The organism is Devosia sp. GW821-FHT12F11 (genome assembly GCF_058806655.1).
This window is the reverse complement of record NZ_JBXAPX010000003.1, coordinates 53,913-109,883: the sequence shown is the minus strand read 5'-3', so window position 1 is coordinate 109,883 and position 55,971 is coordinate 53,913. Positions and strand designations below refer to the sequence as shown.

General features: G+C 64.9%; 55 protein-coding genes and 1 tRNA gene (2 of these 56 running past the window's edge). 23 read left to right on the top strand and 33 right to left on the bottom strand.

The features are described from left to right. Positions 1-800: the 5' portion of a YcjX family GTP-binding protein gene (locus AC1ROK_RS10610; protein ID WP_492846602.1), read on the bottom strand. It extends 655 nt beyond the left edge of the window; only the first 800 of its 1,455 coding nucleotides appear in the window; its start codon is at positions 798-800; its stop codon lies beyond the left edge, outside the window. Positions 801-930: 130 nt separating this feature from the next. On the opposite strand from AC1ROK_RS10610, the gene AC1ROK_RS10605 reads away from it, so the two are divergent. The 3 genes from AC1ROK_RS10605 to AC1ROK_RS10595 are packed head-to-tail and all read left to right on the top strand — an operon-like array spanning position 931 to position 4,500. Further along, on the top strand, positions 931-2,880 hold the full coding sequence (locus AC1ROK_RS10605) for a glycosyltransferase family 2 protein (protein WP_492846600.1): 1,950 nt from the start codon (positions 931-933) through the stop codon (positions 2,878-2,880). After that, on the top strand, positions 2,877-4,043 hold the full coding sequence (locus tag AC1ROK_RS10600) for a hypothetical protein (RefSeq protein ID WP_492846599.1): 1,167 nt from the start codon (positions 2,877-2,879) through the stop codon (positions 4,041-4,043). The genes AC1ROK_RS10605 and AC1ROK_RS10600 overlap by 4 nt, the downstream gene beginning before the upstream one ends. Positions 4,044-4,065: 22 nt before the next feature. After that, a complete protein-coding gene (locus tag AC1ROK_RS10595) occupies positions 4,066-4,500 on the top strand; it encodes an SRPBCC family protein (protein WP_492846597.1) in 435 nt (144 codons plus the stop codon). A gap of 154 nt (positions 4,501-4,654) precedes the next feature. On the opposite strand, the gene AC1ROK_RS10590 is transcribed toward AC1ROK_RS10595, so the two are convergent. The 8 genes from AC1ROK_RS10590 to AC1ROK_RS10555 form a co-directional block, all read right to left on the bottom strand. Continuing rightward, positions 4,655-5,572, bottom strand: coding sequence for a homoserine O-succinyltransferase (locus tag AC1ROK_RS10590; RefSeq protein ID WP_492846595.1), 918 nt, complete (start codon positions 5,570-5,572; stop codon positions 4,655-4,657). A gap of 57 nt (positions 5,573-5,629) precedes the next feature. Then, complete coding sequence (locus tag AC1ROK_RS10585) at positions 5,630-6,496, bottom strand: ATPase (RefSeq protein ID WP_492846594.1); 867 nt, start codon at positions 6,494-6,496, stop codon at positions 5,630-5,632. A gap of 315 nt (positions 6,497-6,811) precedes the next feature. Further along, a complete protein-coding gene (locus AC1ROK_RS10580; protein WP_492846592.1) occupies positions 6,812-7,570 on the bottom strand; it encodes a 5-formyltetrahydrofolate cyclo-ligase in 759 nt (252 codons plus the stop codon). 25 nt (positions 7,571-7,595) lie between these two features. Beyond that, positions 7,596-8,681, bottom strand: coding sequence for an ABC transporter ATP-binding protein (locus AC1ROK_RS10575; RefSeq protein WP_492846590.1), 1,086 nt, complete (start codon positions 8,679-8,681; stop codon positions 7,596-7,598). Beyond that, a complete protein-coding gene (locus AC1ROK_RS10570) occupies positions 8,681-9,448 on the bottom strand; it encodes an ABC transporter permease (protein ID WP_492846589.1) in 768 nt (255 codons plus the stop codon). Before AC1ROK_RS10570 ends, AC1ROK_RS10575 begins: the two co-directional genes overlap by 1 nt. Before the next feature lie 20 nt (positions 9,449-9,468). Next, the gene (locus AC1ROK_RS10565; RefSeq protein WP_492846587.1) at positions 9,469-10,335 is read right to left on the bottom strand and encodes an ABC transporter permease; all 867 of its coding nucleotides are present in this window, start codon (positions 10,333-10,335) and stop codon (positions 9,469-9,471) included. Positions 10,336-10,366: 31 nt separating this feature from the next. Next, positions 10,367-11,398, bottom strand: coding sequence for an extracellular solute-binding protein (locus AC1ROK_RS10560; RefSeq protein ID WP_492846586.1), 1,032 nt, complete (start codon positions 11,396-11,398; stop codon positions 10,367-10,369). 123 nt (positions 11,399-11,521) lie between these two features. Then, complete coding sequence (locus AC1ROK_RS10555; RefSeq protein ID WP_492846584.1) at positions 11,522-12,478, bottom strand: LysR family transcriptional regulator; 957 nt, start codon at positions 12,476-12,478, stop codon at positions 11,522-11,524. Positions 12,479-13,035: 557 nt separating this feature from the next. On the opposite strand from AC1ROK_RS10555, the gene AC1ROK_RS10550 reads away from it, so the two are divergent. From AC1ROK_RS10550 to AC1ROK_RS10530, 5 genes are all read left to right on the top strand, one after another. Further along, a complete protein-coding gene (locus AC1ROK_RS10550; RefSeq protein WP_492846583.1) occupies positions 13,036-14,805 on the top strand; it encodes a flagellar hook protein FlgE in 1,770 nt (589 codons plus the stop codon). Positions 14,806-14,873: 68 nt separating this feature from the next. Next, on the top strand, positions 14,874-16,721 hold the full coding sequence (gene flgK, locus AC1ROK_RS10545; protein WP_492846581.1) for a flagellar hook-associated protein FlgK: 1,848 nt from the start codon (positions 14,874-14,876) through the stop codon (positions 16,719-16,721). Positions 16,722-16,735: 14 nt separating this feature from the next. Further along, the gene (locus AC1ROK_RS10540) at positions 16,736-18,238 is read left to right on the top strand and encodes a hypothetical protein (protein WP_492846579.1); all 1,503 of its coding nucleotides are present in this window, start codon (positions 16,736-16,738) and stop codon (positions 18,236-18,238) included. Positions 18,239-18,241: 3 nt separating this feature from the next. Next, complete coding sequence (locus AC1ROK_RS10535) at positions 18,242-19,213, top strand: quinone oxidoreductase family protein (protein WP_492846577.1); 972 nt, start codon at positions 18,242-18,244, stop codon at positions 19,211-19,213. 30 nt (positions 19,214-19,243) lie between these two features. Then, a tRNA-Ser gene (locus AC1ROK_RS10530) sits at positions 19,244-19,333 on the top strand. Positions 19,334-19,420: 87 nt separating this feature from the next. Here AC1ROK_RS10530 and AC1ROK_RS10525 read toward each other — a convergent pair. The 3 genes from AC1ROK_RS10525 to AC1ROK_RS10515 form a co-directional block, all read right to left on the bottom strand. Then, complete coding sequence (locus AC1ROK_RS10525; RefSeq protein WP_492846575.1) at positions 19,421-19,870, bottom strand: DMT family transporter; 450 nt, start codon at positions 19,868-19,870, stop codon at positions 19,421-19,423. Further along, on the bottom strand, positions 19,867-20,334 hold the full coding sequence (locus tag AC1ROK_RS10520; RefSeq protein ID WP_492846573.1) for a DMT family transporter: 468 nt from the start codon (positions 20,332-20,334) through the stop codon (positions 19,867-19,869). Before AC1ROK_RS10520 ends, AC1ROK_RS10525 begins: the two co-directional genes overlap by 4 nt. A 79-nt stretch (positions 20,335-20,413) precedes the next feature. After that, positions 20,414-21,292, bottom strand: a complete 879-nt coding sequence (locus AC1ROK_RS10515) for an alpha/beta fold hydrolase (protein ID WP_492846572.1) — start codon at positions 21,290-21,292, stop codon at positions 20,414-20,416. A 185-nt stretch (positions 21,293-21,477) separates the two neighbouring features. Between AC1ROK_RS10515 and AC1ROK_RS10510 the strand changes: the two genes are divergently transcribed. Beyond that, entirely contained in the window at positions 21,478-21,693 is a 216-nt protein-coding gene (locus tag AC1ROK_RS10510) for a dodecin (protein WP_492846570.1), read from the top strand. On the opposite strand, the gene AC1ROK_RS10505 is transcribed toward AC1ROK_RS10510, so the two are convergent. After that, positions 21,694-22,242, bottom strand: coding sequence for a dihydrofolate reductase family protein (locus AC1ROK_RS10505; protein ID WP_492846568.1), 549 nt, complete (start codon positions 22,240-22,242; stop codon positions 21,694-21,696). It lies immediately after the preceding gene. A gap of 204 nt (positions 22,243-22,446) precedes the next feature. Between AC1ROK_RS10505 and AC1ROK_RS10500 the strand changes: the two genes are divergently transcribed. From AC1ROK_RS10500 to AC1ROK_RS10485, 4 genes are read left to right on the top strand one after another with little or no spacing between them, the layout of a single operon-like run. Continuing rightward, the gene (locus AC1ROK_RS10500) at positions 22,447-23,085 is read left to right on the top strand and encodes a 5-oxoprolinase subunit B family protein (RefSeq protein WP_492846566.1); all 639 of its coding nucleotides are present in this window, start codon (positions 22,447-22,449) and stop codon (positions 23,083-23,085) included. Next, positions 23,082-23,972: a 5-oxoprolinase subunit C family protein gene (locus AC1ROK_RS10495; RefSeq protein ID WP_492846564.1), complete on the top strand. Its 891-nt coding sequence runs from the start codon at positions 23,082-23,084 to the stop codon at positions 23,970-23,972. The genes AC1ROK_RS10500 and AC1ROK_RS10495 overlap by 4 nt, the downstream gene beginning before the upstream one ends. After that, entirely contained in the window at positions 23,969-24,712 is a 744-nt protein-coding gene (locus AC1ROK_RS10490) for a LamB/YcsF family protein (RefSeq protein ID WP_492846562.1), read from the top strand. Before AC1ROK_RS10495 ends, AC1ROK_RS10490 begins: the two co-directional genes overlap by 4 nt. A gap of 56 nt (positions 24,713-24,768) precedes the next feature. Next, positions 24,769-25,671, top strand: a complete 903-nt coding sequence (locus AC1ROK_RS10485) for a bifunctional methylenetetrahydrofolate dehydrogenase/methenyltetrahydrofolate cyclohydrolase (protein ID WP_492846560.1) — start codon at positions 24,769-24,771, stop codon at positions 25,669-25,671. Positions 25,672-25,751: 80 nt separating this feature from the next. Here AC1ROK_RS10485 and AC1ROK_RS10480 read toward each other — a convergent pair whose 3' ends face one another. Further along, positions 25,752-26,114 carry an MmcQ/YjbR family DNA-binding protein gene (locus AC1ROK_RS10480; RefSeq protein WP_492846558.1) on the bottom strand — a complete coding sequence of 121 codons (363 nt, stop codon included), beginning with the start codon at positions 26,112-26,114 and terminating at the stop codon, positions 25,752-25,754. Positions 26,115-26,337: 223 nt separating this feature from the next. Here AC1ROK_RS10480 and mgtE point away from each other — a divergent pair, with 223 nt between their 5' ends. The 5 genes from mgtE to AC1ROK_RS10455 all read left to right on the top strand — a co-directional run bounded on the left by mgtE (position 26,338) and on the right by AC1ROK_RS10455 (position 30,611). After that, positions 26,338-27,753, top strand: coding sequence for a magnesium transporter (mgtE, locus tag AC1ROK_RS10475; RefSeq protein WP_492846556.1), 1,416 nt, complete (start codon positions 26,338-26,340; stop codon positions 27,751-27,753). Positions 27,754-28,111: 358 nt separating this feature from the next. Next, complete coding sequence (locus AC1ROK_RS10470; RefSeq protein ID WP_492846554.1) at positions 28,112-28,789, top strand: glutathione S-transferase family protein; 678 nt, start codon at positions 28,112-28,114, stop codon at positions 28,787-28,789. Then, positions 28,786-29,217: a DUF1489 family protein gene (locus AC1ROK_RS10465; protein ID WP_492846552.1), complete on the top strand. Its 432-nt coding sequence runs from the start codon at positions 28,786-28,788 to the stop codon at positions 29,215-29,217. The genes AC1ROK_RS10470 and AC1ROK_RS10465 overlap by 4 nt, the downstream gene beginning before the upstream one ends. After that, a complete protein-coding gene (locus AC1ROK_RS10460) occupies positions 29,217-29,564 on the top strand; it encodes a DUF4180 domain-containing protein (protein ID WP_055878240.1) in 348 nt (115 codons plus the stop codon). The genes AC1ROK_RS10465 and AC1ROK_RS10460 overlap by 1 nt, the downstream gene beginning before the upstream one ends. A gap of 144 nt (positions 29,565-29,708) precedes the next feature. Then, positions 29,709-30,611 (top strand): division plane positioning ATPase MipZ, encoded by a 903-nt coding sequence (locus tag AC1ROK_RS10455; protein ID WP_492846550.1) that lies wholly within the window; start codon positions 29,709-29,711, stop codon positions 30,609-30,611. 2 nt (positions 30,612-30,613) lie between these two features. Here the strand turns inward: AC1ROK_RS10455 and AC1ROK_RS10450 are convergent, their stop codons facing one another. Together AC1ROK_RS10450 and AC1ROK_RS10445 are read right to left on the bottom strand one after the other, a co-directional pair. Further along, positions 30,614-30,892, bottom strand: coding sequence for a hypothetical protein (locus AC1ROK_RS10450; RefSeq protein WP_055878237.1), 279 nt, complete (start codon positions 30,890-30,892; stop codon positions 30,614-30,616). Positions 30,893-31,030: 138 nt separating this feature from the next. Beyond that, positions 31,031-32,692, bottom strand: a complete 1,662-nt coding sequence (locus tag AC1ROK_RS10445; RefSeq protein ID WP_492846548.1) for an SPOR domain-containing protein — start codon at positions 32,690-32,692, stop codon at positions 31,031-31,033. A 291-nt stretch (positions 32,693-32,983) separates the two neighbouring features. Between AC1ROK_RS10445 and clpS the strand changes: the two genes are divergently transcribed. The 3 genes from clpS (at position 32,984) to AC1ROK_RS10430 (ending at position 36,583) form a co-directional block, all read left to right on the top strand. After that, positions 32,984-33,385 carry an ATP-dependent Clp protease adapter ClpS gene (clpS, locus tag AC1ROK_RS10440; RefSeq protein WP_492846546.1) on the top strand — a complete coding sequence of 134 codons (402 nt, stop codon included), beginning with the start codon at positions 32,984-32,986 and terminating at the stop codon, positions 33,383-33,385. Positions 33,386-33,395: 10 nt separating this feature from the next. After that, positions 33,396-35,768, top strand: a complete 2,373-nt coding sequence (gene clpA / locus AC1ROK_RS10435; RefSeq protein WP_492846544.1) for an ATP-dependent Clp protease ATP-binding subunit ClpA — start codon at positions 33,396-33,398, stop codon at positions 35,766-35,768. Positions 35,769-35,842: 74 nt separating this feature from the next. Next, positions 35,843-36,583 carry an SDR family oxidoreductase gene (locus AC1ROK_RS10430; RefSeq protein WP_492846542.1) on the top strand — a complete coding sequence of 247 codons (741 nt, stop codon included), beginning with the start codon at positions 35,843-35,845 and terminating at the stop codon, positions 36,581-36,583. 189 nt (positions 36,584-36,772) lie between these two features. Here AC1ROK_RS10430 and AC1ROK_RS10425 read toward each other — a convergent pair whose 3' ends face one another. The 10 genes from AC1ROK_RS10425 to AC1ROK_RS10380 form a co-directional block, all read right to left on the bottom strand. After that, positions 36,773-38,518: a SulP family inorganic anion transporter gene (locus tag AC1ROK_RS10425; protein ID WP_492846540.1), complete on the bottom strand. Its 1,746-nt coding sequence runs from the start codon at positions 38,516-38,518 to the stop codon at positions 36,773-36,775. A 75-nt stretch (positions 38,519-38,593) separates the two neighbouring features. Then, positions 38,594-38,857 carry a helix-turn-helix domain-containing protein gene (locus AC1ROK_RS10420; protein WP_492846538.1) on the bottom strand — a complete coding sequence of 88 codons (264 nt, stop codon included), beginning with the start codon at positions 38,855-38,857 and terminating at the stop codon, positions 38,594-38,596. Positions 38,858-38,969: 112 nt separating this feature from the next. Beyond that, positions 38,970-39,605 carry a YoaK family protein gene (locus tag AC1ROK_RS10415; RefSeq protein ID WP_492846536.1) on the bottom strand — a complete coding sequence of 212 codons (636 nt, stop codon included), beginning with the start codon at positions 39,603-39,605 and terminating at the stop codon, positions 38,970-38,972. A gap of 1 nt (position 39,606) precedes the next feature. Next, positions 39,607-40,032, bottom strand: a complete 426-nt coding sequence (locus AC1ROK_RS10410) for an HIT family protein (protein ID WP_492846534.1) — start codon at positions 40,030-40,032, stop codon at positions 39,607-39,609. Next, positions 40,029-41,357: a glycosyltransferase gene (locus AC1ROK_RS10405; protein WP_492846532.1), complete on the bottom strand. Its 1,329-nt coding sequence runs from the start codon at positions 41,355-41,357 to the stop codon at positions 40,029-40,031. The genes AC1ROK_RS10410 and AC1ROK_RS10405 overlap by 4 nt, the downstream gene beginning before the upstream one ends. A 245-nt stretch (positions 41,358-41,602) precedes the next feature. Further along, a complete protein-coding gene (locus AC1ROK_RS10400) occupies positions 41,603-42,769 on the bottom strand; it encodes a GNAT family N-acetyltransferase (protein ID WP_492846531.1) in 1,167 nt (388 codons plus the stop codon). Next, on the bottom strand, positions 42,762-43,523 hold the full coding sequence (locus AC1ROK_RS10395; protein WP_492846529.1) for a glycerophosphodiester phosphodiesterase family protein: 762 nt from the start codon (positions 43,521-43,523) through the stop codon (positions 42,762-42,764). The genes AC1ROK_RS10400 and AC1ROK_RS10395 overlap by 8 nt, the downstream gene beginning before the upstream one ends. 76 nt (positions 43,524-43,599) lie before the next feature. Next, complete coding sequence (locus tag AC1ROK_RS10390; protein ID WP_492846527.1) at positions 43,600-44,064, bottom strand: RidA family protein; 465 nt, start codon at positions 44,062-44,064, stop codon at positions 43,600-43,602. Beyond that, positions 44,045-45,373 carry a DNA polymerase IV gene (locus AC1ROK_RS10385; protein WP_492846525.1) on the bottom strand — a complete coding sequence of 443 codons (1,329 nt, stop codon included), beginning with the start codon at positions 45,371-45,373 and terminating at the stop codon, positions 44,045-44,047. The genes AC1ROK_RS10390 and AC1ROK_RS10385 overlap by 20 nt, the downstream gene beginning before the upstream one ends. Before the next feature lie 4 nt (positions 45,374-45,377). Then, positions 45,378-45,650, bottom strand: coding sequence for a DUF3572 family protein (locus tag AC1ROK_RS10380; protein ID WP_492846523.1), 273 nt, complete (start codon positions 45,648-45,650; stop codon positions 45,378-45,380). Positions 45,651-45,758: 108 nt separating this feature from the next. On the opposite strand from AC1ROK_RS10380, the gene AC1ROK_RS10375 reads away from it, so the two are divergent. Together AC1ROK_RS10375 and AC1ROK_RS10370 are read left to right on the top strand one after the other, a co-directional pair. Further along, a complete protein-coding gene (locus AC1ROK_RS10375) occupies positions 45,759-46,133 on the top strand; it encodes a response regulator (RefSeq protein WP_055878215.1) in 375 nt (124 codons plus the stop codon). Positions 46,134-46,187: 54 nt separating this feature from the next. Next, positions 46,188-47,558 carry a PleD family two-component system response regulator gene (locus AC1ROK_RS10370; protein WP_492846521.1) on the top strand — a complete coding sequence of 457 codons (1,371 nt, stop codon included), beginning with the start codon at positions 46,188-46,190 and terminating at the stop codon, positions 47,556-47,558. A gap of 350 nt (positions 47,559-47,908) precedes the next feature. On the opposite strand, the gene rpmG is transcribed toward AC1ROK_RS10370, so the two are convergent. The 7 genes from rpmG to pyrC form a co-directional block, all read right to left on the bottom strand. After that, positions 47,909-48,076, bottom strand: a complete 168-nt coding sequence (rpmG, locus tag AC1ROK_RS10365) for a 50S ribosomal protein L33 (RefSeq protein ID WP_055048921.1) — start codon at positions 48,074-48,076, stop codon at positions 47,909-47,911. 140 nt (positions 48,077-48,216) lie between these two features. Continuing rightward, on the bottom strand, positions 48,217-48,633 hold the full coding sequence (locus tag AC1ROK_RS10360; RefSeq protein ID WP_492846519.1) for a DUF983 domain-containing protein: 417 nt from the start codon (positions 48,631-48,633) through the stop codon (positions 48,217-48,219). 2 nt (positions 48,634-48,635) lie between these two features. Further along, entirely contained in the window at positions 48,636-50,927 is a 2,292-nt protein-coding gene (gene rnr / locus AC1ROK_RS10355; protein ID WP_492846518.1) for a ribonuclease R, read from the bottom strand. An 11-nt stretch (positions 50,928-50,938) separates the two neighbouring features. Next, positions 50,939-53,587, bottom strand: coding sequence for a type I DNA topoisomerase (topA, locus tag AC1ROK_RS10350; RefSeq protein WP_492846516.1), 2,649 nt, complete (start codon positions 53,585-53,587; stop codon positions 50,939-50,941). A gap of 193 nt (positions 53,588-53,780) precedes the next feature. Further along, positions 53,781-54,899, bottom strand: coding sequence for a DNA-processing protein DprA (gene dprA / locus AC1ROK_RS10345; RefSeq protein ID WP_492846514.1), 1,119 nt, complete (start codon positions 54,897-54,899; stop codon positions 53,781-53,783). 3 nt (positions 54,900-54,902) lie between these two features. Beyond that, positions 54,903-55,535 carry a glycerol-3-phosphate 1-O-acyltransferase PlsY gene (gene plsY, locus AC1ROK_RS10340; RefSeq protein WP_492846512.1) on the bottom strand — a complete coding sequence of 211 codons (633 nt, stop codon included), beginning with the start codon at positions 55,533-55,535 and terminating at the stop codon, positions 54,903-54,905. Then, positions 55,532-55,971, bottom strand: partial view of a dihydroorotase gene (gene pyrC / locus AC1ROK_RS10335; protein ID WP_492846510.1) — the 3' end only. Its footprint extends 874 nt past the window's final position; 440 of the gene's 1,314 nt are visible here — the last part of the coding sequence; the start codon falls outside the window, past its right edge; it ends in the stop codon at positions 55,532-55,534. The genes plsY and pyrC overlap by 4 nt, the downstream gene beginning before the upstream one ends.

The window sequence follows — 55,971 nt, the reverse complement described above, 5'->3', positions numbered from 1 at the left end:
TTGTAGGCCTCGTAGCGACGCTCCAGCATGGCGTAGAGGCTCGACGACCGCACCGGACCGACCGGTGGCGGCAGCGGCGCGAAGGTCAGCGCCGGGCTGCCCTCGAGGTCGCCGGGCAGCAGGAACCGGCCTGGGGGCAGGGTGCTGAGTGCCCGTCCATCCTCGCGGCTGCGCCTGAGGTAATCGGTGAACGCCGCCGCCAGCCGTTCGGCATCCACATCCGTCGCCTCCTTCGAGCTGTCCACCTGTGCGATCTCGCTAAGGAAAGCCGCGGCCTCGGTTTGCGAGTGCGGCAGCCCGGCACGCGCCAAGGCCTGTGCGCTCCACTCGGCAAAGCTCAGCGACAACAGTGGCAGGTCGAGCAGCCACTCGCCGGGATAGTCGACGATATCGAGGTTGAGCACCGTCGGACCGAACATCCCTGACACCCAGCGCTTCGACTGGAACTTCAGCGTCAGCCGCAACTGGCTGATCTTCCGCGTCGAGTCCGGCCAATGCGGCTCCTTGCCGGTCAGCGCCGCCAGATGCTGCTCATAGGCAAAGCGCGGAACGCCGGCATCGGGGTGCTCGGCGAGCCGCGCGCCGATGAACCGGCCCTCGGTCAGCGCCGCAAAGCCCGGCAGGCGCCCGCCGGTGAGGAGGTTGTGGACCAGCGCAGTGATGAAGATGGTCTTGCCGGCGCGGCTGAGTCCGGTCACCCCGAGCCGCAGCGTGGGCGTGAACGGCGCTGCCGCCGCATCGGCGAGGTTGCCCAGCGCGATGCCGATCTCGTCGGTGATGGTCGTCGGCGATTGCGGCACTGGCGCTCCTCGGATTGCCCGGAAGGTAGGCGGTCCCAGCACGAATGCAAGGCTAGTGCTTTGGCTCCTTGGAGGGAATCGTGATCGCCGCTTTTGGGGATTCTTCACGGTTCCCCGCCTTAGCTGGGCCATGGCTTACGCGGTTGCTCGCAGTTTCGAGGGTGATGCAGGGGAACTTCTCGGTGTTCCGCGCGAACGCACGACCGGCGAACGGCTGCATCTCGATGTCGCCAAGCTGTTGATTGCCAAGAAGACGCTGCGGCTCACCGATCTCGCGATCGCCATGCGGCAGACGGCGGAATGGGGCTCCAGCCTTGCGGCAACCATCATCGCGCTCGGGTTCGTGCGGCCGATCGACTACTACAAGGCAGTCGCCGAAGTGTACGGGCTGCCGTTCGTCGATCTGCAGCGCGAACCGATCGATCAGACCCTGACGCGGGTCGAGGACCGCGCCGATTACGCCGAGCGCAACATCGTGCCGTGGCGCCGGATCGATGGCCGGCTGATACTCGCCGCCACTGAGATCACCACCGAGCATTTCCTGTGGGGCGACGAGCGGTTCGGCCCCGACAGCTACGATTTCGTCATCACTTCGCCGTTCGATATCCTGTGGCAGACCCAGCAGCTGTTCCGCGACTGGGACAGCTTCTTCGCCCGCGAGGCGCTCTATTCCTGGAAGCCCGAGCACTCGGCCAAATACACGGTGACCAAACCGCAGAAGCTGGTGCTCTGGGTGCTGCTGGCGGTGCTGGTGGCGGGCCTCGTGCTGGCGCCCATGGCGACGGCGGTGACGCTGATGGCGTTCTTCACCACCATTTACACGCTGACCTTCGTGTTCAAGTTCGTGCTGACGTTCGTCGGCTCGTCACGCAAGGCCGACATGGAGATCTCGCCCGAGGCGATCGCCACACTCAGGGACAGCGAGCTGCCGGTCTACACCGTGCTGGTGCCGATGTACAAAGAGGCCAAGGTCCTGCCGCTGCTGACCAAGGCGCTGAAAGGGCTGGATTATCCAGCCTCGAAGCTCGAGGTGAAGCTGGTCCTCGAGGAGGACGATACCGAGACCATCGAGGCGGCGAAAGCCCTGCGGCTGCCCGGCACCTTCGAGATCGTGCGGGTGCCGCCAAGCCAGCCCAAGACCAAGCCCAAGGCCTGCAACTACGCGCTGCAGTTCAGCCGCGGCGAGTTCGTCACCATCTACGATGCCGAGGACCAGCCCGAGCCGGACCAACTGAAGAAGGCCGTGCTGGCCTTTCGCAACGGCGACCCGAGGTTGGCCTGCGTGCAGGGTCGGCTCAACTACTTCAACCGCTCAGAGAACTGGCTGACGCGGATGTTCACACTGGAATACAGCCAGTGGTTTGATTTCCTGCTGCCGGGCCTGGACTGGCTGAAGGTGCCGATCCCGCTGGGCGGCACGTCCAATCACTTCAAACTCTCGGCGCTGCGCAAGGTCGGCGCCTGGGACCCCTACAACGTCACCGAGGATGCCGATCTCGGCGTGCGGCTGGCGCAGGAGGGCCACACCGTCGGCGTCATCAACTCGACCACCTACGAGGAAGCCAACGGCGTGCTGCCCAGCTGGATCAAGCAGCGCTCGCGCTGGATCAAGGGCTACATGCAGACCTGGCTGGTGCACATGCGGCACCCGATCCAGCTGTGGAAGTCGATCGGCGCTAAGGGCTTCTTCTCGTTCCATTTCTTCATCGGCGCGCCGCCCTTCACCATGCTGCTAGCGCCGATCCTGTGGGTGATCACCGCCCTCGTGTGGTTCACCAACACCTGGGATTTCGGCTGGCTGTTCCCCGAGCCGTTCGGCACGATGGCGTTGTTCAACCTGGTGATCGGCAACCTGTTCCTCGTCTATTTCGGGGTGATCGCCGCGCTGAAGCGCAAGTATTACGACCTGGTGCCGGTCGGCATCCTGCTCCCGGTCTACTGGGTGCTGCACTCGATCGCCGCCTACAAGGCGTTCTGGCAGCTGATCTTCAACCCGCACTACTGGGAAAAGACCGAGCACGGCACCTCGAGGGTCACCCAGAAGACGCTCGAACAGGTCAAGAGCGAGGCAGCCAAATGAGCATCCTCGAGCTTGCCACCGCTCCGGTTGCGGCCCATCAGCGGCGGCCGTTCTGGCGCCCGGCGACGATCCTCTGGTCACTGGTGGCAGTGATCGTGCTGCTGGTGCTGGCGCTGCACGTCATCGATGGCGGCTATGTCCGCCGCGACATCGAGCAGTTGCAGGGCGGCGACGCATGGCGGACCGGCGGCTGGCTGTCCCAGGTGGTGCTGCGCGTCGTCAGCCTGCTGCCGGGTATCCAGTTGCAACAATGGGCGCTGTCGCTGACCGCTGTCGTCGTCTCGGGCTTTGCCTTCGGCGCGCTCTACGACCGGTTGCGCGCCAATGGCTGGTTTCGCATCGGCGCGTTCATCGCGCTCGTCGCGCTGATGCTGCATGCCGGCGGCCTCTACACTGTCACGGCGTCTTCCCGTGCCATTCCGCTCTACATCGCCTTTGCCGCGCTCATCCCGGCGATCCGCTCGCTCGAGGATGTCGGCGACGTGCAGTCGGCCATAGGGCTCGGCTTGCTGCTGCCGCTGCTGCTGCTGGCGAGCCCGATCGCGTCGCTGCTGATTGTCCCTCTGGCCATCGCCACGGCCTTGGCCGATCGCGACGCGCGCACCGACGCGCGCGCCTTCGTGGCCATGCTGCTGGTGGCGATCCTGCCGACGCTGATCGTCGCCATCGGTATTGTCGGTTTCATCATGCAGGCGCGGATGGATGTGGCGGCCGCCTTGCTGCCCTATGTCAGCACCTACACCAACCTGCATTTCGACCTTGAGGCGCTGACCGGCGGGCTCGAGGCGCTCATGGTGTTCGCGCCGGTGCTGATCGTCCCGTTGCTCTATTGCTTGTGGCCCGGGCTTCCCGAACGGCGCCACGTCTTCAGTGCACTGGCGGTGATCGCCCTGCCGCTCTACCTGGTGTTTGCCCGCGCAATCCTGACCACGACAATGACTGCCATCGTGCCGCCGATCGCGCTGCTTGTCGCCTTCCTGTCGTGGTTGGCCGTGGTCCGGCTGCCGTTCCAGATCCGGCTGTTGTCGCTGCTGCTGCTGCTGCTCGCGGCCGCCGCGAGCTGGACCTACACAGACCTGTGGAACGATGCAGCGTGGAAAGCGGCGCTGTTCAACCAGGTTCCGGCTGGCCTCGCGCAACTGTCCCTGCGGCCGGGCGTTTGACCTCCGACCAGAGGAGGTGCAAATGCACAAACCCATCGTTGAAGTCGATACGATCATCGCTGCTCCCAGCGCCACTGTGTGGAAGGCCATGAAGGGCGGCGCCATGTTTCCCGGCACCAGGATCGAGACCGACTGGAAGATCGGCCATCCCATCACCTTCAAGGGCGAATGGCAGGGCAGGAGCTTTACCGATCGTGGCGAGATCCAGACGCTGTCCGAAGCCAAGGAGCTCAGCTTCTCGCACTGGAGCGACAAGGACGGCTCGGGCAAACGCCCACCCAGCTACCACCTGGTGAAGTACGAACTCGCGCCCGCAGGGGCGCGCACCAGGGTGACGCTCAGCCAGTTCAATGAGGGCGAGGAGACCGAGGTGGACGCCAAAACCCGGGCCGAGTTCGAGAAGAACTGGACCATGATGCTGGAAGGTCTGAAGCAGTCGGCGGAGGGGATGCACTGACTGAAGCAGACGGCCCCCTCCCGGCCTCCCCCATGAAGGGGGAGGTGAAGAGTCGAGCGTTTGACACCCATCGCTGCCGCAATCTCGATGCGGCACCTCCCCCTTCATGGGGGAGGATGGGAGGGGGCCGTCTCTCTCAGTCCCTCACAACGAGTTACTCGCTCAACCCGATCTTTTCGAGCTCGTACGGCGTGGTCTGGTAGATCTCGTTGATCCAGTTCTGGAACAGCAGGTGCGCATGGCTGCGCCACCGGTTCTCCGGCTCCACCGTGGTGTCGCCATTGGGAAACAGGTTGACCGGCGGCGCCGTGTCCAGCCCCGCCTTCACGTCGCGTTCGTATTCGTCGGCCAGCGAGCGGTTGTCGTACTCGAGGTGGTTCAGCATGTAGAGGGCAGGGCGCGCCTTGTCCTGCAGCATGCAGACGCCGATCTCAGCGTTGTCGATCAGCACCTCGAGGTTCTCGCCAAGGCTCGCCCGGTCGATGTCGTTATACCGGCTCACCGGGATCATCGGGCTATCCGAGAAGCCATGCAGCCATGGCGTCTGCGGGCCGACCAACTGGTGGCGAAAAACGCCAAAGGCTTTTGATGGCATGCGGTAGCGTTTTGCACCATGGAAGTGGTGCAGGGCTGCCTGCGCGCCCCAGCAGATGAACATCGTGTGGTGCACGTTAGTCTCTGTCCAGTCCATGATCTCGAGCATCTCGGACCAGTACTTGACCTCCTCGAACGGCATGTTCGCCACCGGTGCGCCGGTGACGATGAAGCCATCGAACTTCTTCTCCCGCACCTCTTCCCAGGTGGAATAGAAGCTCTTGAGGTACTCCTCGGAGGTGTTCTTGGACTTGTGGTCGCTGACCCGCACAAGGGTCAGGTCGACCTGCAGCGGAGTGGCGCCGATCAGCCGGGCGAACTGCGTCTCCGTCCGCTCCTTGTTGGGCATCAGGTTGAGCAGGCCGATCTGCAGCGGGCGGATGTCCTGGCGCGCGGCGCGGGAGGAGTCCATGACCATGACACCCTCCGATTGGAGGGTCTTGGCCGCTGGCAGGTGGTCAGGAATGCGAATTGGCATGATGTGCCTCTAGATAGGATAGCGATCAGGTGAGCGGAAGCGGCGCCTAACTAGGCGCTATCGCATTCGCTGACGGATCGCCCCTGCCACGAGGTCGAGGAACTCGTCGCCGTCGCGCACCGTGGCAAGGTCGCTGGCTTCGATGGTGTAGCCGAAATTGTCGGCGAGCTGCTGGTAGCGCGGCAGCCGGTCCTTGAGCAGCGCCTCGAAGCCCCAGGCGCCGAAGGCGTCCGGGTCGACGTCGGCATCGTCCTTCACCTTGTTGAGCGTCTTGAACTCCGCCCATTTCTGGAGAAGGAAATGCGGCTGGTAATACATCGGCTTGGGGCTGTGCTTGAAGCGCTCGATCAGCTTGTGGGCGTCATCCTCGGTGCCGCGAATGTAGAGCAGCAGCGTGCTCGAGGTCAGCGCCTTGATCACCGGATCCTCGGCACTGGCCGGGTCGACCACCTCGATCAGCGAACCGCCGGTATCGGCGATGAAATTCGAGTAGCCATAGAGCTGGTCGGCGCGCTCGATGAAATAGGGCACGTCCTCGAGCGCGGCGATCTCGGCCACCCGGTGCTGTTCCTGCCGGCGTTGATACTCGGCAAGCTGCAGGCCGCCGCGGCGCGCATCCCCGGGGCGCCCGAGATAGGTCGAGAGGGGGTCGAGGTTAGAAAAGGTGATGTTGCTGTCGATCTTGATCGAGTCCGAGCGCAGCAGTTCGCGCAGGAACGGCACCTTCATGGCCTCGGCCTTGAAGTTGTCGACGATGAACTCGCCCATGTAGCGCGTGCCGATGCGATAGTCGGCCGAATAGTGGAACCACTGATGCTTGCGCAGTAGCGCCGCCAGCCAGGTCTTGCCGACCCCGGCCATGCCGAACACCGTCACGGCGTGACGCGGCGCGCTCAGGAAATCCTCGGCGGAATTGAACAGCATAGGGGCGGGTCCGGTTCGGGCTGATCGATTTAGACGATGCGCGGGGATGGGACAAGGGCAGGGGGAGACCCCGGCGCCATCTGGCAGCGCGATAAAGTGGGGCAGTGAAACACCACCCTCGCCCTCGCAACCAGTCGATCAAACCACGGTCTTGTCACAAGCAGCCGCCGCCGGGACGACGTACGCGGCTGTAGTCGCGCCATGGTCCGCCAGCCAGAGGCTAACGCGTTCCAGAAGCCGATGAATTGCGGCGTGGTCGGCCTGATCGTCGGGCGGCATTAGTGGTGCCCTCGTTCAGCTGCTCGTCCGTATCACCTACAGCTGCGCTTTGGGTTTCAGCTCGCGCAGGAAAGGGATCGAGTCGAACTGGTCAGGCTGGACATGATCCCATGAAATGCCCTTGGGGCGGGGATGCGTGCTGGCCGTGGCGATCAGTTCCGTCTCGGTTGCGACGTAGTCCATCCAGCAATCGAAATCCATCATGACGATGTCCCCGTCCGGCACGACCTGGCTCGAATGCACACTGGTGACGAGCGGCGTGTCGGGCCGTATGCGACCCAGTTCGTTCAGCACGCCGGCCTCCAGGTCCGCAAATCCGCCGCCTTTGCCGGTTCTCGCGCCCCGCCGCGTCACGGCGACCGAGCCGAACACGCAGAAGTCGAGTTCGGGAATGTCGGTAAACTCGATGCGCTCGCCATAATGCATGTACCCTTGGTGGCTCGCCGCCAGTTCGTAGGATATGCCCTTGTCCCTGAGCTGATCGGGATCGATCCGGACATAAGGAGCCTTCTGCACCAGCTCTGGAACCGGGCAATAGAGCGTCTTGCCGTCATACAAGGCGCGCAGTCGCAACGAATATTGAGCTGAATCGGGGTTGACCTTCACGGCTTTGGCCGCCCGCCAGGCAGGTATCTGTACCATGTGCCAGGCGGCCATATCCGCGCCGGTAAAGTTCGGGATGTGGCTCCGCGCCGGGCCGATCGCCACCCCGTCAGTAACGAGTTGATCCCAGATGGCGTTGCGCAGTTCGTCCTTGGCAGGGTTGCGGCCTGCCCAACGACCACGGTCAGTCATGACAATCTCCATCAATCTCTTGGAATCAAAGGTGTGTGCCGGTCGCCGCGTCAAACAGCACGGGCGCCTGTTGCGGCGGGAAAAGCAGAATGTCGGGGCCGGTGATGACCTGGCTGGCGGCGATGCGAACCGTGATCCGCGTGCCGCCCGTTTCGGCGTGGACCAGACGATCGCCGCCGTTGAATTCGACAGCGGCGACGCGCGCCGGCAGGCCGCCCTCACCCATCGTGCCGATGGTGAGGTTCTCCGGCCGCAAGGCGATCAGGCAGGCCCTGCCGGGCTCTGCGCCGTTGGCTTTCGGCGCGAGAATGGCCGCGGGCTGCCAGACCTGACCATCAGCCAGGGTCCAGCTGTCTGGCCCGCTTGCCCTGAGGGGCAACAGGTTCGCCGGCGGGCTGCCCACGAAGCCGGCGATGAATGCCGTCGCGGGGGCGCCATAGAGGGTTTCGGGGGCTTCGAACTGCAGTATCCGGCCGCCCTGCATCACCGCGATACGATCTGATGTGGCCAATGCCTCGGCCTGATCGTGGGTGACCATGATCGTGGTGATGCCGGTACGGTCATGCAGTTCGCGCAGTTCAAGGCGCACCTTGTGGCGCAGCACGGCATCGAGGTTGGACAGAGGCTCATCCATCAGCAGCAGCCTGGGCCGGATCGCAATGGCCCGAGCAATGGCCACGCGCTGCTGTTGGCCACCTGAAAGCTCGCCCGGACGCCGGCTCAGCGACGGATCGAGCCCGACCATCTCGAGCGATTCATCGACGCGTTTCTCGGCCTCGGCGCGCCCCATGCCCAGCATATCGAGGCCAAAGCGCACATTCTGGCGAATGCTGAGATGGGGGAACAGAGCGTAGTTCTGGAAGACCAGCCCGATGTTGCGTCGCCACGGCGGCAGATTGGTGATGTCCGCGCCGTCCAGCTGGATCTGACCGCGATCGGGTTCCAGGAGGCCGGCAAGAATCTGCAGCAAAGTCGACTTGCCGCAACCGCTCGGTCCAAGCAGGGAAACGAACTCGCCCTGTTCGACGGCGAGATCGATATCGTGCAGCGCCAGTGCACCCCTATAGCTCTTCTGCACGGAGCGGATGCGAAGATAGGGAGATCCGGTCATCAGAGGCGCCTTGAAAGCTGGAAGAGGCGTTGTCCGAGGACGATCACCAAAATCGTGAAGGCGACGATCATGGCGCCGATGGCAATGGTCGTCGGGTCGATACCCTCGGTGCGAAGTCGGGAGAACGTGCGTACAGGGAAGGTGATCCAGCCGGCGCCGGCGATCAGCGTCGTTACGACCACGTCATTGAACGAGACGAGAAAGGCGATTGCCGTGCTGGACAGCAGACCGGGCAGGGCCAGTGGCAGAGTGATGCGACGAACCACCTGCCACGGTGATGCGCCTAGGCTCCTGGCGGCGGCCTCGAGGTTGGGATCGATCTCGTCGAATGTGGCGATCATGATGCGCGCCGAAAACGGCATGGTGATGGTGACGTGGGCGAGGATCAGGCCCGGCAGCGTGCCGTTGATGCCCAGCTGCGCATAGATCGAGAGCAGCGCGATGGCCCAGACCACCAGCGGCAGGGTCAGCGGCGCCAGCAGCAGCACCTCCATGGCAAGACGGTAGGATGGCTTGCCGCGCACCAGCCCAAAGGCGGCCAGACTGGCGAGCCCCACCGCGATCGCAGTGGAAAGCAGGCCAAGCACCGTGCTGATCCACAGACTGCTGCGATATTCGGAATGGTTTAGCGCTGCTTCGAACCAGCGCAACGACAGGCCCCGAGGTGGAAAACGGAAGACGTTGCCGCTGTCGAATGCCGAAAGGATCAGCACCAGAATGGGCGCCAGCAGGAAGAGCAGGATAGCCAGGACGGCGGCCAGCAGCATTGCCTTGCCGAAACGGGACGTCATGTGCGTCTCCCAAGGCCGCGGGAAACCAGCGCGCCCAGGATCCCTGCCAGCGCCAGGAACAGCAACATGACCATGCCGAGAGCCGACGCGAACGGCCAATCCAACACCATGGCGGCCTGCTGATAGGCCAGCGAAGCAAAGGTCACGACTTTGCCCTGACCCAGAATCTGCGGGGTAACAAACGCGGTCAGCGATGCGCAGAACACCAGCAGGCTGCCAGCCACAATGCCCGGCAGCATCAGCGGCAACAGCACGCGGCGCCACACCACCAGGCGGGTTGCACCCAGCGACATGGCCGCCTTTTCGTAATCGTGTGGAATGCGCTCTATGGTGCTGATGAGGGGCAGGATCATCAGCGGCAGGAAGGCCTGGACCAATCCGATGCTCACCCCAGCGATATTGCCGAGCAGCGGCAGGCTGGTCTTGATAAGGCCCATGGATTTGAGTGCGCCGTTGATGAACCCCAGCGGGCTCAACAGATTGACCAGACCAAGGGTCGGGAGCAGCGCACCACAGACCAGCGGCAGAATGCAAAGCCCGATGAGCAGGCCTTTCGACCGTTTGGCGTGCAGCACTATCCAGCGCGCCAGCGGCAGGGCGAGCACGAGGCAGAGCAGCGTCACCAGCCCGCTCAGCCAGAGGGTGGTCCACAGGCCGCCCAGATAATAGCTGTCGCTGATGATGCGCGCGTAGTTGGCCAGGGTGAAGCTGGGGGCCATGCCGACCGAGCCGGGGACCTGGCTCCAGAAACTGAGCACCACCAGGAACAGGAACGGCAGCACGAAGACACCGAACATCAGGATGGCCGCTGGGGCAACGAGCAGCGCCGTTGCGGTCGGCTTGATGTCCGGTGTCTGTCTCAATGCACGAGATCCCTAGTTCAGGCCGGAGTGATTACTGACCAAGGATTTGCTTGTTCCAGCGATCGGTCCAGTCGGAACGCTGCTCGATGACGTAGGACCAATCCAGCTGAAGCAGGCTTGACACTTCTTCCGGGGTATTGATCACGCGAGCGGCTTCTTCTTCAGTCAGTTCCACCTTGGAGTTGGTCGGACCGAAATTGAGTTCCCTCGCATAAGCCGTCTGGGTCTCAACGCTGAGCGCAAGGTCGATGAACATCTGGGCCAGTTCAGGCTCCGGGCTGTTGGCCACCTGGCAGACCATGTCACGCACCAGCACCGGTCCGGGGTTCTTGGGGAACACGAAGCCAATGCCTTCATAGTTACCCAGGTTCGACAAGACGTAGCCCGATATCATCGGTGCTGCGGCGATCTCGCCGGCATCCATGAGGGTGAAGACTTCGTCGAGGCTGCTATAGCTGAGCACCGGCGCACCCAGTTCCGCCAGCTTGGCAAAAGCGGCGTCCGGATCGTGTTCGTTGACGCCGGCGATACGGGCGGCGACAGCCAGCATCCCGTCGCCTTCCGAGCTGGGATATGGGGCATAGGCCATCTTGCCCTTGAACTCTGCCTTCCACAGGTCGGCCCATTCGGGCGCTTCGGGAAACAGAGCCTTGCTATAGGCAATGCCGAGGCCAACCAGGCTCATGGCATAGCAACCATCGTTCATGCCGGGCCAGACGTCGGCAGCTGTCGGCACCAGCGCGGCATCGGGGGCGACAACCAGCCCCTCCTTCAGGGCGGCGGGCGCCTCATAGATGTTCTGGAAGGTCACATCCATGGTGGGATTGTTGCGCTCGGCAACCATCTTGGACATGCGGTCACCGCTGCCGCCGAGCAGAAACTCGACTTTGGCGCCGGTCTTGGCCTCGAGCGGCCCGGCGACATGCTCCCGTAGCAGCCGTTCGATATCGCCGCCCCAGGTGCCGACGACGAGAGTGTGACCCGAGTAATCCTGCGCAAGGGCGGGCAGGCACGGGAAAAGGCTCACCGCGGTCAGAGCCGCGTAACAAGCAATGCGTTTCATGGATTCCCTGCTGTGTTGATCGTTGTTCCCGTGCCCACTCGCAAAGGCACGTCGCGAGGAGACTAGGCATGGGGCAAACTGAGGGACAGTTGCCCATCCCATATAGAAGTCATAACCGCACCGTTATGGGGCGATGCCGGGAACCGCCAATACGTCCCGCTCGCGGACCAGCCGGCGGATGGTCTCGCGCAGCCAGCGATGATAGCGGCTGGACTGCGATCTCTCGTGCCAGAGCAGGTAGAAGGCCATGACTTTGAGCTCGTCCGGCATCAGCAGAACCTTGAGCTTGCCGCCACGCGCCGCGTGCTCTGCATAGCGGCGCCCCACCGTGAAGGCGTGGTGCGTTCCGGGCAATAACTGCGGAATGATCGAATAGTCGGGCACCGACACCACCACGCGCCGCTCAAGCCCCAACCGCATCAGCATGCCCTCGATCGGACGGATCGAGAGATCCTGAGGAGCCGAGGGAGAGATGTGGCTCAACCTCACATAATCCTCGAGCGTCAGGTGCGTACCGGCCGGCAGGGGATGGGACGCACAGACGAGGCATGCGAGCTCCGAGCTCGCGAGCGGCATATGCTTCAGATGCGGCGGCGGCACCGGCCAGTTACCGACGATGGCGTCTAGACCACCCGTCTCGCGCTCTGTCTCTTCGCCGCTTTGCATCGTCGGCACGAACAGCTCCAACCGGCAGCGCGGCGCAACCTTGTGCAGTTCGGCGATGAGGTGGGGCACGAGAAAGAACTCGAAGGACGTGGCGGCCGCAATTCGAATGGTCCGTTCGGATGTGGCGGGATCAAATGTCTCGTCGGACTCGAGCAACTCGACGAAGCGATTCATGAGTTCCTCGACCTGCGTCGAGACCAGCATGCCCTTTTCGGTGAGGACCATCTTCTGCCCCGAGCGCACCAGGAGCGGGTCACCGAAAATGTCGCGCAGGCGGCGCAGGATGGCGCTGACCGAAGGCTGGCTCTGACCAAGCTGTGCGGCCACGCCCGAAACGCTACGCTCGGCGAGCAGGCGACGCAGAATGTCCAGCTCGCGCAGGCTCAGGCCAAAGAAATTGGAGCGGCTATTCATCGTCACTGTCGACCACCGCCACCTCGGCGCGGTCGGAGTTGGCGCTTTCCCGACCGACCGGCGACGAAACGCCCACTAGACGGGGTCTGACTGAAACTTCCCTGCATAACCGGATGATGGCGGTAAAGTGCGAGATGGTACAGGCCGACCTTCGTGGCCCCAGATCCGGAACTGGTGCCATTTCGCTAAGCTTGCGTCGGCCAGGCGCGCTGCCTTGAGGCCAACAGACGTCATCTCTTTCTAGGGTTTCGGGGGAACCGAGGAGGCATCGGGTGGTTCGCTGCCGTCCGCGGAACTCCGACGTCCTCGCCCGACCCGCCGCTTGTTGGTCGTAGAGGCGCGCCGTTGCCGGCATTGGCCCGTCCCTTGGGACGATTACTCGCATCCCGGCAATAGTTGCCGCCTGGCCCGGACTCTTTTGCCCCTTTGTCGCCATATCCGTTACTGTCAGGGCGAATAACCAAGCAATTTCAATGCTAAGTCGATCTGGCATCGCCCTTGCATTGCTTCACCCGAACCCGCGTGTCCGCACGCCAAATGGGGGTATGGAGCAAACTATGGGCATCTACGGCGCTCTTTCGACCGCAGTCACCGGGCTACGCGCCCAATCCTTCGCGCTCGAGAACATCTCGGGCAACATCGCCAACAGCCAGACCACCGGCTTCAAGCGCATCGACACCGACTTCGTCGACATGATCCCCGATGCCGCCCAGAAGCGGCAGACGGCCGGCTCGGTGCTCGCCTACTCGCGCTCGACCAACAACATCCAGGGCGACATCAAGGGCACGTCGACCGAAACCAACATGGCCATTAATGGCAATGGCTTCTTCGTGGTCGAGCCGCCGATCGGCATGTCGGACGGCGACACGCTGTTCGCCGGCGCCAACTACTACACCCGCCGCGGCGACTTCGAACTCGATAAGAACGGCTACCTGGTCAACGGTTCGGGCTACTACCTGAAGGGCCTGCCGATCGATCCGGCGACCCAGAACATCTCGAGTTCGGTGCCGCAGGTGCTGCAGGTCTCGAGCGCGTTCCTGCCGGCGCAGCAGACCACTTCGGTCAACTATGAGCTGAACCTGCCGCAGTTGCCCAAGACCGCGGCTTACCAGGCCTCGAAGGTTCCGGGCAGCGAGTTGCTACGGGCACAAGACTTCCTGACCATCACGCCGGACACAGCCGCGACCACCTCTGGCGCCACCACCACCTCCGGCGCTGCCGCGAACACCATTGCCAGCGCCGGCAACACGCTGACTCTCACCGTCAACGGCACGCCGGTCACCATAACCTTCAACGAAGGCGGCGGTACCAGCGGCACCAACGTCGACGTGACCGCCGCGGGCACTGTCGGGGGCCTGCTGACGGCCATCCAGACGGCGATCGACGGTGCGCTGCCCGCCGGCGAACGGCCCACTGTCGCCCTCAATTCGAGCGGCGCCATCACCGTGACCGGCGCCGACGCCACCGATGTGGTGCAGGTTGCCGACAACACCACCGGCACCTCGTCGCTAGGCTTCGGCCTGGCCGACGGCACGTACAACCCGACCGTTTCATCGGCGCTCGCCTTGCAGCAGCGCGTCAACACCATCAGCGCCGACAAGGCCGACGCCTTCGTTTCGCAGTCGATCTCTGGCGGTGCCGTCACGGTCTATGCCGGCAATGGCGCGCCGGCCAACGTGCAGATGCGCTGGGCCAAGGTGAACTCGACGGCCAACGGCGGGGCCGAGAAGTGGAACCTGTTCATCCTCACCAACTCCCAGGCGACCGGCTCGGGCACGGCCTGGACCCGCGTCGGTGACGACTACACCTTCGGGCCCGACGGCTCGCCCAACCCGCCGGTCGAGGCGACGGAACTGCCGGGTCTGACGGTCAACGGCGTCACCATCGGCGACATCCGGCTGCAGCACGGCGCCTCGGGCCTGACCCAGTTCGCCGATCCGAACGGCAACGCCGAAGTGACGACGCTCAACCAGAACGGCTACGCCGCCGGCGAGTTTGTTTCGGTGTCGGTGAACGACAATGGCCGCGTGGTGGTGTCCTACACCAACGGGCAGCAGCTCGAAGTGGCCCAGGTGGTCACCGCCAACTTCAACGCCGTCAATGCGCTCAAGCGCATGGATGGCGGCGTGTTCGCGGCAACCTCGGAATCGGGCGAACCGCTGCTCGACACCGACGGGGTGATCGGTTCGGCCGTCGAGGCCTCCAATACCGATATCTCGGAAGAGTTCACCAAGCTGATCGTCACGCAGCAAGCCTACGCCGCCGGTACCCGCATCGTCTCCGCGGCCGACCAGATGCTGCAGGAATCGCTGAACATGATCCGCTGAGGCGGAACTGAACCCCTCCGGCGCGGGGCCACCCCGCGCCGGAGATTTCTCAACTGGAGCAGGGTGGTATGGGGCTCTCGGTTACCCTCAGCAATGCGCTTTCGGGCATGCGTGTCGGCCAGAACGCGCTCGATACGCTGTCCAACAACGTCGCCAATGCCGGCACCCCCGGCTATCACCGGCGTTCGGTCAGCGTCATCGACTCGTTGGGCGTCAACTCGACCTATGCCCGCGAAGGCCAGCTCAGCCGCACCTTCAACCAGTCGCTGCAGGCGCATTATACGCGCACCACGGCGGAATCCGGCTTCACCGGCGTGCAGGCGAGTTTCCTCGACCGGGTGCAGACCCTGTTCGGCAAGCCCGGTACCGTCGGCTCGATCGACAGCGCCTACAACGCGTTCGAGAGCTCCCTCGCCGCTGCGGCCACCAGTCCCGACAGCTACGCCAACCGCGCCGACCTGGTGCAGAAGGCGCAGACGGTGGCCTCGACACTCAACCGGTTGAGCTCAGACATCCAGTCGCTGCGCCAGGAGATCGAGGCCAAGCTCTCCAACAGCGTCGACTCGATCAACAATCATCTGCAGTCGCTCGAGAAGGTGAACCTCAGGCTCGCCGACCAGGGCATCGACGCCACCTCGCGCGCCACGCTGATGGATCAGCGCGACCGGCTGGTCGAGGATCTGTCGCAGCAGATGGACCTGCGCGTCAGCTATCGCGGCGACGGCACCGTGTCGCTGATGACCCGTTCCGGTGTCGGCATCCTTGACGTGAAGGCCTCGGTATTCAGCTACGAGAGCGCCGGCGCGCTGTCGGCTGCCTCACGCTTCAGCCCCAACGATGCGGTGAGCGGCGTCGGCAAGCTCTCGATCATGACCCCGGCGGGGCTCGAGATCGACCTGGTGAAGCAGAACGTGCTGCAGTCGGGCGAGCTCGCCGGCCTGATTCAGCTGCGCGACCAGCAACTGGTGCAGGCGCAGGACCAGCTCGATGAGATCGCCGCCTCGGTGGCGCAGGCGATGTCGACCAACGTCACCCAGGGCACTCAGGTCACCTCCGGTCCGTCCAACGGCTACGAGGTCGACCTAGCCAACGTCCGCAACGGCAACGAGTTCACCTTCAAATACACCCAGGGCGGGGCGGAAAAGACCATCCGCGTGCTGCGGGTCGATGACACCACCAAGCTTCCCCTCGATTATGTCGATGCCAATGGTGCTCGGGTGATCGGGCTCGATTTCTCCGGTGGGGCCGCCGGGGTCGCGTCGCAGTTGCAGAACAAGCTCGGCGGCGGCTTCAATATTTCGAACCCGTCGGGCAACGCGATCCGGATCATGGACGACGGCGTCGCCGGGACGACCGACATGCTGTCGCTCTCGACCCGCACCACCTCGTCGGGGCTGCAGAACGGCACGCTCGGCTTCTCGCTGTTCGTCGACACCAACAATGCCGATTTCACCAACAGTCTCGATGGCGTCGGCCAGAAGCTGGGCTTTGCCAGCCGCATCAGCGTCAACGCTTCGATAGTCGCCGATAACAAGCTCCTGGTGCAGTACACCGGCACGACGCCGCTCGGCGATCAGGACCGGCTGAACCAGCTAATCTCGAACCTGGATGGCATGCGGTTTTCCGGCGGGCAGGGGGGCGGGCTCAGCAATGCCAGTTCGCGGCTCGGCGGCACCGTCGCCGACCTGATCTCGCAGACCCTCAACTACCAGGGCAACGTCGCCGAAGCCGCGATCTCCAACAACGAGACGCAGCAGCAGACGCTCGATGCCCTGACGCAGCGGCTCGATAACGAGTACGGCGTCGACGTCGACGAAGAAATGGCGCGCCTGATGGAACTGCAGAACGCCTTCGCCGCCAATGCGCGAGTGATGAGCGTGGTGCAGGAACTGATGGACTCCCTGATGCAGCTCTAGAAGGAACAAAGCCCATGACCTCAGTCGGCAAGACGATGTTCCCGCTCGCCAACGGCATCAAGAACATCACCAGCATGAAGGCCCGCTACGACCAGCTGCAGACGCAGCTGGCCAGCGGCGAGAAGGCCTCGACCCTCGCCGAGATGGGCTCGGACCGCTATTTCGACCTGGCGTTGCGCCAGCGCATGGCCCGCATGGATGGCTACCAGCAGTCGATCTCCACCGTGAACCTCCGCCTCGAAGTACTGGACACGGTGATGAGCCGGCTCGACACCATCGAGTCCGATGCCCGTGCCGCGGCGATCTCGGGCGGTGGCGGCACCTCCGGCATCAACTTCCAGACGACTCCGACTCTGGCCGGCTCGCGCTTCGATGAAGTGCTGACGCTGCTCAATACCGATGCCGCAGGCCGCTACATGTTCGGCGGCAATCGCACTGACAGCCAGCCGGTGGCGACGCCGTCGGACGTGATGAACGGCGTTGGCGCCCGCGCTGGCTTCAAGCAGGTGGCCGGCGAGCGGAAGCTTGCTGACCTCGGCGCCGACCATCTCGGCCGCCTCGATATCACTCGGGCCACCGACACGGTGACGCTGGCCGAAGAGAGCACCGTCTTCGGCATGAAGCTCTCGGGCGTCACCACCACCTCGGCCAACATCGCCGTCACTGCGCCGGGCGGCGGCCCGCCCCCGGCGCTGACGGTAAAGTTCGGCACGCCGTTGCCCAATGCCGGCGACAAAGTGCAGGTCAGCTTCACCATGCCGGACGGCACCGAGGAGCAGATCGTCCTGGTCGCCACCACGGGGACTCCGGGCGACGGCGAATTCCAGATCGGCGCCGATGCCGATGCGACCGCCGCCAGCTTCGAGACCGCGCTCACCGGCTCGGTCAAGCAGCTCTCCGAGACCACGCTGGTCTCGGCTTCCGCTTATGCCGCCGCCGAGAACTTCTTCAACGGCCAGGGCGAGCAGGTGATGCGCGTCGACGGCCCGCCTTTCGACAGCGCCACCGGGCTCATCGCCGGCACCTCGGCCAACACCATGCTCTGGTACACCGGCGAGGACAGCGCTGATCCACGCAGCACCGTGACGGCGCGGGTCGGCGAGGGCACTACTGTCGGTTATGGCGTACAGGCCAATGAGGCCGGCTTCATCAACCTGATCCAGACGCTGGCGGCCGTCTCGGTGCAGGATTTTCCAGACAGCGACCCGACCTCGGAAAAGCGCTATTCGTCCATGATGTCGCGCAATGCTGCCCGCCTCGCCGACACCAAGGACAACCAGCCCGGCTCGCTCGCCGCGATCACCGTGGAGCTCGGCCTCGCCCAGAGCACCACCGGCGCCATCGCCGAGCGGCATACCGCGCACTCCGCCCAGCTCGGAAACATGCTAGAGCAGATCGAGGCGGCGCCCACCGAGACGATCGCCATGGAGATCCTGGCGCTGAAGACGCGCCTCGAAGCGAGCTATCAGACCACGGCGCTGCTCAGCCAGCTGTCGCTGGTGAACTACATGAGGTAACCGATGCCCCGCGCGATCGTCGTCCACGAGCTTGGCGGCCCCGAAAAGCTGAGACTGGAGCAGGTCGACGTTCCGGCGCCCGGCGCGGGACAGATCAAGATCAGAAGCCACGCCATCGGGCTCAACTTCATCGATACCTACCAGCGCACCGGGCTTTACAAGGTGACCCTGCCGTTCGTCGCGGGCAACGAAGGCGCCGGCGAAGTGATCGCGGTCGGGCCAGATGTCACCCAGTGGCGGGTTGGTGATCGTGTCGCTTACCAGGGCTCTGTCGGCGCCTATGCCGACGAGCGCCTGCTGCCGGCGGACCGGGTGGTGCGCATCCCCGAGGGCATCAGCTACGAGGTGGCGGCGGCGGCGATTCTCAAGGGGCTGACGGCCTTCTATCTGCTGCACTGGACCCATCCGCTCAAGGCCGGCGAGACCATCCTCATCCACGCCGCCGCCGGCGGCACCGGGCAGATCCTGACGCAATGGGCCAAGGCGATCGGCGCGACGGTGATCGCCACGGCCGGGTCGGACGACAAGTGCGCCATCGCGCGAGCGAATGGTGCGGACCTCACGATCAACTACCGGACCGACAACTTTGTCGAGGGAGTGAAGCAGTTCACCGGCGGCAAGGGGGTCGACGTCGTCTATGACGGCGTCGGCGCCGCGACCTTCGAGCCATCGCTCGATTGCATCCGGCAGCGCGGTCTGATGGTCAGCTTCGGCAATGCCTCGGGTCCGGTGTCCATTCCCAAGCTGACAATCCTCGCTGAGAAGGGATCGCTGTTCCTCACCCGGCCCACCACCGGGGGGTACCTCAGGACCGCAGACGATCTGCGGCTCGCGGCAGAGGCGCTGTTCAATGTGATCTCGCTGGGCAAAGTGAAGATCGCCATCGACCAGACCTTCCCGCTTGCCGAGGCAGCCAAAGCCCACATGGCGCTCGAGTCGCGCGCCACCACCGGCTCGACGCTGCTCTTGCCGTAAGGCGCGGCTGCCGCTAAAGGCGTGGCCGTCGGGTAGGTGGCAGAGCGGTTGATTGCTCCGGTCTTGAAAACCGGCGAACGTGAAAGCGTTCCGGGGGTTCGAATCCCTCCCTACCCGCCACCCTGCGCTGCGCAGCAGCGCAGGGAGACATGGTCCGTGTGACAGCTTATTTCCTTCTCCCCGCCAGTTCCCTAGGCTTGGTCTGTCTCAGCCGCCGGGCTCAGCCGCCGGGCTCAGGCGCTGGCGCTGCGCGACGATCACTCCAGCGACGATCAGGAAGATGCCGCAGAGCGCGGCGAGCGAGACCGGTTTGCCGGTCAGCACCCAATCCAGCGCTACGCCGCCGAGCACCTGGCCGGCGATGATCAGCATGGTGGAGCGGGTGGCGCCGATCTGGCCGATGATCCAACTGCTCAGTGCCACGAACACTACACCGACCGGCCCACCGAAATAGATGTGCCACGGGCCTGAGAAGGCGCCGTCGCGGAGCAGACCGCCGATCGCCAGCCCGAGCACGGTAAGGAGGCCGAAGCCGACAAGGTGATTGCAGAACGAGGCGAACAGCGCCGAAGTCGACACCGCCAGCCGGCCGTTCAGCTGGCGGCTGACGCCGACCAGCCCGCCCGCGACGAAAGCAAGAATCACTGCTTCGATCATAGGCTGCCCCAGATCACGAGGGCGCTGCCGGCGACGATCAGCGCAAGGGCGATTGCGTCGCCCAGTCGAAGCCGCCGTCTGGCGATGCCGAACAGCCCCCACTGATCGGCGGCGAGGCTGAAGACGATCTGGCCCGCGAGGCCCAGCGCCACGGTGCCGGAGAGTGCCAGTGCCGAGTTCACGGCGGTTGAGGTCATGATCACCGTGACGGCGCCGGCGAAGCCGCCGAGATAGGCCCAGAGCGGAATGGCCTGGCGTGGCGCATCGCTGCGCCGGATGGCCTTCCACCACAGCGGGATTACCAAGACGGCTGCGATGGTCCCGGTGCCGTGGGCCATCCAGGACGAGAACAGCGCGCCGCCCTGGCGGGCCAATTCGCCATTGAGATGGACCATGAGCGAGAGCAGGGCTCCTGCCGCCAGCGCGGCAAGGTTGGCGGCGAGATCAATCCGGCGAGGTGACATCTGGGACTACGTTGGGAGGTGGCCATCAGCAAGTGACGGATGGAGCGCCGCATCGTCAAGATGTCCGAGCGATCAAGAGCTATGCGCGCCCCGGAGGCGCGACCCGATCCAGGAAACCACGCATGATCCCCGAGACCTCATCGAGATGAGTTTCGAGCAGCCAGTGGCCGCCGTCGAGGAGGTGCAACTCGGCATCGGGCAGATCGCGCAGGTAAGCCCGCGCCGATACTTCGGGCATATACTCATCATGCGGTCCCCATATGATCAGCGTCGCCGGCCGATATGCTCGGAGGTAATCGCGATGTTGGGGAAACCAGGCACGGTTCTCCTTGAGCCCGGCGATGAGATCTATGGCGATCCGCTTGCGCCTTGGCGTCATCAATGACCAATGCAGTTCCCATAGGTCGGGAGGCAGGCGGTCGGCGATTTCGGTGGGGATGCCGTTCTGGAACTCCTCCCTGAACGTCTCTTTGCTGATCGCCTTGGCCAACTCGGCCCGCATCTGTGCCGGGGGCAGTTGCCAGGTGCGCTCGATCTCGGCGTATTTCGGGCCCAGCGCGTCCTCGTAGGGTACGTCGGCATTTTGCAGGATCATCGCCACGATGCGCTCGGGCGCCTTGATGGCGAGGCGAGCCCCGATCGGGGAGCCGAAATCGTGCAGGTAGAGGACAAAGCGGTCGATGCCGAGTGCAGCGACGAAACTGTCGAGGAAATCGGCATAGCCGTCGAAGCTGTAGTCGAAGTCGTCAGGGTCGCTGCTGTAGCCGGCGCCCGGAAAGTCGGGTGCAATCAGGCGCCAGCGGTCGGCCAACCGAGGCATCAGGTTGCGGAACTCAAAGGACGAGCAAGGGTAGCCATGCGGCAGCAGGACAATCGGCGCGTCGGCAGGCCCTGCCTCGCGGAAGAATATGTCGAGGTTGCCGACCATCGTCCTCAGATGTCGAACATTCCCACCCATCGGAAATCACCTCTCAGCCTGCCTTTGTTCCTCGGTGAACGCAGGTGAACGGTGTCCGTTTCATTGCGGCGCAGGCAGTTGGCATCCCCTTGACAGCTCCTCCGGAAAGGCGCGCCGTAGCAGGGCTGCCGGCACACCACCGGCAGCCAGGCTCATCGCCCGTTCGACACGAGAAGGGGACTGACATGCCAAACCATACTTACAAGAAGATCGATCTCGTCGGCTCCTCGTCGACCTCGATTACCGATGCGATCGAAAGCGCCATCGCCCGCGCGCATCGCACCACACGCAACCTCGAATGGTTCGAGGTTGAGGAGGTGCGCGGCTCGATCTTCGAAGGGAAGGTCGCGCAGTATCAGGTGGTCATGCAGGTCGGATTCCGGATCGAGGATCCGAGCTGATCAGGGCCGGACCCACTGGGTCTGGACCACGCCGCGATCGATCAGTTCCATGTCGCGGGCCGCGAGACCGGCGCCCGGCAGCACCAGCCTTGGGTGACCCTTGCTGAAGCAGGGGATACCGTCGGGCAGTGTCAGCTCACGAACTTCTGAGAGTACGAAGCGATCGAACAGCGGCACGAACAGATCGAAGGTTCCAGTGCCGCCGGTGATGGCGAGGGTGCCCGAGGTGATGCCGAGTTGGCCGAGGACGTCTGCGACCTCGATGCCGTCAGGGTTCCAGAAATGCGTCAGGGGATCGGCTGGGTCGCGTTCGAGCGTTGCGACCGAGCGTGTCAGCACCAGGCGCTTGCGGCCGGGGTTCGGATGCCGCTCGTGACCCAGCCGGCCGAGGACGACCAGCACTGCGGCGTCGAGCGCCGCCTGGAAGATGCGCCAGTCCGCTTCGTTGCGGAGCGCCGGCGGCATGCTGCCATCGGCAGCGGCGATCATGCCGTCGACCGAGACGATGGCGTGGCCTTCGACGATGACGCTGGTATCAGGAATGGACATGATCCGGCTCTAGCGCGCGGCGTAGGGCGCGGCAATTGGAGATTGGGGTTTCCCGGGCGGCGGCACGCGCCGTGCTGTCGGGAAGAGCCTCAGACCTTTCCGGTTCGAAAGCCGGGCAAATCAGGAATCTGGAGCGTTTCGCCGTTTCAACGGAAGGGTGAAATGCACTAGGTCAGGGGCGCAACCTCGATCGGAGTTCACCGCTTGCTACCGCTGATCCTGCCGCTGGGCGACCGGGGACTGCTGGTGCGGTTCGGCGAGACGCTGTCCGATGCGGCCAACCGGGCTGCAATTGACTTCGCACGGCGCATCGAGGCGGCCGCGATTCCTGATGTGGTCGAGGTGGTGCCGAACCTCATCTCGGTGCTGGTGCGATACGAACCGACGAAGCTGACATTCGACCGGCTGGCGGGGGAGATCAGGTTGCTGGCCCCGGCAGCGGACGACTCTATCGCCGCAGGCGTCCGGCATGCCGTGGCCGTCAGCTTCGATGGTGAGGACCTCGAAGAAGTGGCGGAGCTGGTGGAACTGCCGGTGGCGGACTTCATTCGGGCGCACAACGCAGCGCCACTGCGCGTGCTGGCGACCGGCTTCGCCCCCGGCTTTGTCTATTGCGGCATGCACCCCGAGGCGCTGGCGGTGCCGCGGCGGGCCGCGGTCCGGCGGCAGGTGCCGGCGGGCACGGTGCTGTTCGCTGCTGGACAGACGGCGATCACCTCAACCCCCATTCCGACCGGCTGGCACGTCATTGGCCATACGGGTTTTCGCAATTTCGACCCGGCGGCAGAGCCTCCGAGCGCAGTGCGCGCCGGAGACAGCATTGAGTTTGAGGTGGCACCGTGAGCGCCATTCGCATCACCCGCGCCGGACCGCTGGCGACGCTGCAGGATGCTGGGCGGCCGGGACTGCTGCGACACGGCATCAGCGCCTCGGGGCCGATGGATCGCGCGGCGTTCGAGCGGGCGGCCGGTTGGCTGGGCACAGCCGGAACGACGGGGATCGAGTTCACTACGGCAGGGATCGGCTTTGTCGCCGAAGGTTCGGTTTCCATCGCCGTTGACGGGGGAGCGTTCGATCTCAGCATCGATGGCGACGCAAAGTCATGGCCTTCGAGGGTGCTGCTGAGCGCGGGGTCCGTTGTGGACATCCGCCCGGGTCCGTCCGGGAACTACGGCTATCTGCGGTTCGACCGCGAGATCGATGTGCCCCTGGTGATGGGCAGCCGGGCGACGAGCTCGATCGCCGGGATTGGCGGTCTGGCGGGACGCCCGCTGCTGGCTGGCGACGTCCTGTCGCTCGGCCCCACGCTGTCCCGCGGACGAGGTCAGCATCCGACCCCGGCCGAAGTCGCGGATGGTCCGATCCGCGTCGTCTGGAGCATTCACGCCGACCGCTTCAGCAATGCGATTCGTCAGCGCTTCGTTACCGATGATTTCGTGGTGTCGCCGCAACTCGATCGCATGGGGGTGCGGCTTGCCGATCCCGGGCAGGTGTTCGCCGACGCAAGGATCCTGTCGCTGGTGTCGGATGCCGTGGTGCCGGGCGATATCCAGATCCTCGGCGATGGGACGCCGATCGTGCTGATGCGCGATCACCAGCCGACCGGCGGCTATCCGCGGATCGCCACGCTGGTGACGGCCGACCTCGATCGGTTCGCCCAGTTGCGGCCGGGCAGCCATCTGCGGTTCGCACCGGTGACCGTGGCGCATGCAGAAGGACTGAAGCGGTGAACGAGCTCGATCTCAATGCTGACCTCGGCGAGGGCATGCCCGGCGACGCGGCGCTGCTCGACATCGTGTCGTCGGCGTCGATCGCCTGCGGCGGGCACGCCGGCGACGAGACGACGATGCGGCTGACCTTGCGGGCGGCCAAGGCCCGGGGTGTTGCGGTCGGCGCGCACCCGGGCTTCGCCGATCGCGAGCACTTTGGTCGCCGCCGCCTTCTGTTGCCGCCCGAAGAGCTGGACGAGCAAGTGCGGGGACAGGTGCGCACTCTGGTCGAGTTCGCCGAGGAGGAGGGGGTGCCGGTGCGCTATCTCAAGCTGCACGGGGCGCTGGCCAACATGGCGGCCGAGGAGCCGGCGGTGGCGGCGCTGTGCTTTGCCTCGGTGACCGGCCTGGTGCCGGGCCTCTCGGTGCTGGCGATCGATGACAGTGCGCAGGTCGAGGTGGCCGAGGCACTGGGCTATCCGGTGGTGCGCGAGGCCTATGCCGATCGCGCGTATCAGCCCAACGGGTTGCTGGTGCCGCGGTCGGAGCCCGGCGCGGTGCTGCATGATATCAAGGCCATCGCCGAGCGCGCGGTCCGGCTGGCGCGGGCGGGAGAACTGGTGGCCATCGATGGCTCGGTGATCCGCACCGGGGCGACTTCGCTCTGTATCCACGGCGATACCGATGAGGCGGTGGCGATTGCCCGCGCGGTGCGGGCAGCGCTCGAGGCCGAAGGGATCGCTATCCGCGCGCCTTACTGAGGTTGCGCGGCGGGGCGAGTTGTTCCATATCCGCCTCTCCATCCCGAGGAGCTCCCATGACCGCCAAGATCATCGACGGAAAATCCTATGCCGAGGGGCTTCGCGCGCGCATTGCCGGCCATGTCGAGCGCCTGAAGCGCGAGCACGGCGTGACACCTGGCCTCGCCGTGGTGATCGTCGGCCATGATCCGGGCAGCCAGATCTACGTGAGCCAGAAGGCCAAGCAGACCGTCGAGGTCGGCATGCACTCGGAAAAGTACGAACTTCCCGAGGAGGCCTCTGAGGCCGAGGTGCTGGCATTGGTGCAGAACCTCAACGCCGATCCGGCCATTCACGGCATCCTGGTGCAGTTGCCGCTGCCCAAGCAGATCGACCCCAACAAGGTGATTGCCACCATCTCGCCCGACAAGGACGTGGACTGCTTCACGCCGTCGAGCGTCGGCAAGCTGCAGATCGGGTTGCCGGGTCCGGTGTCCTGCACGCCGCTCGGCTGCCTGATGCTGCTGCGCGATACGCTCGGTTCGCTCGAGGGGCTGAACGCGGTGATCGTCGGTCGCTCGAACCTGGTCGGCAAGCCGATGGCGCAACTGCTGCTGCGCGAGAACTGCACAGTGACCGTGGCGCATTCCAAGACCAGGGATCTGGCCTCGGTGGTGCGGGGCGCCGATATCGTGGTGGCGGCTGTAGGCCGGCCGCAGATGATCAAGGGTGACTGGATCAAGCCGGGCGCCACGGTGATCGATGTCGGGATCAACCGCATCCCCGCGCCGGAACGCGGCGAAGGCAGGACCCGGCTGCTCGGCGACGTCGACTTTGCGGCCGCATCGGAAGTGGCGGGCGCCATCACACCGGTGCCGGGCGGAGTAGGGCCGATGACTATCGTCTGCCTGCTCGCCAACACGGTGACGACCGCCTCGCTGATCAACGGCATCGAGCCGCCGAAGGATCTGACGCCCTGACATGACGCCGTAGCCGAGCCTGCTCCCCTCGCCCTTGAGCGGAGGGGCTGGGGGGCCGAGAGACGCAGGGTTGTGTCGGCCTACCGCTTCGCCGCCGCGTAGGCGTCGGCAAGCCGCCTCGGCGCCCGGAACCTCCAGGCGTCCTCGAGCCGCAGCGACAGTTCCTCGTCGCCGATCACGTTCAGCCGGACCAAGAGGCCCGGCCAGCCCATGAAATGGTCGGTCTGCCAGTAGATCTCGGGAGCCATTTCCATCAGCAGCTCCTTGTGTTCCAGCGGGCAGTGCAGGACCATCTCGTTTGGGCCGCGCACCGAGGCGAAATTCTTGCCTTTGACCTTGATTGAAGGCGCGCCGTAGCTGGTGGACTCCTCCACCTCAGGCAGGCCGAGCGCGGCGCACAGGCGCAGCATCCGTCCTATCTCGCTTTCCTTCGTCCGGGCCATCGCCATCTCCCTTTGGGGGAAGCAAAAAACAGCGCTCGACTGACCCTGCAAGTCTGGCGCATCTGAGCTCGATTGGCTACACCAGCTTAGGAGCGCTTTCAGGAAAAGTTGCCAGACTCTTCCGGTTCGAAAGGGCGACAAATCAAAGACTTAGATCATTTCATCGTTTCGAGGAAACGGTGAAATGATAGTGAACCCGAAGCGCCAGCCTCCCGGGGTCTCCATGACCAATGAATCCGACATCGCGGAAATCGGGGAAGCCCGGCCCGATCCGAACGCGCTTCGCGGTCCGGACGATCACCTGAATCAGGATTGGATCGAGCGGCTGCGCGCCCACCTCCTGGCGGGCGAAGAGCATGACGTCGCCGAGATGATGGAGCCGCTGCACGCCGCCGATGCCGGCGACGTGCTGGAGGCGCTGGAGCAGGATGAGCGCGTAGCGCTGGTCCAGATGCTGGGCGACAAGTTCGACTACCTGGCGCTGACCGAGGTCGACGACAACGTCCGTACCGATCTGATCGAGGAGCTGCCGGCCGAGGATGTGGCGCGCGGCGTCGCGACGCTCGACAATGACGACGCGGTCTACATTCTCGAGGATATGGACGCCGGCGACCGCGAGGAAATCCTCGCGCAGCTGCCGGCCTTCGAGCGGCTGAGCCTCAAGCGCAGCCTCGATTTCCCCGAAGACTCCGCCGGCCGGCGGATGCAGACCGATTTCATCGCCATCCCGCCATTCTGGACCGTCGGCCAGACCATTGACTACTTGCGGGTCGAAAAAGACCTGCCGGACGAGTTCTACCAGCTCTATGTCGTCGATCCCGGCTACCGGGTGCTGGGCACCATCCCGCTCGACAAGTTCCTGCGCGCCAAGCGGCAGGTGCGCATCGAGAACCTGATGAACCACGATGTCCTCACCGTGGAAGCCACCGAAGACCAGGAAGAGGCAGCGCGCGACTTCGAGCGCTATGATCTGGTGGAAGTTGGCGTGGTCGACGAGAACAAGCGACTGGTCGGCGTGCTGACCGTCGACGACATCGTCGACGTCATCCACGAAGAGGCCACCGAGGATATCAAGCTGCTCGGCGGCGTGGGCGACGAAGAGCTGTCGGATAACGTGCTGTCGACGGTGCGGAGCCGTGCCCCGTGGCTGGTGGTGAACCTTATCACCGCCATGCTTGCCTCGTTCGTGATCAGCTTGTTCAACGCCACCATCGAGCAGATGGTGGCGCTGGCAGCGCTGATGCCGATCGTTGCCTCGATGGGCGGCAATGCCGGCACGCAGACCATGACGGTGACGGTGCGGGCGCTCGCGACCCGTGACCTCGACCGGGGCCGGGTCCGCCGCCTGATCGTGCGCGAGGTGACCGGCGGCTTCCTCAACGGTTGCATCTTCGCGGTGCTGATTGGCGCCGTCACCTGGCTCCGCTACGCCAATGTCAGCCTTGGAATGGTCATCGGCCTCGCCATGATCATCAACATGATCGCCGCCGGCAGCGCCGGAATTTTGATCCCGTTGACCCTCAACAGGCTGAAGGTCGACCCGGCAATCGCCTCCTCGGTGTTCGTCACCACTGTCACCGATGTGATTGGATTCTTCGCGTTTTTGGGTTTGGCCGGGCTCTGGTTCGGGCTGTTCTGAAGCGCTTTCCACAGGGATACTCGACCTATCCACTGTGGCTTTCCCGCCACTTCCCAACCACGCCCTCGCCGAGTTAACGAATCATTACTGTCGCAATTTCGTCACCAAGTGTGATTGCGGCAGCCCGTGAACGGCAAGAAGGAGCTTTGATGCGAGGCCAATCAAAGACCGAATGGTGGCGTTCCGCCTTACCGACAGTGTCCTGGACACTCGTCTGTTTGCTGGCCATGTCACTCGTGTTCACTATCGTTGCCGGCGCCTAGGACGGGGTGCAACTGGACCTGAAGGTCCTTCGATAGTACAGAATTTTGGAAGGGCGCCGGGCCACTCGGCGCCCTTCCGCTTTTGAGGCCGACCTATGAAGCTCATCTTCGCCAATCGTAACTACTCGAGCTGGTCGCTGCGCGCCTGGCTCGTGCTCCGCCATTTCGGTATCGCATTTGACGAGGAGCTGGTGCTGCTCAACGGCGAGGGCTGGCAGCAGAACCTGCGCAAGAAGTCGCCGAGCGGCAGAGTGCCGGTGCTGGTCGATGGCGACGTCGTGCTGCCCGAGACGACGGCGATCATCGAGTACCTCAACGACAAGTACCCGGCCAAGGGCATCTGGCCGTCCAATCGCGTGGAGCGGGCCTATGCGCGTTCGGCTGCCGCCGAAATGCATGGCGGCTTCCTGGCGCTGCGCGATGCGGCGCCGATGAACCTCAGGGCCTCGCATCCGGGCAAGGTCGACTTCGACGAGGTCGCCGATGACCTGAAGCGCATCGAGCGGATCTGGGGCGACCTGCTGTCCCGCTCCGGCGGCCCGTACCTGTTCGGTTCGTTCAATGCCGCCGACGCCATGTTCGCGCCGGTGGCGACGCGCATCCGCACCTACGAGCTGCCGGTGAGCGATCTGGCGCAGGAGTATGTCGAGGCGATCTACGCACTGCCAGCCTTCCAGGAGTGGTTCGCCGAGGCGGTGAAGGAGCCGTGGGTGGTCGAGCAGGACGAGATTGACATCATCCTCGCCAAACGGGACGCGGCCGGCAACGCATGATGCACATGATCAAGCTCTGCGTCGGCGTTGCGACGCTGGAGGAGCTCGAGTCCTATCGCAGCGAGCGTGCGCACTGGTGGGGCGCCGATTACGGCGAGGACGTGCACGTCCACCGCACCCGCACCATGCCCAAGCGCAAGGACGAGATGGAGGGGCAGGGCTCGATCTACTGGGTGATCTCTGGCGTGATCCGCTGCCGCCAGCCGATCCTCAGGCTCGCCGAGGCAGTCGACGAGCAGGGGCTCAAGTGCTGCGACATCATCATGGCGCCGGACATGGTTCGCACCATCCCGCGGCCGAAGTCGCCGTTCCAGGGCTGGCGCTACCTTGACCCCAGGGATGCACCCGCCGATATCGGCAAAGGCGGTTTCGAGGAGGAAGGCTCGCTCGAACTCGCTGAAGAGCTGGCGAAACTAGGACTGATCTGATGCAGAGCACAGCGATCAAGGGCGTCAATGTTGGCTTCTACGAAGGGCCGGTGATTGCCGCCGAGGTGGACAGCAACGATGTGATCGGCTCGACCTATGGGCTGGGCATCGACCTGATTGCCATCCCGGTGGAACACCTGGTGGACGATTTCTTCTGGCTGAGCAGCGGGCTCGCCGGCGCGGTGCTGCAGAAGTTCCAACAATACGGTTTTCGCGTTGCCATCCTCGGCGACATCTCGCGCTTCACCGCCGAAAGCCCGTCGCTGCGCGACTTCATCTATGAGAGCAACCGGCGCGGACAGGTGATGTTCCTCGCCGACCGGGCAGCGCTGGAAGCGCGGCTTTAGGGTGACGTTGCGTGCCTGTCATCGCCCGGTGCTGAAACACCCTCTTGAACGGGGTGGGTGTCTCATCAATAGTCCGCCCGGGCGAACACATACCGAATCCCGAAATCGCGTCGCTTCGGGCTACCGGAGCGGCAGGGGAGACTGATGGGCAGGACAGGGACGCATGTCATTGTCGTCGGCAATGAGAAGGGCGGCTCCGGCAAGTCGACCACGGCGTTCCATCTTGCCGTTTTCCTCATGTATCAAGGCTTTCGCGTCGCTTCGATCGACGTCGATAGCCGCCAGCAGACGCTGACCCACTATGTGCGCAACCGCCGCAACTGGGCCCAGGCGCACGATCTGAAGCTGCCGCACGCCACGCATTTCCATCTCCCATTGTCGAAGTCGGATTCGGTGAAGGAAAACCAGCGCGTCGAGTTCGACCTGTTCCGGCAGGCGATCATCGAGGTCGAGGGCGATGCGGATTTCCTGATTGTCGATACACCCGGATTCGATACCCACCTGACCCGGCTGGCGCACTCGCTGGCCGATACGCTGATTACCCCGCTCAACGACTCGATCATCGATCTCGATGTGATGGCGCATGTGGACCCGGTGACCGGTGATCCGAGGGAGATGAGCCACTATGCGCGGCTGGTGCAACGAGCGCGCACTGAGCGGCTGTCGATCGACGGACGCACCATCGACTGGGTAATCGTGCGCAACCGTATCTCGATGCTGCCGTCGCGCTCGACCAAGATCGTGCAGGGGGCCATCGAGAAGATTGCGGTGCGACTGGGTTGCCGCGTGGCCGATGGCATAGCCGAGCGTGTGATCTTCCGCTCCCTGTTCCCGACCGGGATGACGGTGTTCGATCCGCTGGATGCGGAAATGCTCGGCGGACTGCCGTCCATGTCGCATCTCAGTGCCCGGCAGGAGTACCGGGCGCTGGTCGAGGCGCTGAGACTGCCGGTGAGCGAGCGGGCCAAGGCTCGCATCGAAGGCGAGAAGGCGCTGGCGGCCAGCGCCGGCGAGCCGGCCAATTTCGAGCATATGGCCGGCGAGTAACTTCAGGATCGGCGGGGCAAGGTGACCGTCACGGCGCGGCCGCCGGCCGGCGCGAACACGTCGAGTTCGATCTCGACATGCGGCATCAGCATGCGGCGGGTGCGGGCGCTGAGCGCCATCACCACGCCGAGCAGATCGCCGACGCCGCGGCGCTTCAGGCCGGGGTTGAACCGCGTCACCATGGCATTGACCGCCTGCCTGCGGACAACGGCATCTTCGGACGCGAGGGCCGACTGCCCTACAAATCGGGCGAGTTCGGTGAGGCTAGACGTATCGCTCATTTGGGCTACTCCAACACAGGCCACAAATTCGCTTCCCTGAGGCGGCTGCTTTTCGCGACTCGGGGCGTTTCCAGGAAAAGTTGCAGACTTTTCTTCCTCGGACTTGATCCGGGGATCGGAAGCGCGACCGACTAATGCTTAGGACTGCATCGCGAGGCAGCTCATTTTGGCTTTCTTCAACTGGTTGCACATGCCGGCCGCATCTTCACGGCCGCCAAAGCCGCCGAAGCGGGCGCGGAAGAACACTTGCCCGTTCTTCTCGAACCGTTCGACATAGGCGCGAGCTGCCCCAAGGTCACCGACCTTGGACGAAGCGTCGCTGATAAGGGAGTTGGCGCCGCCTTCGGTCGGCGCAGCGCCGATCTGGACGATCCAGCCACCGCTGACTTCCTGCGGGACCTCGGCCACTTCAGTGGCGGCGAGCGGCGCCGGAGCGGCCTGGTCTTCGACGATATCGGGCGCGGTGTCGCCGATGCCACCCGAGGTCATCAGGTCGATCGGCTGGCCTTCTTCGCCGATGCCGACCGGCGGCAGCAGCGGGGCGGACGGGGCGGTCTGACCGAGCGGAGCGGGCGCGGCGCCGAGCGAGAAGGTGTCGCTGAGCCAGGCGCCGATCACATCGAGCGGGCGTTCCTGCTGCGGCGCGATACTGGCAATGGTCGGGCGGCTGGCGAGCGTATTGGCGGCCTGCACGGCTTCGTCGAAGCCGAGATCGGCAGGACGGGCCTCGGGCAATGGGGCGCCTTCGCCGATCGAGGCAACGACGATGTCGTCGGCCTGCTGCGTGGCTTCGGTCGGCTGCAGCTTGGCGGTAACCGAAACGGTGCCGCCGCCGATGCGGAAGGACGGGTAGGGCGCCGGCATCACGGGCACGGGATCGGCGGAGGCGACCATCACGGTGGCGCCCTTGCGGCCCGGCTGCGGGATCATGGCGACGTCGAGATAGCCACCGGTGCGGCTCTTGGGCAGGTACTTCTTGACCAGCTCGCGCACTTTGGCGTCGCGGGCGCCGCTCGAGTCGAAGCCGAAGCCGGCGACGACGATGTGGTGGCCGTCGGCACGCGCGGCAGTAAGCAGGTTGAAGCCCGAGGCGTTGGTGTAGCCGGTCTTGATGCCGTCGACGCCATTGTTGCCCAGCAGGCGGTTGTGGTTGCCGTAGGTGCGCTTGCCGTACGAGAAGCTCCGGGTCTGGAAATACTCGTAGTAGTTCGGGAAGTGCTGGTAGACGGCAATGCCCAGGATCGCCTGGTCGGCGACGGTGGTGACCTGCCCCTTGTCAGGCAGCCCCGAGGCGTTGCGGTAGGTGGTGTTCGACATGCCGAGCGCCTTGGCCGTGGCGGTCATCCGCTTGGCGAAGGCGCTCTCGGAGCCGGAGATGTTTTCGGCGATCACGCGGGCAATGTCGTTGGCGGAGATGGTGACGATGGCCTTGATGGCGTTCTCGACAGTGATGGTCGAGCCGGCCTTGAGCCCAAGCTTGGTCGGCACCGCTTGCGCAGCGTATTTCGACACCGTGAACTTGGTATTCAACGTAATGTTACCGGCCTCCAGTTCCTGGAACAGGACATAGAGAGTCATCACCTTGGTGACGGAGGCGGGGTAGCGCGCGGCGTTGGCCGAGCTTTCGTAGAGGATCTTGCCGGATTTGGCGTCGACCACGATGCCCGCGAACTTGCGTGGCACGGTGGCGGCTTCGGCAGCCGAAATCATCGGCGCCAGCAGCGCGAGGGTCAGCGCGATCGCCGCGGCGATGCGCCCGAACAGCGCGCGCGAATGGGAAAAATGCTTCTGCGAAAGCACCCGGTACTCCAACTACTCTCGGGCGAAAACGCCGCCCGTACTCAACGCCTCGAGAACCTGCGGCCGATCCTCCCCAAATGAGACCAGCCACGTTCCCTGTTACCCATCACCTTAGGCACCCGGTCTTACCATTCCGTAAAATGCGATGGATTTCGGGGACTTGGTTAAGCGCCCCCTTCGCCGAGCACCTGCTCCAAAGTTTAGGTACTTGGCCACTTAACAGGCACGGAGTTTTGCCTACATAATGGCCTCACCATGCTGCTTCGAACCGATCTCCCCCAGACCCGAGCCATGCGTGCAGCCATCGAACTGACGCTCCCGACCACTGGTGCATCCAAGGTGCCGCCACGCGGGGCTGACGATGACCGCAAAGGCGGCAACGGCAATGGGGGAAGCAAGAACGATACGGCGACCATCACGAAGCCGAAGACCAAGAGCAAACGGCCCAGCCTCTATCGGGTGCTGCTGCTCAACGACGATTACACTCCGATGGAGTTTGTCGTCCTGGTGCTGCAGGATGTGTTCAACAAGACCCGCGAAGAGGCCATGCGCATCATGCTCCACGTCCATAACCAGGGCGTCGGCGAATGTGGTGTGTACCCCTTCGAGGTGGCCGAGACCAAGGTCACCAGGGTGATGGACGCGGCCCGCAAGAACCAGCACCCACTTCAGTGCGTGATGGAAAAGCAATAGGAACCGACATATGCCCTCTTTCTCTCGCGGACTTGAGAAGGCCCTCCATCAGGCGATGAACCTGGCGCGCGAGCGGGCGCATGAGTTCGCCACGCTCGAGCACCTGCTGCTGGCGCTCACCGACGACCGCGATACCATCGCGGTGCTGACCGGCTGCGATGTCGACATCGAAGCGCTGAAGTCGGACCTCGAGGACTTCATCAACGAGGAACTCGACAGCCTCGTGGTGCCCAACGGGCAGGACGCGCGGCCGACGGCGGCGTTCCAGCGCGTCATCCAGCGCGCCGTGATCCATGTGCAGTCGTCCGGCAAGGAAGAGGTTACGGGCGCCAATGTGCTCGTCGCCATCTTCGCCGAGCGCGAGAGCCATGCCGCCTACTTCCTCGAGCAGCAGGACATGACGCGGCTCGACGCGGTCAACTTCATTTCGCACGGCATCACTAAGTCGGGGCCGAGCGAGGAGCGCCGCGTGCGTGGCGCCGAGACTCCGGCCGGCAACGGCCAGGGCGAGGAAGGCGAGCGCGCCGGCAACGGGCAGAGCTCGGCGCTGGCCGATTTCTGCGTCAACCTCAACGAGAAGGCCCGGGCCGGCAAGATCGATCCGCTGATCGGCCGCGACAGCGAGCTGCGCCGGACCATCCAGATCCTCTGCCGCCGCTCTAAGAACAACCCGCTCTATGTCGGTGACGCCGGCGTGGGCAAGACCGCCATTGCCGAGGGCCTCGCCCGCAAGATCATCGAGGGCGACGTGCCCGAGGTGCTGCGCGAGGCGGTGATCTATGCGCTCGACATGGGCTCGCTGCTGGCCGGCACCCGCTATCGCGGCGACTTCGAAGAGCGGCTGAAGGCCGTGATGAAGGAGCTGGAGAAGCATCCGGACGCGATCCTTTTCATCGACGAGATCCACACCGTAATCGGCGCCGGCGCCACTTCGGGCGGCGCGCTCGATGCATCGAACCTGCTGAAGCCGGCTCTGGCTTCCGGCAACATCCGCTGCATCGGCTCGACCACTTACAAGGAATACCGGCAGTTCTTCGAAAAGGACCGGGCGCTGGTCCGCCGCTTCCAGAAGATCGACGTCGCCGAACCGACCATCCCGGACGCTATCGAGATCGTGAAGGGCCTGCGGCCGTATTTCGAGGACTACCACAAGCTGAAATACACCGACGACGCGCTGAAGGCCGCCGTCGAACTGAGTGCGCGCTACATCAATGACCGCAAGCTCCCGGACAAGGCGATCGATGTGATCGACGAGACCGGAGCCAGCCAGATGCTGCTGACCCCGGAGAACCGCAAGCAGACGATCGACGTCGCCGATATCGAGCAGACCATCGCCACGATGGCCCGCATCCCGCCCAAGTCGGTGTCGAAGTCGGATTCGGAGCTCCTCGCCAACCTTGAGAGCAATCTCAAGACCGTGGTGTTCGGCCAGGATCAGGCGATCACAGCGCTCTCGTCGGCGATCAAGCTGGCCCGTGCGGGGCTGCGTGAACCGGAAAAGCCGATCGGCTCCTATCTGTTCACCGGCCCGACCGGCGTCGGCAAGACCGAGGTGGCCAAGCAACTGGCGGATACGCTGGGCGTGGAACTGCTGCGCTTCGACATGTCCGAGTACATGGAGCGGCACACGGTCTCGCGGCTGATCGGCGCCCCTCCGGGTTATGTCGGCTTCGACCAGGGTGGCCTGCTCACTGATGGCGTGGACCAGCATCCGCACTGCGTGGTGCTGCTCGACGAAATCGAGAAGGCCCATCCGGACCTGTTCAACATCCTGTTGCAGGTGATGGATCACGGCAAGCTGACGGACCACAACGGCAAGTCGGTCGACTTCCGCAACGTGATCCTGATCATGACCTCGAACGTCGGCGCCATGGAGCTGCAGAAGTCGCCGATCGGCTTTGGCCGCAAGCGCGAGCAGGGTGACGACGAGGAAGCGGTGAACCGGATGTTCACGCCGGAATTCCGCAACCGGCTCGATGCCATCATCTCGTTCGGCCCGCTGCCGCCGGCAGTCGTCCGTCGGGTGGTCGAAAAGTTCGTGTTGCAGCTCGAAGGCCAGTTGGCCGAGCGCGGCGTGACCATCGAGCTGACCCCGGAAGCCGCCGAGTGGCTGGCGATCCGCGGCTATGATGAGCGCATGGGTGCGCGCCCGCTGGGCCGCGTGATCCAGGAATACGTCAAGAAGCCGCTGGCCGACCAGGTGCTGTTCGGCGAGTTGCAGAACGGCGGCTCGGTCACGGTCGCAGTGGTCGGCGTCGGCACCGAGGCCAAGCTCGAGCTGATCGCGGTTCCGCCGCGGCCGGCCCGACCCAAGGCCATCGCGGCGCCCAAGGCCAAGAAGGCCAAGGCCGCAGCCGACAAGCCGGCGGAAGAGAAAAGCTGAGATCCCATGCAGGGAGCTATGGAAGGCCGGGAGTACTCCCGGCCTTTTTCTTGGCACTATCGGGGGAGGAATGAATGGGACTTGAGGGCAAGACCATCGCCATATCAGGCGCGGCGCGCGGCCTCGGGGCGGCGCTGGCCATCGTCGCCGCGGACCGCGGGATGATCCCGCTCCTGCTGGGCCGCAACGCGGCCGGTATCGGCGCGGTGGCTGACGCCATCGAGCAGCGGACGAGCAAGCGGCCGGACGCCTTCGTCTGCGATCTCGCCGACCCACTGTCGGTGACCGGCGCGGCGAGCAAGATCGCCACGGTGCACCCCGAGCTCGACATTCTCGTCAATTCCGGCTCGCAATGGGTGGGCGGCTCCTACCAGGCGATGACCGACGCGCAGATCGCTGCGGTGGTTGACTCGACGGTGACCGGCACCATGGCGCTGACGCAGCGCCTGCTGCCGCTGCTGCTGAAACGGCCCGAGGCGGACATCCATACGGTGGTCTCGATGAGCGGGTTGCCCTATGCGCGGATGCGCGGCTCATCGGTGCCGTTCGTCGCCGCCAAACACGCGCAGAACGGCTTCGTGCAGGCGCTGACCGAGGAGATGATCGGCACCAGCGTACGGGTCACCTCTGTCTATCCCGGCCATATCGAGGACACCTCGCCGCTGGAGGAGAACTGGGACCATCCGCGCGGCGTCGACGACGCGCTGAGCGACAGGGAGGTGGTCGAGTCGATCCTGTTCGTGCTCGGCCAGCCCCGGAACGTTGCGATCCGTTCGCTGGTGATCGAGCGGGCGCGGACCGAGTTCCTGAGCTAGCTGGATGGCCGCTAGCGTTGGTAGCGTGCACCAGCGCTGGCTTGCACAGGAGTGCGGGGCAGTGCCTCGGCCGGCACGCGAAACGCTCCGGGTCCGTTCATCGCTCAAGTCAAGCGGTGAAAGGACCTAATCCGTTGATTTGGTGTCGCTTTCGAGCCGGAACAGTCTGCAACGCTTCCTGCAAGCGCTCTAGGCTGGCGCGCTGACGTCGGGCGAAGCGCGCCGGGCGATCTCGGCATGCGCAGCACTGATGGCGGCCTCCACGGTACGCTCGTAGAGCACCGTGGGGGCGCTGACGCCATGCGTGGTGAGCGATTTCCGCACCGCCGGGGTGGCGCCCGAGAGCAGCAGCACGACGTGGTGGCGGGCCGCCTTGCGGGCGATGCCTCCCATGGTGTTGGCGGCGGTCGAGTCGATGAACGGCACGGCTGAGAAATCGATCACGAAGGCACGGTGCTGGTCGGCGATGCGTTCGAGCACCGAGCCGACGGTCGCCGCTGCGCCGAAGAAGAAGGCACCGGTGATGCGGTAGACGGCGACATCGGGGTCGGTGGCGATGCTGGGGTCGTAGGGCAGGCGAGCAGCGCCGGCGGTGTCGGCCTGATCCTCGGGAACCGGAGGCGCGTGCACTTCGACTCCGGCATGCTGAGCCATTCGGTGGATGAACAGCAGCGCCCCCAGCGCGAAGCCGACGACGATGCCCTCGGTGAGGCCGCGGAACACCGTGAGCCCGAATGTCGCCAGCAACACCACTGCGTCGCCCGGCGAGGTACGGAGCAGGGTCGCAAAGGCGGTCCTTTCGGCCATGTTCCAGGCAACGACGACGAGCACGCCGGCGAGAGCCGCGAGCGGGATGAAGCTCGCAAGCGGGGCGGCGACCAGCATGAACAGCACGATGAACACCGAGTGGAACATTCCGGCCAATGGGCTGCGGGCGCCCGAGCGGACATTGGTGGCGGTGCGGGCCACCGTGCCGGTGGCGCAGATGCCGCCGAACAGTGCCGAGCCGATATTGGCGACGCCTTGCGCGACCAGTTCCATGTTGGAACGATGCCGCCGCCCGGTCATGCCATCTGCAACCATGGCGGAAAGCAACGACTCGATGGCGCCCAGCAAGGCGAAGGCGATCGCGTCGGGGAGAACGGCCTGGAGTTTGTCCAGGGAGAAGGGGGGTAGCGCGGGGCTGGGCAGCGTGCTGGGAATACCGCCGAAGCGCGTGCCGATGGTCTCGACCGGCAACTGCAGCAATGCGCCTGCAAGCGAGGCCGCAATCACGGCGATGAGTATACCCGGCCAGTGCGGACGCCAGCGTCGCAGCCCTATGATGACGCCGACGGCGAGCGCGGCGATGCCGAGGGCGGCCGGGTTGGTGGTCCCGATGGCAGCCGCCAGTGTCGCAAGTTTGGGAAGGATGTCCGCCGGATCGGCTCCCGGCAGTGTCAGACCGAGCAGATCGTGAATCTGGCCCACGAACAAGATCACCGCGATCCCCGAGATGAAGCCGACCGTCACCGGGTAGGGGATGAACTTGATGTAGCTGCCGAGTCGGAACGCTCCCATCAACAGCAGGAACAGGCCGGACATGATCGTCGCGAGCAGCAGTCCGTCGAGCCCGTGGCGGCTGATGGTGGAGGCGACCAGCACCGTGAACGCCGCCGCCGGTCCGCCGATCTGGAAGCGGCTGCCGCCCAGCGCCGAGACCAGGAACCCCCCGACGGCGGCGGTGAACAGTCCGCGCTCGGGCGTCGTTCCCGAGGCGATGGCGATGGCCATCGACAGGGGCAGCGCGACGATGGCGACGGTGAGCCCGGCGAGGATGTCGGCCCTGAGGTCGGCGAGCCCATACCCCTCGCGCAACACGGTGATCAGCTTGGGGGTGAAAAGCTCGGTAAGGGCAGGCGGCGCGGCACGGGAGGTGCGGGCGGAACTGGCCATCGGATCATTCGCCTTTCAACAAGCGCGGCAATCATCGGTGGCAGGGGCCGTGATCGCCCAAATGACGTCTGGAACTTAGTCGGTCTTCGGTGTGGGTCGTCGGAGGCGTACGCCGCGGCCACCGGTATCGCTTCGGGCGTTGTCGCCGATCAGTTCGACGCCGGCCTCGTTGAGAGCCTCGATCACTCTGGTGAGGGTTTCGACGATGCCGCGTACGGTGCCATCGCTCGCTTCCATGCGCTGGATCGTGGGCAACGATACTCCGGCCATGTCGGCCAAGGTTTTCTGGTCGATGCCGAGCAGGGCGCGGGCGGCCCGCAATTGGGCGGCGGTCATCATCGGTGCTAACGCCTGGACGAGGAAGTCTAGCGTAGAATGTCGACGAACTGATGTGCTGCACATCACTGTTGGGATTTCTAGCAGCTTCGCCGGGAGTCGAAAAGCCAGGCGGCTAGCGCGGCGCCCGGACCACATAGGCGCACAGGAAGGCGAGGTAGATCGCCCCGGGCACGATCAACGCTCCAACCTGCCACTGGCCGTAGGCGAAGGCCCCGATGGAAGCACCGAGCAACAGCGCCAGCCAGACCAGCAGGTGCTGCAGCCAGCGCAGCGGCGGAGCTTCGCGGCGGACGGCGCGCGCCATGTCCTGGCCCACCGCGAACAGCGTGCCGGTAACGAAAGTGGCGCCCAGCCTGACGGCCCCGGTTTGCGGCAGTGCGGCGTTCTGCGCACCGGCAGCGGTGGCGAGCGCCAGCATGGCCTGGGCGGCGGAGAACCCATTGGCGTGCAGCACCAGCGTCACCAGCAGGCCGGCAATGACGACCGCCAGCACGCCGACGCGGCCCCGCCGCTGGCCGATCCCCGAGATCAGGCTGCCAAGAAAGCTGCCCATGACGAACATCACGATCAGGCCGGCCGGCAGGGCGAGAGCAGGGCCGAGGTGGGCGAGACCGGCGCCCAACTGCGTGGTATTGCCGCTCATGAACGAGGTGTAGAAGCCGCCCAGCTCAATGAAGCCGACGACGTCGATCATCCCGGCGGCGGCGGTGAGCAGCAGGCCAAGGCTGAGCTGTGGAGTGGGCGTCACGTCAGGCGAGGGCGGCTGCGATGGCCTTGGCCTGCGCGGCGAGCTCGCTGTCGTCCGCCTTGCCGCTTTCACCGTGCCGGCCGACGGGAACCCCCTCGTAGACCGGGATGACGTGGAAATGCAGGTGGAAGACCGACTGCCCGGCCGGCGCCTCGTTGAACTGCACGACGCGGATACCGTCGGGGTTCAGCGCCTTCTGCGCCGCCCTCGCGACGCGTTGCACCAGCGGGATGGTGCGGGCGAGCACAGCGGGATCGGCATCGAGCAGGTTACGCGACGCCGCCTTGGGGATGATCAGTACATGCCCCTTCGACTGCGGGAAGATGTCCATCATGACAAGGACGTCCGCATCTTCGTAGACCTTGTGGGACGGGATCTCGCCCTTGATGATCTTCGAAAAGATGTTGCTCGGGTCGTAGGCGGTCACGAGGCGGTCTCCATCACGTCGTCGCTGTCGTAGAGGTTTCCCGGATAAGTCTCGATCGTCTCTTCGACGATGTCGGCGGCGAGCCCGGTGCCGTCCTCGAGCACGAGACGATCGCGCAGCTCGGCGGCAGCGATCTCGAACGTGGCATCGGTGGCCAATTCATCGAGCGCCGAGGCGAGGATGCCCGGGGTGAGTTTTCTGAGGCGAACCGGGGCGGGGCCGCAGCCCAGTTCGTAGACCCGGCGGCCCCAGTAGGGCTGGTCGAAGAAATGCGGCACGACGAAGGTCGGGCGGCCGGCGTAAAGGCCGGCATAGGTGGTGCCGGCGCCGCCATGGTGCACCAACGCCTTCATCAGCGGAAACAGCTTGGTGTGGGGCGCCTTGTCGATGGTGTAGACGGTGTCGGGCAGATCCTCGGCCTTGATGCCGCCCCAGCCCTTGCCGACCACGGCGCGGCCGCCCCATTCCCTGAGCGCCTTGGTGATGATCTCGGTGTTACGCGCCGCGCCCCAGGGCATCGAACCGAAGCCGAGATAGATCGGCGCTTCACCGGCATCGAGGAACTTGCGGAACGAGGCGTCCGGCTCCCAGCCGGTAATGTCGTCGAGGCGCCAGAAGCCGGTGACGACGGTGGTCTCCGGCCAGTCGCCGGGGCGCGGGGAGATCACCGGGGAGTAGGCGTGCAACGCCGGGATCGGCTCGCCGCGGGCGTTCTTGGAAAAGCCCGAGCGCTTGCGGCTCCTGAGCCCCAGCAGCTTGGCGCGCATTCGGTCGCGCGGGAAATCGTAGTAGCTCTGGTGCGCCGCCTGCACCACGTAGCTCAGCCGGTTGAACAGCGGATCGAGGCTGATGCGGTTGAACAGCGGCTCGGGCGGTGGGCCGTCATAGCCGAAATACGGGAACTCGCCGGTCGGGTTGATCGGCTGGAAGGCGGTCATGATCGCCGGGATATCCAGCGCTTCGGCGACGTCGACGGCGAAATTGGTGGTCTGGTGGAAGATGATGGCATCGACGTCCTGGGCGGTGGCCCAGAGGTGCCGGCAGGCCGTCTTCATGATTTTCTGGCCGTCACGCAGCAGTTTTGGCGCATAGAGCAGCGAGTTCTTCGACATGACGTTGTCGAACTGGCTCTGCCGCATGAAGGCCTGGATATCACTGCCCAGCGTCGCGAACTCGACGCCGTGACCGGTGACGAAACCCTCGAAGTCGTTGGTAGCGCAAAGCACCACCGAGTGACCGCGCTTCTTCAGCGCCAGTGCAAGCGCGACGAAGGGCTGGACATCCCCCATCGTACCAATCGCGGCTATGGCGATACGCTTGCTCATTCGGTCTCCAGGGCCTCGGGAGGAGGCGGCCGTCATATCTATCGAGAGTATGGTCTGGCTGAGGCAGGAAAATACCGCGTCAGACCCGAGCCCGTCCAGTGTGGTGCCTTCGAACCACAGTGCCGCCGGGCGCGCAACTCACAGCTAAAGCGCATTCAGGAAAAGTCGCAGACTTTTCCGGTTCGAAGGCGCGACAAATCAAAGGCTTAGAGTATCTCACCGCTTCAACGAAACGGTCAAATCCCCTAATGCGGGTCCCCATGTCTGAATGGGGTGTAGCGTTCCAACTGTTCCTGCTCGCGCGCCACCGAGGCGCGCTCCTGCGCCACGAAGCGGGAAACGGCGTCGCGAAGGCCCGGGTGGCCGATCCAGTGCACGGAGCGGGTGGTGGCAGGCGCGTAGCCGCGCGCCAGCTTGTGCTCGCCCTGCGCCCCGGCCTCGACCACCGGCAGCTTGTGGGCGATGGCGTAGTCGATGGCCTGGTAGTAGCAGAGCTCGAAATGTAGGAACGGCACGTTACGGGTGGCGCCCCAATACCGACCGTAGAGGCGGTCGTGCCCGATCATCGAGAAGGTGCCGGCGATCGGCGCGTCGCCATCATAGGCGAACATCAGCAGGACCCGATCGGCCATCGCCTCGCCGAGCAGCGAGAAGAAGCGGCGGTTGAGGTAGGGGCGGCCCCACTTGCGGCTGCCAGTATCCTGGTAGAACTCGAAGAACTGGTCCCAGACCTCTTCGGTGAGGTCGGACCCGGTGAGCCATCTGACCGTCAGGCCATCGGCTTCCAGCGCGTCGCGGCGCTCGCGACGGGTAACCTTGCGGTGACGCGATGACAGCGTACCGAGGAAATCCTCAAAGCTCGAAAAGCCGTCATTGTGCCAGTGATACTGGGTGTCGTGGCGGACCAGCCAGCCCGAGGCGCGGGCCAGGTCGGCTTCGGCCTCGCTGACGAAGGTGGCGTGCACCGAGGAGATGTTGTTGCGGGTGGCGAGGGTCTCCGCCGTGCGGATCAGCGCAGTGCGACTGGCATCGTCCCTGGCGAGAAAGCGCGGGCCGGTGACCGGGGTGAACGGTACGGCGCATTGCAGCTTCGGGTAGTACTCGCCGCCGGCGCGCTGGAAGGCATCGGCCCAGCCATGGTCGAAAACGTACTCGCCCTGGGAATGCGACTTCAGGTAGAGCGGCATGGCGCCGACCGGCGTGGCTGCGCTGTCGCTCAGCAGCAGATGTTGTGGCTGCCAGCCGGTGCGATTGGAAGCCGAGCCGGACTGCTCGAGCGCGACGAGGAACCGGTGATCGAGGAACGGGTTGTCGACCACCCCGTCATGCGCAGGCGCCAGCGCGTTCCACACCTCCGCGGGGATCTCCGCGATGGAGTTGAGCACGTCGGCGCTGAGCGTTTCGTCAGGCACTTGGAGGATCGAACCCCTCGAATACGATCTGGTCGGCCTTGCCGAGCACGGCCAGCGCCGCAGCCGGCGATTTTATGGTCCAGGCTGTGACCGGCATGCCGAACGAGCGGAACAGCTTCACCGCCGGCAGGTCGAGCGACTTGTCGCGGCAGGAGATGAAATCGAAGCGGCTGACCGGCCAGTGCAGCAGGTGGCGCAGCATGAACTTCGTTGCGTCACTGAGGTGCTGGTCCCATTCCGGCTCGTCATAGGCATAGGTGACGATGCCTACCGGCATAGTGGCGCCGCGTTTTTTTACCTCGATGATGAGCTTGGGGTCGAACGACTCCAGCGTCACCGGCCCGCGATAGCCCTTGAGCGCATCCATCACCGTTTGCGCCAGTACTTCGGTGGCGGCCTGGTTGGGCTGCTGTTTCAGTTCAATCTGCAGCAGCACCCGGCCATTGATCTGGGCGAGGAATGCGTCGAACCGCTGCGGCGTATCGCCGGCGGCGCTGTCGAGCAGGGTGAAAGTCGAAAGCTCCGCCATGCTTCGCGCGCCGACCGGACCGGCAACGCCGGTCAGCCGGTCGAGGTCGTCGTCATGGAAGATCATCGGGATGCCGTCGCGGCTGAGCTGGACGTCGCACTCGATGGCGTAGCCGCCCTCGATCGCCGCCGCGAAGGCGCTCGCGGTGTTCTCGATGATGCCGCGACCGCGGTCGTGCAGACCGCGGTGGGCAATGGGACGATCGAAATTGGGTTTGGCGCACATGCTGTCAAGCCGTCATATGGGAGTTAGGGCGCCCGGGCGCTAGCACCCCCGCATGACACTTTCGCGTCGCCCTCGTTCAGTCCTCGACTTCGATGATGCCTTCGACCTCGACCGCGGCGCCCAACGGCAGGGCGGCCATGCCGACGGCCGAGCGGGCATGCTTGCCCTTGTCACCCAGCACGCCGACGATCAGGTTGGAGGCGCCGTTGGCGACGAGGTGGTGCTCGGCGAAATCGGGGGTAGAGGCGACGAACACCGTGAGCTTCAGCACCCGCTTGACCTTGCTGAGGTCGACGCCCGCCGTGTGGACGATCTGGCTGAGGAAATTGACCGCCGCGAGCTCGGCGGCGTTGCCGCCCTGAACGACGTTCATGGTATCGCCCAGCAGGCCCGTCACTACGCCCTCGGCGCCCGAGGAGATCTGGCCCGACACGTAGATGATGTTGCCCGTCCGGGTGATCGGCACATAGGTGGCGACCGGCGCTTTCGGCTGCGGCAGCTCGTAGCCATATTCGCGGAGCTTATCGAGGGGGCTGGTCATCCTGGTTCTCTTCGTCTTTGTCTGCGTTGCGGGCGGCGCGAGCCTTCACCCGGTCGTATAGCTTGCCGCGGATCACCGCGTCCCGGCCGAAGCGATCGCGTACACGATCAATGGCCCGTTCGGCCGCGGCTCGTCTGGCGATTCCCGGCTCGATCAGGTCGACCGGATCGATGCCGTCAGCCTCCGAGATGCCGCTGACACCAATGCCGATCAGCCGGAATGCCGTCCCGTCAATCTCGCGAGCGAGGAGCTGCACGCCGGTCTCGTAGAGCACGTTGGCAAGCTGTGTCGGGATCATCAATTGCCGGGCCCGGGTGCGCAAGCGAAAACCTGCCGACTTGAGCTTGAGCGTAACCGTGTCGCCGGTGATCGATTTGGCTTTGAGCCGCTCCGAGAGCCGCTCGCAAAGCGCCAGCAGTTCGGTCGAGAGGTCCTCGAATGTCCTCAGGTCGGTGTTGAAGGTGGTCTCGGCGGAGACGGTCTTCATCTGGTCGTCAGTCGATATGGCGCGGGCATCCTCGCCGCGCGCCAGCCGGGAGAGCCGGGCGCCGGCATCGCCATAGCGGCGCATCAACTGCTCGGGCGGCGTCGCCTGCAACTGCCCGATGGTCTCGAAGCCGTCCTTGCGCAGCGTTTCGGCAAACACCTTGCCCACGCCGTAGATCAGCGTCACCGGCTGCGGCGCGAGAAACGCCAGCGTCTCGGCCTTGCCGATCACCGCAAAGCCGCGTGGCTTGTCGAGGTCGGAGGCGACCTTGGCGAGGAACTTGTTGTGGCTGAGCCCCACCGAGATGGTGACGCCGATCTCCTGTTCGACGCGCTTGGCGAAGCGGGCGAGGACCACGGCCGGCTTGGCCTTGTGCAGCGCTTCGGTGCCGGTGAGATCGAGAAACGCCTCGTCGATCGACAATGGCTCGACCAGCGGCGTCAGTTGATCCATCAAGGTGCGGATCTCGCGGCTGACCGCGACATATTTCGCCATGTTGGGCGGGATGATCACCGCGTGCGGGCAGAGTTCCTTGGCCCTGAACATCGGCATGGCGGAGCGCACGCCGTACTGCCGGGCGATGTAGCAGCAGGTGGAGACAACACCGCGCACGCCGCCGCCGATGATCAGCGGCTTGTCGACGAGGCTCGGGTCGTCACGCTTCTCGATCGAGGCGTAGAAGGCGTCGCAGTCGACATGCGCGATGCTGAGCGCGCCCAGTTCGTCATGCGCCTTGATTCTGGGCGATCCGCACGTGCGGCAGCGGGTGGGAGCCTCGAAAGCCTCCACCGTCGCCGAGCAGTCGCGGCAGATCGCCAGCATGGCCTCATCCCGCCGGATTCAGTCGGGCCCAGACGCGCATGAAGTCGTCCGGCTTGAAGCTGTTATTGGCGCAGAGCGCCAGCAGCAGCGCCTCGTTGGAGGCGAAATAGTCGATCAGCCCGCGATCAAGGCCGTCGCCGCCGGCGGCCTTGCGCAGCGCGTCCGGGGAATAGCCCGTCATGGTCATGAACTCGGCCAACTGCGCCGGGTTCTCGGCGAGCTGGTGGAGGCAGATGTCGCCCAGTGTGCGGGAGGTGAGTTCGGGGGTTTTGGGCAAGGGCAGGGGCTCGGCAAGGGGACGGGACGTAATCGATTGATGTTACCCCGAACTTCGGGCAGAACACGAGGGCCTGCCGACCCCGTTCAGGGTGGATTTGAGTCCCGTATGCCCAAGACCGTCATGATCGTCGAAGACAATGAGCTCAACATGAAGCTCTTCAACGATCTGCTTGAATCGCGTGGATATTCGATCATCCAGACCCGCAATGGGCTGGAGGCGCTGGACCTTGCCCGAGCGCACCGCCCTGACCTGATTCTGATGGACATTCAGCTGCCGGAGGTCTCGGGGCTGGTGGTCACCAAATGGCTCAAGGAAGACGACGAGCTGATGTCGATTCCCGTCATCGCCGTGACCGCCTTCGCCATGAAGGGCGACGAGGAGCGAATCCTGCAGGGCGGATGCGAGGGTTACATCTCCAAACCCATCTCCGTGCCTCACTTTTTGGAAACCATTGCCCGCTACATTGGACCTGCCAACTAGGCTTTGCCTGGCTGGCATCGGGCAGATTTCCTCAAATCGCGGGGCCTGAGGTCTTTGACGGCGCGGGTGCTGATCGTCGACGATATTCCAACCAATGTCCGCCTGCTCGAGGCGCGGCTTTCGGCTGAGTATTTCGACGTCGTTACGGCAGCGTCCGGCAAGGAAGCTCTCGCCATTTGCGCCGAGGGCGAGATCGATATCATCCTGCTCGACGTGATGATGCCCGAGATGGACGGTTTCGAGGTGTGCGCGCGGCTGAAGGCCGACCGCCGGACCAGTCACATCCCGGTGCTGATGGTGACCGCGCTCGACCAGCCTTCCGACCGGGTGCGCGGGCTCGAATCCGGGGCCGACGACTTTCTGACCAAGCCGGTCGACGACGTGCAACTGATGGCGCGGGTGAAGAGCCTGGTGCGCCTCAAGGCCCTGACCGACGAGTTACGCGCCCGGGCGCGTACCGGCCAGGAGATCGCCATCGAAGACGCCATGCGGGCGATGGACTCGATCGACCACAATGACGGTCGCATCCTCATGGTCGATCCCGACCTGCGCCATGCCGAGCGCATTCGTGGCTACCTCGAGGCACACAATCGCATCGATATTCTCGCCAACCCGGCAGACGCTGTGCTGGCGGTCAGCGGCGGCGACTACGAGCTGGCGCTGGTGTCGATGGCCCTGGGCGATTTCGACCCGCTGCGGGTCTGCTCGCAGATGCGGACCGCCGAACAGACGCGCACCCTGCCGATCATCCTGATCGCCGAGGAGGACGACCGGCCACGCGTGGTCCGCGGCCTCGACCTGGGCGTCAACGACTTCATCATGCGGCCGGTCGAACGCAACGAGCTGATGGCGCGGGTGCGGACCCAGATTCGCCGCCAGCGCTACGCGGTGGAGCTGCGCCAGAGCGTCAACAATACTCTTGCGCTGGCGGTTACCGATGAACTGACCGGGCTATACAACCGGCGCTACTTCGAGCGGCATTTGTCGATCCTGTTGCAGAAGGCACAACAGCAGAGCCGCGACATGGCGGTGATGCTGATCGACATGGACTACTTCAAGGACGTCAACGATACGCACGGCCACGACACGGGCGACGCTGTGCTGCGCGAGTTTGCCGACCGGTTGCGCCGTAACATTCGCGGCGTCGACCTCGCCTGCCGATTCGGCGGCGAGGAGTTCGTGGTGCTGATGCCCGACACCGATGCGCGGCAAGCCCAGAGCGTCGCCGAGCGGGTGCGTGGCGCCGTGGCGGAGAAGGGATTTGACGCCGGCAACGGGCGGCCGCTGTCGGTCACGGTGTCGGTCGGCATGGCGCTCAACGAGCAGGAAACCGATACTCCGGAACTGCTGCTGAAGCGCGCCGACGTGGCTCTTTATCGCGCCAAGCGCGAGGGGCGAAATCGCGTCGTGGTCGACGCCGCCTAGTTGCGATCGGAGCAATCCAGGAATATTAAGGTTAAGGATTAGTAACGTTGTGGAGCGGCTACTTGCTCTGACGCCGGAAAGGGTTAAGTTGGTTCCATAGAAATACGCCGACACTTTCGGTGTCAGCAGTCACCCCTACGGTTCTCCTCAGGTCCGCCGCAACTCCTGGGTCCGTAGGGAGGCTGGTTCGCAGCGGGCAAGAGTGGCCTCTTCGACATGCCGCAGCGGACCAGCCGCTTCTTCAGACGCCCGTCCCGTATATCGGGGCGGGCGTTTTGCGTTCGTGATGTCCATAACGAAAAACCCGCGCTCAGCGAGCGCGGGTTTTGAAAGCGGCAGGAAAGGCCGGATTATTTGATCTTGGCTTCCTTGAACTCGACGTGCTTGCGCACGACCGGGTCGTACTTCTTGAACGAGAGCTTCTCGGTCTGGGTACGCGAGTTCTTCTTGGTGACGTAGTAGAAGCCGGTGTCGGCAGTCGACACGAGCTTGATCTTGAGGGATACGGCTTTGGCCATGGTCACATTCCTTGCAACGGCTTGCCGCGCGCTATCCGCGGGGCTGTGAATTCAACCGGCCAACCGGCCTGTGGAAATTTGGCCGGAAACTACGGATTTTCGGGCCGATGTCAAGCGGACACTAGCCGCCCGGCTTGGGTTCAGACGTCGCTCTTCGAGGTATCGCCGCGGGTCGGGTCGAACCCGTACATGTAGTTGGCCCACTGCAGGCCGACCACGGCGCCCTTGATCGAGGGCAGCATGATCAGCGGCAGCAGAATCGCCGCCGGGATCATCGTCCACACGTAGAACATCGGATCGACCGGCCCGCTCATCTCGGCATGCAGCATCCAGCCGACCAGCACGTGGCCGACGATGAAGATGGCGATGTAGGGCGGAAAGTCATCGGCCCGCGCCGAGCTCAGCTTCTCGCCGCACTCGCTGCAGGTATCGTTGATCTTCAGGTAGGAACGGAACAGCTTGCCCTTGCCGCAGTTCGGGCAGCGGCACATCACGCCATTGCCGATTGCCTTCCACAGCGAGCGCTGCTCGCGCACAAAACCGATCTCGACCGCCATCGCTATCTCTTCCGTTTGGCGTGCTTGCGATAGGCGCCCGCCTTGCCTCGCTTGCTAGATGGTCCTTTGCGTTGACGCCCGCCAGATGACGGAACGCCGCGGCTGCCTTCGCTCAGAAGTTCGAAGCGCAGCGCGCCGGCGACCGGGGCGACTTCGAGCAGGCGGACGCTGACATCGTCGCCGATGCGGAAGGTCTCACCGGTGTGATCGCCCACCATCGCCTGCATCTCCTCGACGAAGCGGTAGTAATCCTGGCCAAGCGTCGAGGCCGGGATGAAGCCATCGGCGCCGGTGTCCCTGAGCCGCACGAACAGGCCCGAGCGGGTGACGCCGGAGATGCGCCCCTCGAACCTGGCGTTGACATGCGCTGCGAGGAACTGCGCCAGCAGCCGGTCGATGGTTTCGCGCTCCGCCAGCATGGCGCGGCGCTCGGTCGACGAGATGTGCTGGGCAATGCCCGGGAGCTTGGCGATCTCGCTGTCGGTGAGCCCATCCTTGCCGAGCTCCAGCGAGCTGATCAGCGCCCGGTGCACGATCAGGTCGGCATAGCGGCGGATCGGCGAGGTGAAGTGCGCATAGCGGTCGAGGTTGAGGCCGAAATGCCCGTAGTTCTCGGCGGCGTACTCGGCCTGCGCCTGGGTGCGGAGGATGATCTCCGACACCTGCTGGATCTTGCCGTCGGTCCGGGCCTTGTCGAGGATGCGGTTGAAGTCTGATGGACGCACCGCGTCCGACTTCGGCGCCGGCAGCTGCAGCGAGCTCAGGAAGTCGCGTAGCGCCACCAGCTTCTCCTGGCTCGGCGTGTCGTGCACCCGGTAGAGCAGGGCGCTCTTGTGCTTCTCCAGCGTCTCGGCGGCCGCGACGTTGGCGGCGATCATCATTTCTTCGATCAGCCGGTGCGCATCGAGCCGCTCGGGAACCTTCACGTCGACGACCATCCCCGTCTTGTCGAGGATGATCTTGCGCTCGGGCAGGTCGAGGTCGAGCGGACCGCGATTGTCGCGGGCCTTTGCCATGGCGCCGTAAGCGGCCCAGAGCGGGCGCAGGATGCTGTCGAGAATCGGCCCGGTCTTGTCGTCCGGCTTGCCGTCGATCGCCGCCTGCGCCTGCTGGTAGTTGAGCTTGGCGGCCGAGCGGAACAGCACGCGGTGGAAGCTGTGCGAGCGCTTCTTGCCATGCTGGTCGAACACCATGCGCACCGCCAGCGACGGGCGGTTCTCGCCCTCGCGCAGCGAACAGAGGTCGTTCGAAATCCGCTCCGGCAGCATCGGCACGACCCGGTCGGGGAAATACACCGAGTTTCCGCGGATGTAGGCTTCACGGTCGAGTGCAGTGCCGGGGCGGACATAGGCTGCGACGTCGGCGATGGCGACGTAGACGATGTGGCCGCCGGCGTTCTTCGGGTCGGTATCCGGCTCGGCATAGACCGCGTCGTCGTGGTCCTTGGCGTCGACCGGGTCGATGGTGACCAGCGGAATGTGCCGCCAGTCCTCACGACCCTTGATCGTGGTTTCCTTGGCCTCTTCGGCTTCTTTCGTCACCGAGGCGGGGAAGCGGTAGGGAATCTCGAGGTTGTGGATGGCGATCATCGAGACCGCCCCCTCGGATTTCGGGTTGCCGATGACGTTGGTCACCTTGGCCTTGGGGATCATCAGCCGGCCGGTGAGCTTGATCTCGACTTCGACCAGGTCGCCATCGCGGGCGCTGCCGAGATCGCCGCCGTCGATGCGCATTTCCTTCTGCTTGCGGTCGATCGGCAGCAGCCGCGCGCCGTCCTCGTCCATACGGACGATACCGATCTCGCCGCGGCGCGGCTTGTCGAGGATCTTCATCGCCCGCGCGGTGTAGTTCGGCACCTCGCCGTCGCCGGCGCTGATGCGCGCCAGGATGCGGTCGCCGGGCGCGGGAGCCACGCGGGCATCCCTCGGCTGCTTGACCATGACGCGCGGACGCGCGCCTTCGTCGTCGTTCCATTGCGCGGGGAAGGCGTGGAGATTGTCGGGGTCGGCGTCGGCGGGAATGTCGAGGACGGTGACCGCGGGCAGGGCGGCCGTCGGCCGGATCTGCTTGCGGGTCCGGGCAATGAAGCCCTCGCCCTCCATCTGCTTGAGCAGCACCTTGAACGGGGTGCGCATGTCGCCGTGGATGCCGAAATGGCGCGCCAGGTCGCGCTTGCCATCGAGGGTCGGCTGCTGCGCCATCGCTTCGAGGATGGCTTCGCGTGAGGGTAGGGTGCCGACGGCAAACTGCCGCGGGCTCTTGGGTGTAGTCTTGGTTTTTGGCGCTTTCGCCATTGTCTCTTTCTTTAGGCGGGGGTCTCCGCCTTCGTCTTCGATGCGGCCTTGGGCTTGGTCGCCGTCTTTGCAGTCGACTTGGCCTTGGCCGCGGGTTTCTTGGTTGCCGCTTTCTTCGCTGGCACCTTCTTGGCGCCGGCGGACCGCGACGAGGATTTCTTGGTGCCGGAAGCGCCGCCCTTGGCAGCGATCAGTTCGAGCGCCTGCTCGATCGTCACGTCCTCGGGCTTAACCTCCTTGGGCAGCGTGGCATTCACCTTGCCCTGATTCACGTACGGGCCATAGCGACCGGCGCGGACCGAGATGATGCCGCCGTCGTGCTCGAAGGTCTTGATCGCCGCCGGCGTACCGGAGCCGCCCCGGCCGAACCGTCCGCCGCCTGCCGCCTTCTGGGCGAGCAGGTCAACCGCGCGGTTGAGCCCGACCGTGAACACCTCTTCGACCTCGGGAAGGTTGGCATAGGTGCCATCGTGGAGGATGAACGGCCCGTAGCGGCCGATGCCGGCGCTGATCGGCTTGCCCGTCTCCGGGTGGTCACCGACCGGGCGGGGCAGCGACAGCAGCTGCAGCGCTTTATCGAGCGTCAGGCTGTCGGGCGTCCAACCCTTGGGCAGGGACGAGCGCTTCGGTTCGGCACCCTCGCCCAATTGCACATATGGACCGAAACGGCCGGACTTCAAGGCCACCTCGAGCCCGCTCTCGGGATCGGTGCCGAGGATGCCGTCGCCGGTGCCGGCCTCGCTGGCGCCGCCGGTCGCGGCGTCGGAAAGCTGCATGGTGTAGCGGCACTCGGGGTAGTTCGAGCAGCCGATGAAGGCCCCGAACTTGCCGAGCTTCAGCGACAGCTGGCCGGTGCCGCAATTGGGACAGCGGCGCGGATCCGAACCATCGGCCTTGGCCGGGAAGATGTGGTCGGCGAGCAGGTCGTTGAGCGCATCGAGCACTTCGGAGACGCGGAGATCCTTGATCTCCTCGACATGGCTCTGGAATTCGTTCCAGAAGTCGCGCAGCACGTCCTTCCAGGCCAGTTTGCCGTCTGAAATCAGATCGAGCTGCTCTTCGAGGGCCGCGGTGAAACCGTACTCGACATAGCGGGTGAAGAAACTCTCGAGGAAGGCGGTGACGATGCGACCGCGATCCTCGGGGATCAGCGCGCGCTTCTCGACACGGACATAATTACGGTCCTGCAGCACGCCGACGGTTGCCGCATAGGTGGAGGGACGGCCGATGCCGATCTCTTCCATCTTCTTGATCAGGCTGGCTTCGGTGTAACGCGGCGGCGGCTGGGTGAAGTGCTGTTCGATCAGCGCTTCTTCGAGCTTGGGCCGGTCGCCGACATTGAGCGGCGGCAACTCGCGGCTGTCCTCGTCGTCCTCACCCTCGGCCCGCTCTTCCTTGGCCTCGACGCCATAGAGCGCGAGAAAGCCCGGGAAGGTGACGACCGAGCCGACAGCGCGCAGCGCGATGTCGCGGCTGGTGGCAAACACGGCGATATCGGCAGTGGTGCGCTCGATCTCGGCCGAGCGCATCTGGCTGGCCAGCGCGCGCTTCCAGATCAGCTCGTAGAGCCGGTGGCGATCCGGGTCGCCGCGCATGGTGTCCGGGTGCCGGAACATGTCGGTGGGGCGGATGGCCTCGTGCGCTTCCTGGGCGTTCTTGGCCTTGGTCTGGTAGATGCGCGGCTTCTCGGGCACGTAGTCCGAACCGAAGTTCTGGACGATGGCGCGGCGGGCCTGGTCGATACCTTCGGGCGCCATCTGCACCGCGTCGGTTCGCATATAGGTGATGAGGCCGTCCTCGTAGAGCCGCTGCGCGATCTGCATGGTGCGGGTGGGCGAGAAGCCCAGCCGCGACGAGGCGTCCTGCTGCAGGCTCGAGGTCGTGAACGGGGCGTAGGGGTTGCGCTTGGTCGGTTTCTTGTCGACCGCGCTGACGCTGAACGTGCCGGCAGTGATCGCCGCTTTCAACGCTTCGGCCTCGGCGCCGGTGCCGATATCGAGCTTGTCGGTCTTCTTGCCGTCGACCGAGTACAACCGCGCTTCGAAGCTGCGGCCCTTCTCGTTGAGGCGAGCGCCGATCGACCAGTATTCCTGGGCGCGGAACTTCTCGATCTCGGACTCGCGGTCGCAGACGAGACGCAGCGTCACCGACTGCACGCGGCCGGCCGAGCGCGAGCCGGGGAGCTTGCGCCAGAGCACCGGCGAAAGGGTGAAGCCGACGAGATAGTCGAGGGCGCGACGCGCCAGATAGGCATCGACCAGCGGCTCGTCGATTTCGCGAGCATTCTGCATCGCTTCGGTGACGGCAGACTTGGTGATGGCGTTGAAGACGACGCGTTTGACCGGCTTGTCCTTGACCAGCTTCTTCTGCTTGAGCACGTCAAGCACGTGCCAGGAGATCGCCTCGCCCTCGCGATCAGGGTCGGTGGCGAGGATCAGTTCGTCTGCGTTCTTGAGCGCGTTGCCGATATCGGCGAGCCGTTTCTTGGATGCCGCATCGACTTCCCAGCTCATCGCGAAGTCTTCGTCAGGCAGCACCGAACCGTCCTTGGCCGGCAGATCGCGGACGTGACCGAAGCTTGCAAGGACCTCATAGTCCTTGCCGAGGTAGCCGCTGATCGTCTTGATCTTATTGGGACTTTCAACGATGACGAGCTTCATGGACAAGCTTTCGGGAGTGGCGTTCGAACGCGGCGCAACATGGTGAAGCGTCTAGGGGCTGTCAACCAGCCCGGCGGCGCCGTTCGGCATTCCCCCTATGGGGGAAGAAAGTTGGGCAGCAATGTACGGGGCTCGACGGCTCGGCCGCCAGCTGCGCTCCCATCCCCGGCAGCCACTTCCGTGGCCGGATCGTTCATGGGCGAAGCGCCACCAACTGGCCGCTTGACCATTCCACCCGACCTTCGAGGTCGAGTTCGAGCAACAGCGTCTGCACCCGGCTGATGGCGATGCCGGTGGACCGGATGACATCGTCGACCGCGATCGGGGTAAGGCTGAGCGCCTCGATCAGGCGGGCGCGCTCATCGTTGGACGAGGGCGTGGCATCGACGACGTCGCCGTCCGGCAGCCAGTCGGCCTCCAGCAGGCTGGTGCGCGACGGATCGGCTTCGCGCAGCGTGTCGATGATATCGGCAGCGCTGGTGATCAGCGTGGCGCCCTGCTGGATCAGCGAGTTGCCGCCTTCGGCGCGTGGATCGAGCGGTGAGCCTGGGACGGCAAAGACTTCGCGGTTCTGTTCCAGCGCCAGCCGGGCGGTGATCAGCGAGCCGGAGCGCTTCGCCGCTTCGACGACCACCGTTCCGAGAGACAATCCGGACACCAGGCGGTTGCGGCGCGGGAAGTCGCGAGCCCGTGGCTCCCAGCCAAGCGGCATCTCGGTGAGAAGGGCACCGCCGTTCTCGACGATTTGGTGCGCCAGCGTGATATTCTCGCCGGGATAGATGTGGTTGAGACCGCCGGCGAGCACGGCCACTGTGCCGGTCCGGAGCGCCGCCTTGTGGGCCGCTGTGTCGATGCCGCGGGCGAGGCCGGAGACGACGGTGTAGCGTGCCTCGCCCAGGTCGCCGGCCAGCATCTGGGCGAACTTCTGGCCGGCGGTCGAGGCATTGCGCGCGCCGACAATGGCGACCGAGTGCCACCAGTCGAGATTGTAGCCGCCGGCAATAGTGACCAGCGGCGGGGCGCCGGAGATGTAGCGGAGCAGCGGCGGGTAGTCGGGTTCGATCGAGCCGACGAAGCGGGCACCAAGTCGCTCGGTGCTCGCGATCTCGTCCTCGGCTTCGGCAACCGTGGGGATGCGGGCCTGGGTATCCAGGCGCTTGAGCAGGTCGGGCAGGGCGGCCAGTGCGGCTTCGGCCGAGCCCTCGCGGTTGATCAGCTGGCGGAAAGTCTGGGGCCCGATATTGTCGGTGCGGATGAGCCGCAGCCACGAAGTGCGTTGCGACGGCGTCAATGCGATGCCGTCGCGCGCCATGGCTCAGGCCTTGGGCTTTTCCGAGCCGATCTTCGGCTCCGTGCCGTTCCACAGCCGGCGGATGTTCTGCCAGTGCTTGAAGTACAGCACGAAGCTGAGCAGCGCACAGGCGGCGGCGAAGGTGAAGCCTTGCATGTCGGTGCCGACGAGCGTGTAGGCGAAGATCGGGGCCGTCGCCGCAGCGGTGAGCGCGGCGAGCGAGGAGAAGCGACGGGCGACGGCGATCAGCAGCCATACCGCACAGAAGATCAGCCCGACCACCCAGTTCCAGGCCAGCAGCACGCCGATATAGGTGGCGACGCCTTTGCCGCCCTTGAACCCCAGCCAGATCGGGAAGACGTGACCGAAGAACGCGCCGATGCCGGCGCCGTAGACGACGAACTCGGCCGCAAGCGGCGACTCGGCGCCGGGGACGAGGAAGTAGCGCGCCAGCAGCACGGCAGCAGCGCCCTTGCCGGCATCGAGCAGCAGCGTCGCGGCGGCGAGCCAGCGGTTGCCGGTCCGCAGCACGTTGGTTGCGCCGATATTGCCCGAGCCGATCGAGCGGATGTCGATGCCGACCGCACGCGTCAGCAACAGGCCAAACGGGATCGAGCCGAGGAGATACCCCAGTACAGTCGCGATCAGGAAGTTCATGCGTTGGCCCCCTCAGCCGTGGCAGCATGGCTGAAGACCAGGCGGCCTGCAACGAACGTGTGCATCACGGCGCCCTGCATGCGGGCGCCCTCGAAGGCCGAGTTGCGCGAGCGTGAACGCAGCGCTGTCTCCTTGACCACCCAGGGGAATTCCGGATCGAGGATGATCAAGTCAGCCGGGGCGCCAACCGCGATGCGGCCGGACGCCAGCCCCAGCAGTTCGGCCGGACGGTTGGTCATGGCGCGCAGCAGGGTGATGAGCGGCACGTCGCCCGAGTGCACGAGGCGGAGCGCTGCGGCCAGCAGGGTCTCGAGCCCGATGGCGCCGTCCGAGGCCTCGGCGAAGGGCTGGCGTTTCACCTCGGTGTCCTGCGGGTCGTGACCCGAATGGATGGTGTCGATGGCGCCGGAGTTCAGCCCGTCGATGACGGCGCGGC

Coding starts and splice junctions, on each gene's coding strand:
- AC1ROK_RS10605 (WP_492846600.1), top strand. CDS start 931: ATGGCTTACGCGGTTGCTCGCAGTTTCGAGGGTGATGCAGGGGAACTT.
- AC1ROK_RS10600 (WP_492846599.1), top strand. CDS start 2,877: ATGAGCATCCTCGAGCTTGCCACCGCTCCGGTTGCGGCCCATCAGCGG.
- AC1ROK_RS10595 (WP_492846597.1), top strand. CDS start 4,066: ATGCACAAACCCATCGTTGAAGTCGATACGATCATCGCTGCTCCCAGC.
- AC1ROK_RS10590 (WP_492846595.1), bottom strand. CDS start 5,572: ATGCCAATTCGCATTCCTGACCACCTGCCAGCGGCCAAGACCCTCCAA.
- AC1ROK_RS10585 (WP_492846594.1), bottom strand. CDS start 6,496: ATGCTGTTCAATTCCGCCGAGGATTTCCTGAGCGCGCCGCGTCACGCC.
- AC1ROK_RS10580 (WP_492846592.1), bottom strand. CDS start 7,570: ATGACTGACCGTGGTCGTTGGGCAGGCCGCAACCCTGCCAAGGACGAA.
- AC1ROK_RS10575 (WP_492846590.1), bottom strand. CDS start 8,681: ATGACCGGATCTCCCTATCTTCGCATCCGCTCCGTGCAGAAGAGCTAT.
- AC1ROK_RS10570 (WP_492846589.1), bottom strand. CDS start 9,448: ATGCTGCTGGCCGCCGTCCTGGCTATCCTGCTCTTCCTGCTGGCGCCC.
- AC1ROK_RS10560 (WP_492846586.1), bottom strand. CDS start 11,398: ATGAAACGCATTGCTTGTTACGCGGCTCTGACCGCGGTGAGCCTTTTC.
- AC1ROK_RS10555 (WP_492846584.1), bottom strand. CDS start 12,478: ATGAATAGCCGCTCCAATTTCTTTGGCCTGAGCCTGCGCGAGCTGGAC.
- AC1ROK_RS10550 (WP_492846583.1), top strand. CDS start 13,036: ATGGGCATCTACGGCGCTCTTTCGACCGCAGTCACCGGGCTACGCGCC.
- flgK (WP_492846581.1), top strand. CDS start 14,874: ATGGGGCTCTCGGTTACCCTCAGCAATGCGCTTTCGGGCATGCGTGTC.
- AC1ROK_RS10540 (WP_492846579.1), top strand. CDS start 16,736: ATGACCTCAGTCGGCAAGACGATGTTCCCGCTCGCCAACGGCATCAAG.
- AC1ROK_RS10535 (WP_492846577.1), top strand. CDS start 18,242: ATGCCCCGCGCGATCGTCGTCCACGAGCTTGGCGGCCCCGAAAAGCTG.
- AC1ROK_RS10525 (WP_492846575.1), bottom strand. CDS start 19,870: ATGATCGAAGCAGTGATTCTTGCTTTCGTCGCGGGCGGGCTGGTCGGC.
- AC1ROK_RS10520 (WP_492846573.1), bottom strand. CDS start 20,334: ATGTCACCTCGCCGGATTGATCTCGCCGCCAACCTTGCCGCGCTGGCG.
- AC1ROK_RS10515 (WP_492846572.1), bottom strand. CDS start 21,292: ATGGGTGGGAATGTTCGACATCTGAGGACGATGGTCGGCAACCTCGAC.
- AC1ROK_RS10510 (WP_492846570.1), top strand. CDS start 21,478: ATGCCAAACCATACTTACAAGAAGATCGATCTCGTCGGCTCCTCGTCG.
- AC1ROK_RS10505 (WP_492846568.1), bottom strand. CDS start 22,242: ATGTCCATTCCTGATACCAGCGTCATCGTCGAAGGCCACGCCATCGTC.
- AC1ROK_RS10485 (WP_492846560.1), top strand. CDS start 24,769: ATGACCGCCAAGATCATCGACGGAAAATCCTATGCCGAGGGGCTTCGC.
- AC1ROK_RS10480 (WP_492846558.1), bottom strand. CDS start 26,114: ATGGCCCGGACGAAGGAAAGCGAGATAGGACGGATGCTGCGCCTGTGC.
- mgtE (WP_492846556.1), top strand. CDS start 26,338: ATGACCAATGAATCCGACATCGCGGAAATCGGGGAAGCCCGGCCCGAT.
- AC1ROK_RS10470 (WP_492846554.1), top strand. CDS start 28,112: ATGAAGCTCATCTTCGCCAATCGTAACTACTCGAGCTGGTCGCTGCGC.
- AC1ROK_RS10465 (WP_492846552.1), top strand. CDS start 28,786: ATGATGCACATGATCAAGCTCTGCGTCGGCGTTGCGACGCTGGAGGAG.
- AC1ROK_RS10460 (WP_055878240.1), top strand. CDS start 29,217: ATGCAGAGCACAGCGATCAAGGGCGTCAATGTTGGCTTCTACGAAGGG.
- AC1ROK_RS10455 (WP_492846550.1), top strand. CDS start 29,709: ATGGGCAGGACAGGGACGCATGTCATTGTCGTCGGCAATGAGAAGGGC.
- AC1ROK_RS10450 (WP_055878237.1), bottom strand. CDS start 30,892: ATGAGCGATACGTCTAGCCTCACCGAACTCGCCCGATTTGTAGGGCAG.
- clpS (WP_492846546.1), top strand. CDS start 32,984: ATGCGTGCAGCCATCGAACTGACGCTCCCGACCACTGGTGCATCCAAG.
- clpA (WP_492846544.1), top strand. CDS start 33,396: ATGCCCTCTTTCTCTCGCGGACTTGAGAAGGCCCTCCATCAGGCGATG.
- AC1ROK_RS10430 (WP_492846542.1), top strand. CDS start 35,843: ATGGGACTTGAGGGCAAGACCATCGCCATATCAGGCGCGGCGCGCGGC.
- AC1ROK_RS10425 (WP_492846540.1), bottom strand. CDS start 38,518: ATGGCCAGTTCCGCCCGCACCTCCCGTGCCGCGCCGCCTGCCCTTACC.
- AC1ROK_RS10420 (WP_492846538.1), bottom strand. CDS start 38,857: ATGATGACCGCCGCCCAATTGCGGGCCGCCCGCGCCCTGCTCGGCATC.
- AC1ROK_RS10405 (WP_492846532.1), bottom strand. CDS start 41,357: ATGAGCAAGCGTATCGCCATAGCCGCGATTGGTACGATGGGGGATGTC.
- AC1ROK_RS10395 (WP_492846529.1), bottom strand. CDS start 43,523: ATGTGCGCCAAACCCAATTTCGATCGTCCCATTGCCCACCGCGGTCTG.
- AC1ROK_RS10390 (WP_492846527.1), bottom strand. CDS start 44,064: ATGACCAGCCCCCTCGATAAGCTCCGCGAATATGGCTACGAGCTGCCG.
- AC1ROK_RS10385 (WP_492846525.1), bottom strand. CDS start 45,373: ATGCTGGCGATCTGCCGCGACTGCTCGGCGACGGTGGAGGCTTTCGAG.
- AC1ROK_RS10375 (WP_055878215.1), top strand. CDS start 45,759: ATGCCCAAGACCGTCATGATCGTCGAAGACAATGAGCTCAACATGAAG.
- rpmG (WP_055048921.1), bottom strand. CDS start 48,076: ATGGCCAAAGCCGTATCCCTCAAGATCAAGCTCGTGTCGACTGCCGAC.
- AC1ROK_RS10360 (WP_492846519.1), bottom strand. CDS start 48,633: ATGGCGGTCGAGATCGGTTTTGTGCGCGAGCAGCGCTCGCTGTGGAAG.
- rnr (WP_492846518.1), bottom strand. CDS start 50,927: ATGGCGAAAGCGCCAAAAACCAAGACTACACCCAAGAGCCCGCGGCAG.
- topA (WP_492846516.1), bottom strand. CDS start 53,587: ATGAAGCTCGTCATCGTTGAAAGTCCCAATAAGATCAAGACGATCAGC.
- dprA (WP_492846514.1), bottom strand. CDS start 54,899: ATGGCGCGCGACGGCATCGCATTGACGCCGTCGCAACGCACTTCGTGG.
- plsY (WP_492846512.1), bottom strand. CDS start 55,535: ATGAACTTCCTGATCGCGACTGTACTGGGGTATCTCCTCGGCTCGATC.